Genomic DNA, 57,671 nt, shown 5'->3' with positions numbered 1-57,671 from the left:
GGCGATGAATCGGCTTTATTTGTAGGCGATTTATTTAGAATGTACGCCCGTTTTATAGAAAGAACTAATTTAAAAATGGATATAATAGACACAAGCCCTACCGAACTTGGAGGATATAAGGAAGTTATATTTTCTGTATCTGGAAAAGATGCTTACAGAACATTAAAGTTTGAAAGCGGAACTCATAGAGTGCAGAGAATACCAGCCACAGAATCAGGGGGAAGAATTCATACATCTGCTTCTACGGTTGCTGTTATGCCAGAAGTTATGGAAAGCGATGTTATTATAAAAGATGAAGATATAAGAGTGGATATATTTCGCTCAAGCGGACCTGGAGGGCAGTCTGTAAATACTACCGACAGTGCTGTTAGGATTACGCATTTACCTACAGGTTTGGTAGTTCAATGCCAAGATGAAAAGAGCCAGCATAAAAATAAGGCTAAAGCTTTAAAAGTTCTCCGTGCCAGAATATATGAAAAAGAAGAGGCTGAAAGAAAGGCTAAAGAAGCAAAAGAGAGAAGGGAGCAGATTGGTTCTGGAGACAGAAGCGAGAGAATAAGAACTTATAATTTTCCGCAGAATAGGGTTACAGATCATAGAATTAATCTTACTCTTTATAAGCTAGATAGATTTATGGACGGCGAAATAACAGAAATAACGGACGCTTTATTTAAAAAAGAGCAGGAAGATATGCTTTCTTCATATTCTGATTAAGATTTATGTATATGTTTATTAATTTTAAGAGGTATATAAAATGAGTTTTTTAATATTAATTGACAAATCTTTTGATAGTGATTATTCCAAAGAGTTTGATAATATTTTTAATGATAAAACAGTTATTTTGAAAAATACTTTGAATTGTGATATTAAATATATTGAAAACAATGATCTTGAAAATATAGAAAATTATCTGAATAATATTTATAAAGAAAGTGAAAATTATGATAATATAATTTATATACCCAGCAGTATGCCTTTATTTGATATTGAAGAAACTATAAAATTAACCGAAATTCATAAAGAAAATATTTCTTATTTTAGTTATGGGGAAAATTATCCTGCAGGCATAGTTCCTTTTATAATTAGAAGGGATTCTTTTGAAAAGTTATTTAATATTATAAAAACAAAAAATATAAAGCCTTCTGAAACTGCTGTAAATAATATTGTATTTGTTGACCCTAATTTTTTTGAAATAGAAATACTTATATCTAAGTATGATATGAGATATTATAGAATATCGCTTTTTGCAGATAGTAAAAGAAATGCAATATTGATAAATAAACTTATAAATTATAAAAATTATGATGAAATAGTTAAAGCTATAGAGGAAAATCCAAGCATAAGGAGAACTCTGCCTTCATATATAGAAATAGATATCAGCAATAGACAAAATATTATAAAAAAATCTCTATTAAAGAGTGGGTTTTTTAGAAATGAACTTTCAAAAGATGAGAAAAATATGACTTTGGAAGAGTTCAAAATTATTTATGATAATATTTTGAATTTCTGCGGAGATTTTTGCATGTCTGTAGGAAGTTATTATGAACCTATGCTTAATAATGATATTTTTGAAATATTAAATTATTCTACTAAAAATAAAAATGTTAATATATATTTAGAAACAAATGCTATGATGCTTGACAGCGAAAAGGCTAAAAAGTTAATAAGCCTGCAAAATGAAAGAGAAAATCTTCATGTTATTATTCATTTAGATGCTGTAGATGAAGATGTTTATAATAAAATATATGAAAACGGAGATATAAAAACAGTTATGTCAAATATAGATTATTATCTGCTTAGGGAGCCTAAAAATACTTATTTGCAGATAATAAAACAGAAATATAATTTTGATTATTTGGCTTCTTATTACAAGTATTTTGATAAGTATAAAATAGAAATTATAATGCAGAAATATTATACTTACAGGGGTATTGTAGATGATAATAGGGTAGGTGATATGACTCCTCTTATTAATATAGGATGCTGGCATTTAGCCCGTGATTTATTTATAGATTCTTACGGAGATATTTATATATGCCGTTTTGATATAAACAGAGAAATAAAAGCAGATTCAATATATAAAAACGATTTAGCAAATATATGGAATATGCTTGGGAATTATTTTATAGATAATGTATGCGGAAAATTAGATTTTTGTAAAAATTGCGATGAATGGTATTTATATAATTTTTGATTATGGAAAATATAATATTAAGGTATTTAGAGTTTGTTTTAGCTTGTTATGTTGTTCGATTTTTAGCTACCAGACTTGTGCTGGAATTTCAATTTGTTAAGAAATTTTATTATATGAGAGAGATACTGCCGGGGGTAATGAATTGGAATAATAAAATTCAGATGATTTATTATTTTGAATTATTTTCTTTTATTCAAAGTTTATTGGCGGCATTATTTTTTATGATTTTTTTTCATTTTATACCATTAAAATATCATATAAAGCTTATTGTAAGTTTTTTAATGTATTCTTCTTTTGTAATAGCTGATAAGGTAAGATTTGCGGTGATGCTTACTAATTATCCGCATTCTCTTTTAGTAATGGATACGGTAATATTCTTATTTGTAAGCTTACTGCAGTTTATTGTTATGGCATTTATGAACGCATCTTTATAAAAATAAAGGTATTATTATATTAATTTTGTTCTATAGTAATAGAAGCTCCTATATCCATAGAATTTGTTTTTCCTTTATAGGTTGCTTTTTCAGATATTATAGAATTATCCATAAAAGCATTTGATATATTTACCTCTTCAAATATAATGCAGTTTTTTAGTATTGAGTTTTCTATTTTTGATTTTTTTCCTATATGCACATATGGACCTATTACCGAGTTTTCTATTTTTACATCCTTATCTATAAATACGGGCGGTATTATAGCCGTATCTTTTATTCCTTTGCTTAATATTTCATGTTTGATAATAGTTTTATTGGTCTCTATCATAGCCGATTTTTCACCGCAATCATACCAGCCGTCTAATTTGAATGTTTTAAATATAATGCCTTTTTCTATCATATTTTCTAATGCATCGGTAAGCTGATACTCGTTTTTGGTTTTTATACCGCTGTCTATAATATATTTTATAGCTTCAAAGAGTTCTTTAGTATTTACAATATTATACATTCCAGTAAGAGCTAAATTGCTTATAGGTTCTTCTGGTTTTTCTGACAATTTTGTTATTATTCCATTTTCATTTAATACGGCTATTCCAAATCTGCTTGGATTATCAACTTCGCATATGCCTAGAGAGTTTTCATTTTTGCTTACTATATTTGATAAGTTTAGCTTGAATATGGTGTCGCCTAGAATAATAAATATTTTATCATCGTATTTTATATATTCCTTTGCAAGATATACGGCATGCGCTAATCCTTTATATTCTTTCTGCTCTACAAATGTTAATTTTATATTTTGATATTTATCTTTTAAGTATTCAATCATTTGTTCCTGTAAATATCCTACTATAAATATCACCTCTTCTAAATCTTGTATTGAAGATATTTCAGTCATGATAAAATCTATAATTGTGGAACCTGCTATTGGAAGAATAGGCTTAGGTTTTGTAATTGTGTGCGGCCTTAATCTTTTGCCTTCTCCTGCTGCGGGTATAATAACTTTCAATTTTAAATCCTTAAAAATCTTTTTATTATATATAATAATATATAATAAAAATTTTTTAAAATCAATATTATTTATTATTATTGCTGATAAAAATTATTTTATTAATGGTATTAATAGAGCATTAGCTAATTCTTCATTAGAACCATTTAAATATTTTACTAATTCTAAAGCAAAAAATATAGCTGTGGCAGGACCTTTGGAAGTAATGACATTGTCATCACATACAACAATATCTTTTTCTGAATATTCTCCTTCTTTAATGGAAGTTTCACAGCTGGGATAGCAGGTATATTTTCCTTTTATAACTCCTGCTTCTCCAAGAACTATAGGAGAGGCACATATTGCAGACACCAATTTTTTTTCCTTATACATACTTCTGATTTTTTCAATTACTCTAATATCCGCTTTCAGATTATTCATTCCTCCTAAGCCGCCTGCAAGTGCTATAGCATCAAAATCATAATTTATTATTTTTTCCAAAGAAGTATCAGCTTTTATAACTATATTATGAGAACCTTTTACTTCCAAATCATTGTTAAGAGAAGCCGAAACCACCTCAATATCTGCTCTTCTTAAAACATCAATAATAGTAATAACTTCTATTTCTTCTACTCCCTCTGCCAACGGAACAAGAACTTTTTTAAGCATAATTAAAACTCCTTTTATTTATTATAGTATTATCATATTTTATTATAGTATTATCATATTGCAAGTAATTTTTTATTTTAATATATTTTATTAATTATTTTGTATGTCTTTAATTTTTTCTAAGGCTTTTTCATATCCTAAATCTGCCGATTTTTTTAAATATTTATATGCTTTTTGAAGATACTTTTCTTTTTTTTCTTTATCATATTTTCTATGTTTTGAGAATATAGTATAGATTTTATATAAATCATAGTATGCTATATAATCTTCTCTGTTGAACTCTAATGTATATTTTAAGTATTTAACAGCTTTTTTGTATTTTTTCTTTTTTTCGTATACTGCTGACATCAGATAGTATGCATCGGAATATGCACTATTCATCAATATAGTTTTTTCTAAGTCTTCTATTGCCTTATCATAATCATTTTTATATAAGTAAACTTCAGCTCTGTAATAGTATGCATCGCTGTCATGAGGATATATTTCTATAGATTTATTGAAAGTTTCTATAGCTTTATCATAATTTCCCATTTCATAATAAACTCTTGCTAAATTATGATAGGCATCTAAATTGCTGTTATCTTTTTCTATAACCTTAAGTAAATCATTTACAGCATCATCATATTTCTTATTTTGAATATTGCTTAATGCTCTGTAAAAATATTTGTTTTCTTCGCTTATCATTATAAATATTCCTATTTTTAATATAATATTATTATTATATAATAAAAATTATAATATTGAAATTGTTTAAAAATAATAAGTGAAAATATTAAAATTTTATCAATTTGGAAGCTTCTTCAAATCTTTTTCTGATTTCCTTCCAATTTTTTTCTTCCATTAAATTTCTAGGACAAAGCCAAGACCCGCCACATGCAAATACATACCTGTTTTCTAAGTATTCTTTTACATTATTGATGCTTACTCCTCCTAAAGGCATAAATTTTACACCCATATGCTGATATACTGGAGCTATATTATTTATCCAATTAATGCCTCCGAATAAGCCCGCATGAAAAAATTTTATATACTTATGTCCATAGTATAAACACTGTTCAATTTCAGCAGGTGTTGCCGCTCCAGGTATATAATAATAATTTCTATTTTTGGCATATTCAAGCATTACAGGCTGAAATCCGGGACTTATTATTAAATTAGTTCCCAAATCAAGTATTCTATCAACCTGACTAGTATTTAAAACTGTGGCTGCGGCTCTTGGAAGTTCAGGGTAATATTTAGCCAATATTTCTAAAGCTTTATATCCGTATTCTGTTCTTAAAGTTAATTCTATAGACGGCAAAAACTCTAAGCAAAGTTCGGCTATATTTCTTATTTCCTCTTCATTTTCTACTGTAACTACTGGTATAATTTTATTTTGTATATATTTTTTCAACATAAAAGCTCCAAAAAATTTAATAAAAATTGCTTTATTTTTGCTAGAGATAATCGCAAAAACAGTTGCTAATCTTCTAATATTTTTTATTTTTAGAAAGAAGATTTATATAAGGCTCTGTTTCAATACAGTTTTCATCTATACCTATTTCATTTAATATTGATTTTAGTTTTAATATTTGATTCTCTATAGTTTCATTTGAGTTTAAAAACTCTATTTCTATGAAGTTATTTAAATTTTTTATTTTTGAAATTTCTATTAAAGCATTTTTATATATAAAAGCATATCCTTTTTTTTCTTTGCTTACATATTCTCTGTATTTCTGCAGTTTTGATAGAAAACTTATAATAAATCTTGCTTTTTTTTTGCTTACCTTTAATTCTATTTCCTCATTAACTTCCGCATCTTCTATTAATGCTCTTTCTTTTGTGCAGAATGTGTATCCGCCATGCTCTATTCTAAGTCTTATGCAGTCATTTGTTTTTATGTCGGCATTTTTTATACAGTTTTCTTTAGCATAATAAATATCTTTTTTAAAATACTTTTTTTTAAATTTAGCATTATTCTTAAGAAAACTTAAAACTGATTCAAAATCTTTAATATATGCCTTTATTTCAATTTCAGAGTTTGCCATTTTATTCCAAATATTCCTTAGTGCTGTCATCAACATGTATTTTCTGCTTATCATAAATTAAAGGAGCAGATTTCTCAAATATTATAAATAAAGGCGAAGATAATATTACAGTAAGAGGCAGACCTGCAAGTAATTCGGATCTTATTAAAACGGCAACATTTGAAAGATCCGAATATATAGAAGTTACTAAAAATAAGGCTATTATCTTTATTAAATATCCTATTAATGTTACAAATATTCCTGCGGCTATTTGCTTTATAAATATTCTTGTATTGAAAAAACCTACAAAAAATCCTATATTTAAGAATATTATGGCATAAGAACCAAAAGTTCCGCTTGATACAATATCCTGCAAAAGCCCTATAATAAAACCGTATATTATTCCGTCAAAAGAACCATACCTAAATGCTATGAAAGTTAAAAAAATTAAAAGCAAATCGGGTTTAGCTCCAAGCGCTACTCTTATCAAATCATAAGCGGGAGATGATTGTATCAGAATCAAAATCAGCGCTGTAATTATAACGGTTATAACTCTTTTCATTTTGACGCTCCGTTTTCTTCTTCATTTGCAAGCATAATAATTTCCTGATCAGGGATCTTTTTTATAACATAAACATTTTCCAAAGTTGAGAAATTAACAACAGGCTCTACATACAGGTCATGAAAAAGTCCGTAATTTTTCTTTTCAACTTTAAATATAGTGCCTACCAATATGCCTTTTGGAAAAACTCCGCCCATTCCGCTTGTAACAACTTTTTCCCCCTCTTCAACATCCATCTGCAAATCTATATACTGCAGATGCGTCTGAGTGGATTTAGGACTTTGTCCTGTCATTATTCCAGTAGTTCTTGAACTTTCAAGCATTACTGATATTTGAGATCTTTTATCCACTAATGATAATATTCTGCTGTTATATCTTCTGACTTCCACAACTTTTCCAACCAGTCCTTTATAACCGTTTTGATATGATATAACGGGCATTCCTACAACTATTCCATGAGCACTTCCTTTATTAATAACTATTGTAGTATAGAAATTCTGAGGATCTTTAGAAACTATTTCTGCATATTCCAAAGGATATTCATCTGTGGGAGCTTCGTTTAATAGTCTTCTGAGTCTTTCGTTTTCTGCACTTAACTGCTCATACTCTAAAGCTGCACCGCTTAACTCCGCTATTCTGTCTCTTAATATCTGAACCTGACTTTGAAGCGTAAATATATCGGTTATGCTTGTATAAAGATATACAAATGCTCTTGATACGCTTTTTGTTGCGCTTTGTATAGGATATACCCCAAGCGCATAAACAGACTGCAAATTAAATACGAAATTACTTCTATTTAATACCATAAGCATTCCCGCTACAAGATTCAGCAGAATGTATAATGTAAGCAATTTATGTTTTATAAAAAGTTTCACTTTATGAATATCGGCTATATTTATTAAATTTTTATAACTTTTAAGGCTTAAGAATATCTTCTGTAATTCTTCAAATTTTTAGTTTCTTCTATGAATTTACCGCATCCTATAGCTACGCATGTAAGAGGACTTTCTGCAAGGATTACTGGAACTCCTGTTTCCATAGATATTAAATCAGTAAAGCCCGGAAGCAGAGAAGTGCCGCCGCTCATAACAATACCCCGCTCAACAATATCAGCAGAAATTTCAGGAGGCGTTTGATTAAGCACAGATTTCACAGCCTCTAAAATTTCTATCAGTATATCAGTTATGGCATCTTTTATTTCGGCACTGTTTATTGTCAGAGTTTTAGGAAGTCCTGATACGGAATCTCTTCCTCTTATATCCATAGTTTTTGATATATCTCCCTTATAAGCATGACCTATATTTATTTTAATTTCCTCAGCTGTTTTTTCGCCTATATATAAGTTATGAGTTCTTTGCATATATTTGATAATAGCATCATCAAGTTCATCTCCTCCAACTCTTATGGAAGAACTTCTTACCATACTTCCAAGCGAAAGCACGGCAACTTCGGTAGTGCCTCCTCCTATTTCTATAATCATATTTCCATGAGGCTCGTTTATAGGCATGTCTGCTCCGATTGCCGCCGCTCTTGCCTGTTCTATTAAAAATATGGTTCTTGCTCCAGCCTGTTCGCAGCTTTCTCTTACCGCTCTTCTTTCTACTTCTGTTATGCCTGTAGGAATACCTATGGCTATTCTGGGTTTTACCAAAGTCCTTTTATTATGAACTTTATTTATAAAGTATCTTATCATTTTTTCAACAGTCTCAAAATCTGCAATAACTCCGTCCCTCATAGGTCTTATAGCGGCTATTGAGTTAGGAACTTTGCCAAGCATCTGCTTAGCTTCATTTCCTACTGCTATAACATTTCCAGTGCTTTTTTCTATGGCTACCACCGATGGTTCGGCTAAAACAATACCTTCTCCTTTTACATAAACTAAAGTATTAGCGGTGCCTAAATCAATTCCCATATCGCTTGAGAACATATTATATAACCAGTTAAACATCTGTCATAATCTCCTTAATATATCCCTAACGGGCTTATGCAAATTATCTATTTTTATAGCTTCCCTGAACATTTTTACAGCTTCATTTCTTCTTTTTGTCTGCAAATATAATTTTCCTATACTATAATATAAATCAGGATTTTTGTCATCTATCTCAAGTGCTTTTTTATAAAAAAATTCACTTTCTTTATATAGTCCCTGTATGTAATATAAATCTCCTAATTTGGAATAAGTTCTTGATTCAAGCATTATATCGCTTTTAAATTTTCCATTCATAGATGATAGTATTTGTATAGCCTTAGTATAATCTTTATCTCCCTCATAAGCATTTGCAAGCTCATAATATAATTCCATATTAATAAATTGTCCGCTGTTTTCTTCCAATTCCCTATTAATTGAGTTTTCCAAATATATTACTGCTTCTTTAAATAATCCTATTTCATAACATATGTCAGCAAGCTCTATAGCAGTAGACACACGGTTATCGCCGTTATTTATAGCACTGATATATGAATTGTATGCATCAGTATAATATGCATTCCCCAATCTTTTATAACTGTATCCCAATCTTTGATATATGATATTTTTATTTTTTAAAAATTTAGAAGTTAATAATAACTGATTTGCATATTTTATAATGCTTTCGCTTGATTTAGTGTCTTCTTTATCGGATCTTATAAGTATATCATAATATAAATCTATTCCTGTAATAAGTATATTTTTATTTAATGGTTTTTTTGTATAAAGATCATTAAATAAGAAGGATGCATTATCATAGTCTTCCAAAGACATATAATCATATATTGATTTTAATCTTTTTTTTTCTATATATCCTGAAGTAAATAAATATGCTGAAGATATAATGATTATTGAAGTAATTAAAGTTATTACTATTATCTGTAGGCTTATTTTTTTTTCTACATTATATATGTATGGCATGTTATTTATGCAGTCTTTTAATTATTATTTTTTGTGCTGCCGCAGTTATTATACAGGTCTAAAATGGTTTCTTTAGGATTGCTGAGATGATCCTGCGATACTATACATAAACCCTCAAGTATAACTCCGTTTTGTATTATAAGCTCTGGAGTTCTTATTTCTCCAAGCACTCTGCTGGTAGGCATAAGCATTACTCTGTTTTTGGCTTCTATATTTCCAATAATTATTCCTTCTATAACAGCCGATATGGTTTTTATATTTGATTTCACTTTCCCAGTTTTACCAACAAAAATATTATCCACTTCTAATTTTTCGCCTTCATAACAGCCGTCTATTCTTAAAGTGCCGTTTAATGTAAACTCGCCTTTAAAATATGAACCTTCTCCTATAATTGAATTAGATTCTGTATTATCGTTTCTTTTTGCAAACATATGTAAAACTCCTAATTTTTAGTATATACTATGGAATTATCTATATTATTAAATTTAAATTTAGTATTGAGCCCAAATAAAGATTCGCTATGCCCTATAAATAAAAATCCATGCTCATTTAATATATCATAGAATCTGTTGACAGTAAGCTTAACAGATTCGTTGTCAAAATATATAAGAACATTTCTGCAGAAAATAACATCCATATTGGTTTGACTGCCTCTATGTATCAGATTATGATAGTCAAAAGTTATAAGTTTTTTTATATAATTTTTTACAACATATTCGCCTGAAGATAATTCATCAAAATATTTATATAAATATTCTTTAGGTACATTTTCCACTTTTTGAACTTCATATCTTCCTTCTTTAGCCGCTATTAAAGAGTTAAGAGACAAATCGCTTGCAAATATTTTTATATCTGCTTCTTTTATGCCGGGTGTTTCTAAGCAAGTTATTGCTATGGAATACGGTTCTTCTCCCGTGGAGCATCCTGCACTCCAAATTCTTATCTTCTCCCCTGATTTTTTATTTTTCATTATTCTAGGCAGAACATAATTTTTTAATAGTCTAAAATTCGGTTCATTTCTAAAAAATTTTGTAAGGTTTGTAGTGATATTATCAAGAAACTTATTCAGCTCTTCTCTGTCAGAAGAAACAATTCTATAATAATCTTCAACATTATCAAGTTTTTTTTCCTTCATAGCAGAAGCTATTCTGGATTCTAAAATAATTTTATTGATAACATTAAAACATATACCGCTTTCTTTATATACAAAATTTTTAAATAGATCAAATTGTTTTTCTGTTAATCTTAATTCATTCAAAATTAATTATTCCAAACAAATAAAATAATAAGCTATTGTTATTTTTTTGTAAGAACCATTTTAATACGCTCAAGAACTTTTTTTCTGTCTAAAGGTTTTGTTATGTAATTTTTAGCGCCTGCAAGAAGAGCTTTTTTAACCATATCTTCTTTACCTAAAGCGCTTACCATAACAACTTTAGCATTTTTATCATATTCAACTATTTTAGTAAGAGCAGTAATACCGTCCATTTTAGGCATTGTAATATCCATAGTTACCAAGTCAGGCTTGTATTCTTTATACATAAGTACGCCTTCCTCTCCGTTTTCTGCAGTTCCCACCACATTATATTGTTCAGATACAAAAATCTGCTGCAGCTGTTTTACAACGAATGCAGAGTCGTCTACTATTAGAACTTTGTATGGTTTCCCAAATTCATTTATACCGTCAGCTTCTTTTGTATTAATGTCAGACATATTTTTACTCCTTTTCTGATTCTACGGCAACTAATATATTAAAATCGCCGATAGAGGTATCTAATTTTATATGCAGAAATTCCGAATCACTTATCGAAACTTCCAAATTCTTGCTTTTCATAATAACCGGCGGAGATATATGGACATCATATCCGTATGCTTCTAATTTAGTAACAGCAAGACCTGCCACTAAATTAACAAGTTCCTGTACCGTTGATAATGACATTTTGTCAATATCTTTTACTTCACTGTCATTCATTATAGAAACTATTTTTTTTGCAGTTTCTATTTCCATATCTATTATAAAATGCCCAACTATATCTTCAGACAATGATACTATTCCTATTATTCCTGAAACATTAACAAAATCACCTTTTAATGTAATATCGCTTGTCCTTATGCGGTTTTTTAGATAATTATGCAGTATTTCATTGGATGCATCCGTAAACGGTCTTATATAGTCAAGTCTCATTATAATACTCTTTTTATAAAAATAATACTAGTGCAGTGCATATATTTTAACAATATATGAATTTTATTGCAAGTATAGTTATAAAATATAGTATCACGGCTGTCTTAAATATCGAAAAAAAAGTTATTTGCTTTATGATAATATTTTATTTAAAATTATAAAAGTATTCTTACATAATTATAAAAATTTAATAAATATGCTTATTAATTAATGTTTTATTAATAACTTAATTTTTTATCCTACATATTTTTATAAAAATCTATATGATGCTGAAGCTCATCAGGAAGCGGATTTCCTGTTTTTGTAAATTTGAAATACCTGTTTTCTAATTCAGAGGCTTTTTTATTTCTTATGTTTTTAAATCTGTTTGCTATTTCGGAATACATAGGCTGTTTTTCAAGTTCGCTTCTTATGTTTTTAGCAAAAGGAACTTGTCTGTATAATATGCCTCTTGCCGCTCTGTTAAGCCTCATTATTCCTTTGCTTTCATATTTTATCCATAAGCTGTAATCGGTTACAAATACTTCTCTTAGGTTATTTCTGCATTTTTTTATTTGAACTTTTAATTTTTCTTTAGCTTCATCGGATAAGCTTCTATTTTTTCTATAAAATTGAACATAATCGCTGTATTCGGAAGTAATAGACATTTGAGTAATATCATTCCATGAAGGTCCCAGTATAGTTTTGCATAATTCCCATCTGAATGCTCCTATAGTAGGAAGAAGCAGGCTGTTAAGATCTTCCGAACTGAATATAGGAAATAAGAATCTGCCTGTGCTGTTTTTTTGTCTGCTTGAAAGCTCTTCCCACATTATAGATCTTGAACCGAATGTCGGCATAAGTATTATATTAGGCAGAACTTCCTGCATAACAAGTTCTTTTTCTATATTCAGCTCTTTATTTTTGTATAATACTTCTCTGTAGAATGCTGAAAAATCTATATCTTTTATATCGTTGATAGAGTTCTCCATAATATCTTTTCTAATCAAAGCTTTTTCAAAATCTTTTGTAACCATATCTTTATGAAGTATAGGGAAGTATATGCTTACCTGTCCGTAACATAATCTGTGAGTGGTTTCAATCATATTTTCAATTTCATATTCAAGTCTTTTTGAAGAACTTTCCCAATGATTTTCAAGTTCTTTATCGTTTATAGTTCCTCTCTTTTTCAATTCTCTTAAAGCTTCTCTGTAATCCTGCCCGAAACCATTAACTGAAGGCGGTTCTTCTTTATCATAAATTTTTTGAAGCCATTCATCTATATAAAATACATTTATCCTTTTTGTTTTGCTTTTGTCTTTTATTTCATAAATATCCATTATTTGATTCGGTGTAAGTAATTGATCGTCCATATATCCGAAGTTAAGAAACATTTTTGCAAGTTTATTATTATCTCCGTTTATTATAATTCTTTTTGCAATTTCCTTGTATATTTCAAAAAATACGCTGGTTACGCCTCTTCTTATTTTTCTTACATCATCTTCAGTACTGAATTTATCTCTTAATTTTCTAAATGCCTGCAAAGATTTCATAAAATTTCTGGCTTTTTCTTCATCAATGGTAGACATTTCAATTAATTTTTCAGCAGGATTTTTAACCTCTTCAGGTAATTCTTCAAAACCAAGCGTAACTTTAATATCTCCGATTTCATTTAAGCCTTCAGGAATTTGCTCAATTATATTTGATTGAATTCTTTTTATTACAGAATCCATCTCTTCAATATCTATATTAAGATCATAATTATATTCTGTTTTAATTTTACTGTAAATATCTTTGATTTCATCAGACATAAATTTTATATATTTTATATATACATCATTATCTCTGCCCTGCTTATCTAATTCAGAAGCAATTTTTACATATTCCCTGAATAATGATTCTGTTTCATTTGAAGATAAAAATAATATATTTTCTATAGCTTCAACAATTTCATTTTTTAAAAGATATGATATATTTTGCAGGTTTTCATATAGCATATAAGAGGCATCTAAACTCATATTTTCATCATAAGTAAAAAACTGATTTTTAATTTCTTTGGGCATAGTTAAAAATCTTTTTACATAATCAATTTCAAATTCTAATTTTTCCATGTTTTCTGTAATATGATTTTTATTATGCATATATATTTCAGAATGATCTGTTTTTACAAAATCTGCATCAAAAGATGCGGGAAAATTGAAGCCTGAGTTTATAGAGTCGTCATAAATTTCTTTATAGCTTAAAAAAAGTTCGGATTTAATATTTTTTGATTTATTCTGAGAGATATTAAAGTATATAACTGCAAGATTTGCCGATATGATTTTTATATCTGAATTAATTTTTTTTATTTTTATATATTCCTCATAACATTTTAGAAGAATATAAGCTATAGAATGATACATATTGGTAAGATATGCTTTATTAATTTTGAAGAATGATTTTACATATTCCTGATTAGGAGTTTTTACGGTATAAATTTCTGTATTATCTTTTGATATATAAGAAAACATATATTTAGAATTAGATTTATAGCTTCCTATACCAATCATAATATTTTTAGGTATTGAAAATAATCTTAAGCTGTATTTCATAACTTCGTTTTCATCTTCTATTCCTAAAATTTCTTTTGAGGAAATACAAACATCAATTTCTCCGTTTTTAACTATTGATATATTTTTTACAGTTTCCCCTTCATAAAATATAGTACTTCCAGAATTTAATTTTAAATTTCCGTTTTCTTCAATATTCACACTCATAATAAATAACTCTCTTTGAAATAATTTATTGTTGCAAAATTATATATTATATTTTTAAAATATGCTAGTTTTTTATATTTTTAATATAAATTTCAAGATTATGGAAGAATTTTATATTGAATTCATCAATTTTAAAGATAATTTAATATAAAAAATAATCTTTTATAAAGTTTTATTTTAATTCCCCTGATTTTTTGTATAAAATGTATAATACAGTATTTTGATTTAAATATAAATATATCAATTTTATCAAAAACTAAGCTTTTTAATGTTGTGTTTTTTTATTTAGTATGCTACAATAGTAAAACAGTTGATGAGAAACAAAAACTTAATGTTCTTTGACAGATATATGAGAGCGTAGATTTTTAGAAAGTTTTTTCCAACATAAATTAATAAAGGAAATCAGCAATTATAAAAATCTTCACTAGATAAAGAAAACACAATTAGATTGTGTGTCTTAGAGTAGAAACAATTAAGCGGAGCGTTACTAAAGAATTAGATAAGAAACAGCTTTAATTAGCTAAAGTCTCATTCATGACATATTTTTCTTTTATTCTCTTCAAAGAAGAAAAGGATAATATGGTCAAGTAAGTAAGGGCTTAAGGTGGATGCCTAGGCACTGGAAGGCGATGAAGGTCGTGACAAGCTGCGATAAGCTACGGGGAGAAGCAAATATTCTATGATCCGTAGATCACCGAATGGGAAAACCTATAGAAGCAAACCTTCTATATCATACACTGAATCCATAGGTGTATGAGGCGACACCCGGGGAACTGAAACATCTAAGTACCCGGAGGAAAAGTAATCAAAATTGAGATTCCCTAAGTAGTGGCGAGCGAAAGGGGAAGGGCCTAAACCATAACAATGTCAAGTTGTAAGATTTTGTTGTTATGGTGTTGTAGGGCGGCAAGCGATGTACTTACATGCATCGGCTTTGTTTTATATGATAGTGGAATTGTTTTGGAAAAGCAAACCATAGTAGGTGATAGTCCCGTACACAAAATCATATAAACGAGGTTTTTCCGTCCCTGAGTAGGGCGGGGCACGTGAAACCCTGTTTGAATCTGGGTAGACCACTATCCAAGGCAAAATACTAACCAGTGACCAATAGTGTAGAGTACCGTGAGGGAAAGGTGAAAAGTCTCCCGTTGAGGGCTATTAAATAGAACCTGAAACCTTAAGCTTACAAGTAGTCAGAGGGTACCCTGTTAGCAATAGCAGATGGCCTGATGGCGTGCCTTTTGTAGAATGAGCCTGCGACTTATAGTATGTAGCAAGATTAAGAGGTAATAGCCTTGTAGTCGTAGTGAAAGCAAGCCTTAATAGGGCGAAATTAGTTGCATGCTATACGACCCGAAGCCAAGTGATCTACCTATGAGCAGTGCGAAACTCGAGTAACATCGAATGGAGGTGCGAACCAGTGGCCGTGAAAAGGCTTTGGATGACTTGTGGGTAGGAGTGAAAGGCTAATCAAACTTGGAGATAGCTGGTTCTCTCCGAAATGTCTTTAGGGGCAGCGTTATGCGTTTACTTGCGGGGGTAGAGCACTAAATGGACTAGGGCTCCTAACCGAGTACCAAACCCAACTAAACTCCGAATACCGTAAGTTAAGAGCATGGCAGTTAGACAGCGGCGGATAAGCGTCATTGTCAAAAGGGAAACAGCCCAGATCCTCAGCTAAGGTCCCAAAATCTATGTTAAGTGGGAAAGGATGTGAGAATACTTAAACAGCCAGGAGGTTGGCTTAGAAGCAGCCATTCCTTTAAAGAGTGCGTAACAGCTCACTGGTCGAGTGTTCTTGCGCCGAAAATGTAACGGGGCTCAAACATAGTACCGAAGCTAGGGAATTATAGAGTTAATCTATGATTGGTAGGAGAGCGTTCTTTAAGCCGTTGAAGGTGTATTGTGAAGTATGCTGGAGGTATAAGAAGTGAGGATGCAGGCATGAGTAACGAGAAAACGGGTGAGAAACCCGTTCGCCGCAAACCCAAGGTTTCCTAGGTAAAGCTAATCTGCCTAGGGTTAGTCGACCCCTAAGATGAGGCTGAAAAGCGTAGTCGATGGGAAACAGGTAAATATTCCTGTACTATGATATGTTTCGATGGAATGACACAGATTGTTTATGTACGCGTTAGATTGGTAGATAACGTCAAACAGTTTAGACCTGTGGCGAGTCAAATGCTTGCTGCTTTAAGGTTGAGGCTGGATAGTGACCGGGCTTTCGGGTTCGGGAAGCTGCATGAGCTAGGCTGTCTAGAAATAATTCCTAAGGTTAGGCATGTCATAATCGTACCGTAAACCGACACAGGTGGGTGAGATGAGTATTCTAAGGCGCTCGAGATAATCTTCCCTAAGGAACTCTGCAAATTAGTCTTGTAACTTCGGAAAAAGAGACGCTTGAATCTTGGTAGCAATATTGAGAGGAGAGTCGCAGTGAAAAGGCCTGGCCGACTGTTTAACAAAAACACAGATCTCTGCAAACATGTAAATGGATGTATAGGGATTGACACCTGCCCAGTGCTGGAAGGTTAAAAGGAGAGGTTATCCCCGCAAGGGGAGAAGCTTTGAATTGAAGCCCCAGTAAACGGCGGCCGTAACTATGACGGTCCTAAGGTAGCGAAATTCCTTGTCGGGTAAGTTCCGACCTGCACGAATGGTGTAACGATCCGGGCACTGTCTCGGGGAAGAACTCGGTGAAATTGAATTATCAGTGAAGATGCTGATTACCCGCAACAGGACGGAAAGACCCCGTGAACCTTTACTATAACTTGACATTGAGTTTTGTTTTGTGATGTGTAGGATAGATGGGAGGCTTTGAAGTGGAAGCGCCAGCTTTCATGGAGCCATCGTTGAAATACCATCCTTCGCAAAATGGGATTCTAACGGTTAGCCGTTATCCGGCAGCCGGACATTGTCAGGCGGGTAGTTTGACTGGGGCGGTCGCCTCCTAAAGAGTAACGGAGGCGTGCAAAGGTCACCTCAAACCGAATAGAAATCGGTAGTAGAGTATAAAGGCATAAGGTGGCTTGACTGCGAGAGAGACATCTCGAGCAGGTACGAAAGTAGGTCTTAGTGATCCGGTGGTCCCGAGTGGAAGGGCCATCGCTAAACGGACAAAAGGTACTCCGGGGATAACAGGCTTATCTCCCCCAAGAGTTCATATCGACGGGGAGGTTTGGCACCTCGATGTCGGCTCATCGCATCCTGGGGCTGGAGCAGGTCCCAAGGGTTTGGCTGTTCGCCAATTAAAGCGGTACGCGAGCTGGGTTCAGAACGTCGTGAGACAGTTTGGTCCCTATCCGTTGTGGGCGTTGGAAAGTTGAGAAGAGTCATTCTTAGTACGAGAGGACCGGAATGAACGCACCGCTGGTGTATCTGTTGTTCTGCCAAGAGCATCGCAGAGTAGCTATGTGCGGACGGGATAACCGCTGAAAGCATCTAAGTGGGAAGCCTCCTTCAAGATTAACTTTCCCTATGAGTTTCGTTGGAGACTACGACGTTGATAGACTGTAAGTGTAAGCAGGGAAGAAATACCTGTTCAGCTGAGCAGCACTAATCAGACCAATGGCTTGACCATATTATCGTTTTCTTCTTACTAATAAAATAGAAATCATAATAAAACAGAATGAGACTATCTGCGCTCTTATATATCTGGCAAAGAAGCTTTTACTTTGATCTTTTTATTTGCTAATATTATTTCGGTGACCATAGAGAAAGTGATACACCCGTTCCCATTCCGAACACGGCAGTTAAGCCTTTCATCGTCAATGGTACTGTAAGGGTAGCTTTACGGGAGAGTAGAACGTTGCCGGGTATATTATATATTTATCACTATAGATTTAATTCTATAGTGATTTTTTATATCATAAACTTATATAAAATAATAGTATATATAATGAATGTAAAAGAAAAAATTATTAAAATAGTTAAGCTTATAGGATATATATTTTCTTATATGATGGTTGCAGTTGTTGCTTTTAATTACGGATATATGTTTTATGCTATTAAGTTTGACGGCTTTTCAGCTCCTGCATCTGTTTCATTTATTTTTGCTGTTCCTTTCTTAATTGCAATTTCTATATGCATTATTATAGTTAAAATTCTTAAAAAGAAAATGAAAGACAGATAATATATTACTTTTTTATAAATAGTATGTTGAATATTATATATTAAAATAAAAACAATTTTAGGAGGTTTTTTTTAAAAAATGGCAAATCCAGTATTATCAGAAAAAGCGTTTGATTATGAACTCAGACATGAAAATGAAGGAACTATGACTATTAATGGGGCTGTAAATAAATCAATAATGCTTGCATTAATATTAATGCTTTCCGCTATGGTAAGTGTATTTTTTGTTTTAGCCAGAAACCCCGAGATGCTTTATCCTGCATGTATTGTTTCATCTATTGGAGCTTTTGTTTTAGCTTTGATAATTACTTTCAAAAAAGAATTGGCTAAAATTCTTTCTATACTGTATGCAATACTTGAAGGTATTGCCGTAGGTTCTATTTCATATATATTTAATGCAGTTTATGACGGCATAGTTGTACAGGCTGTATTTTTTACATTTTTGGATCTGTTTGTAATGCTCATTTTATATAGATTCAGAATAATAAGAGTAACAGATAAATTCAGAAGCATAATAGTAACGGCTACTTTATGCATAGGCGTAGTATATTTAATTAATTTTATACTTTCTTTCTTCGGTATGAGAGTTCCTTTTTTATATGGCTCAAGTCCTTTAAGTATCGGTATCAGTGTTGTTATAGTTCTTGTAGCTTCATTTAATTTACTTTTGGACTTTGATTTTATGGAGAAAGGAGAAAAGTTTAATATGCCTAAATATTTTGAATGGTACAGTGCTTTCGGACTTCTTGTTACTTTGGTATGGCTTTATTTAGAGATGCTGAGACTTTTATCTAAAATTAAAAGCAGAGATTAATTTACATTAGTTTTGTTTATAAGCATGCATATTGTTTATGCATGCTTTTTTTTGTTTCTATTATTGCTTTTTATTTTAATAATTATATAAATTAAAGACTTTATATTATTAATTTATATAATAACTTAAAAAAAATTATTGTATTATCAAAAAAAGTTATTGTTTTTTATGTAATTTATATTAGCTTATATAAAAGTATTATAATTTATTTTTAGGTGTTTATTTATGAAAAAGATAGCTGTTACTATATTAGCTGTAACTGTTTTTATTTTATCATGCGATAAAACTAATATACTTAATCCTAATGAAAATGAAGTGGAAGTTTTTTATTTAGATGGTTCTGATATTGTAGAATACAGAAGTAAAACAAATGAGGTAAGCGGAGCAGTAGAAATGGCAGAGGGTATAAAATTTAATATAAAAGATTATAAAGATAATTTTGAAAGTATTATTTCTATAAGAGAATATGAATATGATTATTTAACATATAAACAAATATTAAATAATGATGAACACAGATTTATTCTTAGATTCAGAATTCCTTTTACTAATTTAGAATCACCTTATATTGACATGATAAGTGTTGCCTCAATGAGGCAGAATTATTTTCTAGACTCTTACTCTAATGGTCAAATGGTAGCTAAAGAAACTAATAATAAAATAGTTTTTTCTGGAAAAGAAATTTATACACAAACTAATGTAGATATTGAAACTCCTTTTTGTTTTGAAGAAAGCGAGTTTAAAAATTACGGATATTTAACATATGAAGAAAATCTTATTTTAAATTTTATTACTTATTCTGTTAAATTATATGAAAGCCTCATTACAAATAATTTTGTAAAAAAGTAATTAAAAATGGAAGAATTATGAAATATAAAATATTAATTATGGTTTTAAGTTTAAGTATAAATTTATTTGCCAATTTTGAAATAAATTTTTATGTTCCTTTGGGATTTAATTTCAGCTTCAGTTCTATTACATTGGAAAGACCGAATAAAATATATGAATCTATTAAAGGCGATTTAGGTTTTGATTTTGCACTTATGACTCAGTTCGGATATAATTTAAGATTAAATAATAGCTATAATTCACCTGTAAAAAGTATAAGTTTTCTTTTGGACACAGGTTTTTATATGCAAAATATTCAGATTACTTATCAATATCCGAGAAGTGATATGTCTTACCTCAAATTTAATGATGATATTATATTTGCAGGCGCTTCAATAGGTTTTATTCCTAAAATTAATTTTAAAAGTTTTTCTTTGGGATTAGGATTAGGCATCAGGATTCCTTTTGCAGCTGCAGTTTTTCATGATTATAAAGATTCAGAAAATCTTTATTATGAAGGATCTTTAATGTATAAGGATAAATACTTTTGGGATTTTGAAGATATTAAAAAAGTATTTAAATATCCGGTATTTGCATATATAAAGTTAAGCTTTGACGGTTTTTATTATATAAATAATAAAATAGCTTTTATGTACGGCATATATATGGTTTATGATTTTTCAAGTCCTTATAATACTGATAATATACAAACTCTTAAGACAGGATTAATAAAAAAACATCAAGTTTCGTCTCTGTCTTTAAATGTTCATTTCGGATTTTCTTTCTCAAGGACAAGAGATTAAGTATAATATTTTTATAAGTTTTAATCTGCAATATTTGAATTCTTCTGCCATCTGTTTGACTTTAAATAATATATACTGAAAAGAGTGTTAATTATATAGCATATACCCATAGAAATCCATATACCTATAAGTTCAAGATGAGGCGATAATACATAAGCTAAAATCGTTCTTAAAATTAAAGTAGTAGATGTTGTAAAAGCCATTATTACTATAGTTTTTCCAGCTCCGTTTATAACTCCGTTGCATACAAACATTACGGAATAAAAAATAAATATAGGCATTATGGTATAAATATAGCTTCTTGCATATTCAAAAACATACATATCTTTTGTAAACATTTTTATAATCATATACGGATTAGTTACTGAAAAAATACTCATAATAGAAGAAATTATAATGCCTATTATAATACCGCTTTTAAAAATTTCTTTAACTCTGTCAAGTTTTTTAGCTCCTATATTCTGCGCCGACATTGTCATAACTGCATTTCCCAAAGCTCCCATAGGCATTATAAAAAGCGATTCTGCTCTATTAACTATTGCAACCGTTGCACTTGCCGCTTCTCCGAAACTGCTTATAAGTCTTGTTATTATAAGCCAGCCGAAAGCTACTATAAACTGATTAAATGAAATAGGAACTGCTAACTTCATTATTTTTTTAGTCATTTTCAAATCAAATGTAAATATAAAAGGATTAATTTTTATAAAACTGTTTTTTATTTTAAGATAAGACATGCTTATTAAAACGGAAGTAAATTGAGATATTACTGTAGCTATTGCAGCACCTTCAAGTCCCATAGCTGGTATTATATAAAAACCTTTTATAAGAATAGGGTCTAATATTATATTAAGAAAAGATGATACAATTAAAAATATTAATGGTCTTGCAGTATCTCCGACTGCTCTGAGTATTGAAGAAATAAAAAAATAAGTATATGCAAACGGCATACCCAAAATTGATATTCTTAAATATATAAGCGCCATATTCATAGCATTTTGAGGGGTTTTCATAGTTACTAATATTTTTCTTGAAAATATAAGCATAAGAGATCCTACAGTAATTAATATTATAACTCCCAAAGTAGCGGATACTTTTATAACATAACTTACCATATTATAATCTTTTGCCCCGTAATACTGCGATACTATAACCCCATTAGCCATATTAACTCCGAATGCAAAAGATCCCATTATAAGCATTATAGGAAAACTTACTGCAACAGCTGAAAGCCCCAAAGGTCCTATAATATTTCCTATCCAAATACTGTCTGCTATATTATAAACTACATTAAGCATATTGGATAATAATATCGGTATCAGCAGTTTTAATAAAGACGGAACAACTTTTGCTTCTGTAAGATCTGTACCTATTGTATTATGCATTTTTACTTTGCCTTAAAATTAAACTATTATTAATATTATAAACTAAATAATAATTAATTAAACGGGAAAAAATATAAATATTGTTTTTTTAATGAATATAAAAAATCTTATATGGAATTAAACTTTTTATAAAAAATAAAAAACTTGTAAAATTTATACTTATAGTATAAAATTGAATATCTTTATAAAATTAAAAAATGGAGCAAAATTAAGATGGATTATAGTTCTACTATCAATTTGCCTAAAACTGCTTTTCCTATGAAAGCGGGTTTAAAGGAAAAAGAGCCCAAAATAATAAAGAAATGGGACGAAGAAAAGCTTTATCAAAAGCTTAGAGAATTAAGAAAAGGTGCTCCTAAATGTATTTTACATGATGGACCGCCTTATGCGAACGGAGACATTCATATCGGAACATCATTAAATAAAATTATTAAAGATATTATAATAAGATATAAATCAGCTAAAGGTTTTGATTCTCCTTATGTTCCGGGCTGGGATTGTCATGGCATGCCTATAGAATTAAAGGTGCAGGAGAGTTTGGGGGATAAATATAAAGAGACTTCTAAATTCATAATGAGAAAAAAATGCCGTGCTTATGCTCAGAAATATATAGATATTCAGAGAAAAGAGTTCAAAAGACTGGGGGTAATGGGTGATTGGGAAAATCCATATCTTACAATGTCGCCTGAATATGAATCTGAAATAGTTGAAGTATTTGCTCAATTGGTGGAGAAGGGATATATATATAAAGGATTGAGAACTATTCACTGGTGCATGGACTGTGAAACTGCATTGGCTGCAGCTGAAATAGAATATGATGATAATCATACTTCCACAAGTGTTTATGTAAGATTTCCAGTATTAAATAAAATCAATGATAAATTGGACTGCAATACCGATGTTATGATATGGACTACTACACCTTGGACATTGCCTTCAAATATGGCTTGTGCTTTCAATAGAGATTTAGAATATGCCGCTGTTGAAATAGACGGAAGATATGCAATAATGACTAAAACTTTAATTGATGCGGTGCTTGGCAAAAAGGATATGAAATCGGAGGGCAGAGATATGATAGACATATCTATAGATGATATTGAAAAACTTGAAATAGCTCATCCTTTTATAAAGGGCAAAAAATCCGCAGTTGTATTTGCAGATTATGTAGAGTCTTCGGCTGGTACAGGTGTCGTTCATACTGCTCCTGGTCATGGTATGGAGGACTATCAAACTGGGGTTAATTATGGGCTTGATATATATTGTCCTGTAGACAGAGAGGGAAGATATACAAGCGATTTTTCAGAAATGGAAGGAATAAAAGTAAGAGATGCCAATCCAAAAATAGTAGAGATGCTTGAAAATAACGGTTCATTATTTCATAAAGAAAAAGTTACTCATAGTTATCCTATTTGCTGGAGATGTAAAAACCCTCTTATATTCAGAGCCACTTCTCAATGGTTTATGAATATAAAGCATGATAATGTTGATGAGAGAACAGTTAAATCTTTAGAAAATATTAAATGGTATCCAGCTTGGGGACATGAAAGAATGAAAAATATGCTTGAAAACCGTCCTGATTGGTGCCTGTCAAGACAGCGTTCTTGGGGTGTTCCTATACCTGCATTCTATTGTAAAAGCTGCGGCAAAACTTTATTAACCGCCGAATCTACAAAGCATTTTGCCGATATAGTAAAAACTAAAGGAATGGATATTTGGTTTGAATTAGATGCTGAAGAATTGATTCCTAAGGGTACTGAATGTGTATGCGGCTGCAGCGATTTCGGCAAAGAAGAGGATATTTTAGATGTTTGGTTTGATTCTGGCGTATCATCTTTTGCATCTCAGAAAACTAATAAAGATTTGGACGGTGTTTTTCCTGTTGATATATATTTAGAGGGCGGAGATCAATATAGAGGCTGGTTTCAAGCTGCAATATGGCCTTCTATGGCTATAAGAGGTATTCCGCCGTATAAAGAACTTATTACGCATGGCTGGACTTTAGATGAACATGGAAGAGCTATGCATAAAAGCGCAGGTAATGTAGTTTCGCCTTTGGAAGTTATTGATAAATACGGAGCCGATATATTAAGACTATGGTGTATAAGCGAAGATTTTACTCATAATGCACGTGTAGGTGATAATATGATAAAGGCTATTGCCGACAATTATAGAAAAATAAGAAATACTTTCAGATATCTGCTTGGAAATATTTCCGATTTTGACTTAAATAAAGATAAAGCTGATATTAAAGATTTGCTTCCCGTTGACAGATATGCTTTATCAAGACTTCATAGTTTTATAAAAGTTGCAGAAAATGCCTGCGACGGCTACGAGTTTCATTTATTTTATCAAAGACTTATAAATTACTGTGCGGTTGAGCTTTCCGCTACTTACTTTGATATTATAAAAGACAGATTATACTGCGACAGAAAAGATTCTGTTTCAAGAAGAAGTGCTCAGACTGTACTTGCCGCAATATTAGATGTATTAGTTAGGCTTATAGCTCCTGTTCTTCCTTTTACAACTGATGAGGTTTGGGGATACTATAAGGGAGAAAATACTTCTTCCGTACATTTGGAATTATATCCTAAAGCAGATGACAGTTTAATTGATTTGGAATTAGAAAAAGATTGGGTTATGCTTCTTAAAATAAGAGATGATGTTTTATTGTCGCTTGAAAGGTCTAGAGATAATAATACTATAGGTAAATCTTTAGAAGCTTATATAACAATATGCCCTAAAGAATCATTTTCAAAAGATTTGCTTGTTAAATATGAAAAATATTTAAATGAAATATTTATTGTAAGTAAAGTAATGCTTTCTGATGAAAAAGATAATTCATTTATAGAAGGCTCAGTTTCTTTTGTTAATACACAGAAAGCAAATCATGAAAAATGCGTACGCTGCTGGGGACATTATGAGAGTGTAGGAGCTGACAGCGGACATAAAGAGTTATGTATAAGATGTTCTGAGGCGGTAAAGTAATATATATAATTTTTTTGATAATATGTAAATAAAAATATATCTATTTTTTCAAATAGATATATTTTTAAGGTTCTTGTATGAATGCAAAAAATGGAAAACTTATATATCATTTAACAGCATTAGATAATTTTGAATCTATAATAAAAAACGGATTATGTCCCAGAAATAAAATTAAAACTAATATTGATGTTGCAGATAATGAAATATTAAAAGGTAGAGATAAATATAGTTTATTGGACTATGTACCATTTCATTTTTTTATTAAAACTCCATTTGATGGAGCCGTAAAAAAGAAACATAAAAATACTGATTTTATTTATATATGTTTAGATAGAGAGATTGCTAAAAGAAATGAATTTAAAATAATACCATGCCATCCATTATCTAATAAACTTATTAATTATAAAAATATTTTGTTTAATTATGATGAAGGATTTAAATTGATAGAGTGGAATATAATAGACAGTGATAATAGGGATTATAATAATCAAGATATAAAAAATGCCTGTATGGCTGAGTGTTTATATAAAGGAATAATATATTGTAGAAGTTTTGCATCAGTATCTGTAAAAGATATTGAAAGTTTTAATAAAATAGATGAGATTTTATTAAAATTTGGATTTATAAAAGATAAAAATAAATATACTTATAATGAAGAGTATAGTTTTTTTGTCGATATTAATGATAGTTGGTTTTAAGATTATGATTATATATAAGACAGGTAATATATTAGATACAGATTCTCAATGTATTGTTAATACTGTTAATTGCGAAGGTTATATGGGTAAGGGTTTAGCTTATCAATTTAAAAAAACTTATCCTGAAAATGAAAAAGCATATATAAAGGCTTGTAAAACAGGGCAGATTGCTATAGGCAAAGTCTTTTTATTTGAAGAAGACAGCAAAATAATTGCAAATTTTCCTACAAAAGATAAATGGAGACTGCCTTCAAAAATGGAATATATTAAATTAGGGTTATCAGATTTGATTAATAAAATAATGTCAAAACAAATATATTCTATCTCAATTCCTCCTTTAGGTTCAGGTAATGGAGGACTTAATTGGGAGGACGTAAAAAAGGAAATAGAGTCATATTTTTATGATTTGTCAGAAAAAATTGAAGTAATTGTTTATGAACCTTCAGTGAATATTCAAACTAATTTAAAACCGAAAAAAGCTCCTAAATTATCACTATCTAATTATGTAGTTGCAAAAATAGAGTCTTCATTAAAATATTATGATGTTAATGATAAAACTTATATCAGACTTCAAAAAAGCTGCTATTTTTTTAATCATTTTTATAGAAAAGATTATTTTAAATTTAAACCTCATAAATATGGTCCGTATTCGCATAATATAGAGATTGTAAGTAAAAAAATTAATGAGTATATGCTTTATTATGATATAAAACATTATAATAGTTTATGTGATGAGATTTATAAAACAATAATAAGTAAAAAAATAGAAAATGAATTAAATAATATTGAAAACGCTATAAAATTATCATCTGACTATGTTAATAATATAGAACAAAATAGCGAATTAGAATGTTTATCAACAATAATGCTATTAATAAAAGATTTTAACTGTACAACTGAAGAAGATATAATAAATGGTTTTAAAAATTGGAAATTTTCAAAAACAAAGTCAGAAAAATTCACAGAGAAAGATATAATAAATTCTATTAATTATTTAGTAAATACAAATATAATATCAAAAGGATTATTAGGATATTGTTTGATATATAATTAAAAAAATTAATATAAGTAATTTATATAATAAGTTTAATTACTGCCGTCCTTTTTTATACAATAATTAATTTTTAGTGATTTTAAGCACTCATTGTAAATTAAATTATATATTTATTCAATATGTTTCAGCTTAAATCAACTATTTTTTGTAATTGCATTTTTTTATTATCAATTATAGTATTTTCTTTGAATGTCTTTGCAAATAATTTAAAATTTATAATTGCATGCAGAAAAGTAAAAATAAAAATCAATAAAAATATGAATTTACTATTAAATACCTGTCTTTTCCTTTAGTATTTACATCAGGATTATAAACTATATAAATATTATCTCCAAGCTCAACATATCTTAAGAGAGTATCATCAGATATAAAGTCTCCTTTAACATAAATAGCCGAACCCGGAGCCATAGTACAATTATATTGATGGGTTATAATTTTCGGTTTTGTTTCTATATATCCTTTATATCCGTAAAGCCCTTTTGCATCATTTCTGTAATTAGCTTCAAGCCAATAGGCATACAGCTCGCTCCAGTCTTTAAACTGCTTAATATTCTTATTTGCGGCATAAAGTACGGCTTTATAAGTACCTTTATATTCTTTAGGAGCATTTGCTATATCTTTATATATTTCAAAACCGTTTTTTGAATGCAGTCCGAGCCAATACATAAAAAGAGAAACCGTTGCATATTTATGAACGGTATATCCCTGATTCCAATTAATAAAATAATTGCCTTTAGTTATTAAATGCATAGAATCCGTATTATAATAATTAAGTCTGCTGTCAGGTAATTTTCCTCTGTAGGCAATAACTGCGGCTTCGGATAAGGCTTCATCAACCCATATATCAAATTCATTTACGCTTTTATTTTCCATACTCCCGTAATATATGACATGATGAAGTTCATGGGCTATTGTATTTACGACCGATTCTATATTCTCCCAGCCGTTTATATAATCTAAAAATATTATATTTTTATCATCATTTTTTATCTCATCAAGACCGTCTAATATGGAATATCCCTGCATATAAGGTTTATCTCCTGTATATCCTCCGTTAATATCCATTATTAATAATGTTAATCTGCCTTTTAATCTGCCGTATAGATATTCTTCTATGTCATATATTTTTGAAGTTTCTAATAAAATTATTTGCAAATCCCTGTCATTTATTTCAAGATTATTTTCCAAGTAAATATCTATTTTTGATGTGCTGTATATATTTTTTGCTTTTATTATTTCTTTAGAATAATTATTATTTATATATCTTACGGCATTAAAATCTTTTTGAATGTTTCTGCTTTTATAAATATTATAGCTTACAGGAGTTTGTAAAATTTCATTTAAATTGCTGAAATCTTTTGCATTTAAAACAAATATATTAAATATAAACAATATTAAATATTTTTTCATAGTGATTTAATATCCTTTGTAAAATTATAATATATATAATTAATATCGGAAAATTAATTAAAAGATATGAAAAATTTAATACATAATTTTTATATGTAAAATCATAACTCATAAATAAAAAAAACCTGCTGTAAAAAGCAGGCTTTTTATGTAAATTATAAAATCAATTATTTATTATTGGCTGTATTAATATCAAATATCACGGTTTGGATATATATCTATATTTTTAGTATTTTCATCATCTATACTGTTCCATATACTGTTTAATTTATCCTGAAATATTGCTGCAGGTATTATATACATAAATAAATTTAATATTACAAGTAATGTAGTGCTGTCTTCTTTTGAATCCATTCCCGCTTTTTTAGTCATTTCTAAATATAATATTTTGCCGAATTTATAATACCAATAAAAAGTATATACGCCGCATGTTATGATGCTTAATATTAATTCCAAACTCGGATTTATATCTTCCATTTCCATAAAGTTTTTAATCTCATCTGTAGTTTTATAAATCCAATAAATATAATAAATACCGCAGGTAATTATAGAGAGCAATATTAAAATCGGAATATTTCTTACAGTACCTTTTTTCATAATTTTATCTCCTCATATATTTTTATGTATTATACTTTATTTATACTAAATATCAACTAAATATGTTCAAATCTGAAATATATTAATATATGATTTAAAAAACTTAAAGAATGTATAAACTTAAAAAAGCTTTAAAGCTTATTTATATTTTTTTCATCTTTAAGCAGATTATTAAATTGATTTCTGGAATAAACTGTAACTTTATTATTATGAGAAGCGTAGCTTTTAGCGCTGCTGCTTAATTGCACAGGAAGTATTAAAATACCGTTTTTGGCTCCCGATTCTGAAACCATCATTAAAAAATCTCTTATAATCAATTCTCCCGCCTCTATTTTTTTCCATCTTTTAAAAGATATTAGAGTAATATCTTTTTTACTCGCTTTATTATGATAAGTAAGATAATTAACTTCGTCTCCGTAATCATTGCCGTCTGCCTTATCCATGTATTCCTGAATTATAGAATATGATAGTTTTGTTCTTATAATATTTTTGCATAATTTTTTAAAATCCTATAATATTCATATTGTAAATTTTATCTACTTTTTGAACAATTTTAAGACTCATATCTTTGGAATTATTATTTTGCTCAATTTTAAGTTCGTCTAAAATTTTTTCAACATCCATAGTTTTTTTTATTTCTATTAAAGATGTAAGATAATCTATATTAATAAAAGAACTTTCCCATAAATCAACGGATCTCTCCCAATTTTCTATATTCTCCGTTTCAACATATTTTTCATAATTATCATTTTTTACATTTTCTAACTTCATTATATTTCTAAGCTTATTAAGATGCAAAGTAGCTTTATTTATATCGGATAAATATTTCAATATACTTTCAAAATTATAAATAGAAAACTCTTCTATATTGAGACTGTTTATATATTCAAATAATTTTATTGATAATTCCGTATCTTTTAAGAAATATGAATAAAAACAATAATCTAATATTAAATTCGGTACTTTTTTATCAAAATTCTTTATATTATATTTTGCATAAAAACTATCATATACTTCTTTGAACTTTCCCTTTTCAGATAATTTATATAAAATATGCATATATATTCTGTCTATATTTAATTTTATGCTGTCATCGATATTTTTTTCAGATATTATTTTCTCAGTAAAGCTTTCTGCGATTTTTAACTCATCGGATAGAATATACATCGATATTAAGCTTTTGTTTAAATAATTTAATTCATCATATAATTTAGGATTTTCGTTTTTATCTTTATTGAGTCTGTTATGGAGTTCCTCTAAAAATACAATTGACTTTTTATAATTTTTATTATTAAAAAAACAAAATGCCGCAGTTTTTATGTCTTCTGTGTCAAATTCATTTTTATTTAAAAGAGCTTTATTAAAATAATCGCATGCCAATATATAGTATCCTTCTTTTCCTAAAATGCTTCCAGCCTTTATATTATAATACATGTCATTTGAATTTAATTTGCATATTTTTAAAGTGTATTTAAAACCTTCTTCATATTTTTTTTCATCTTCATATTTTTTTTCAAGCTTCATGCATATTTTAAGCTCTTCTTCTTTTTCTTTAAAAAATGAAGCTTTTAAAAGCTGTTCATATCTTTTTAATGCAGATTCAGTTTCTCCGATTTTCTCTTCTATTTCTGCAAGTCTGTAAACGGATGCATAATCATCTCTGTTTTCCTCTGTTTTTCTTTTTAATTCCTCTATTTCTTCTTTTGATGTTTTATATAATTTATTTTTTTTATTTATAAGTTTTTTTATTACAAATATTAAAAAAATAGCAGTTATTAATACTGCAGATACAATATAAATCATTTTTATATAGCCTTTTTATTATGATAATTACATAATAAATATAATAAAATTTCTATAATATCATATTATTTTTTTATTTTTTTAAGTTAAAAAACTATAGACTAAAACGCTCTTTTAATGTATTATACACTATCTTATACGCTAACGGATTAAAAAAATATGCATAATATCAGAGAAAAAGAATATGAAATTTCATTTATTACTATACTCATTATTTGTTCTTATATAGCCTGTCAAATGATATCAAATATAGCAAGCGTAAAAATAGCTAATATTCTGAGTCTTGCTGTTGATGGAGGTACTTTTCTTTATCCTCTTGCTTTTACTATAAGAGATATGGCTCATAAAACTATAGGTAAAAAAAATACTCAGAAGCTTATATTAGTTTCCGCTGTTATAAATATATTCTCGCCTATATATTTTTATATAATATCTCAGATTCCTGCAGATGCAGGCTGGGAGTTTAACGAGGCTTTTAAGTTAACTTTAAGTCCCGTTCTTAGAATAACATTAGCTTCTATAATAGGTTCTTCATTATCCGAGCTGGTTGATACTGAAATATATCATTTATTTGTTGCTAAAGTTACTTATAAATATCAATGGCTCAGAGTATTGATAAGCAATGTTTTCAGTATACCTGTTGATAACTTTTTATTTGTTGCTATAGCTTTTTGGGGAACTTTGCCTTTTGATGCTTTGATTGGAATATTTATTTTTAATTTCTTTGTTAAATACGCCGTTACTATAATAAGCGTGCCTATGATATATTTAGTAAAAGATAAAGAAGGGCAGTAAATTTAGTTATATATAAATAAGATAAACTATTGTATTTTCAAATTAAAATATAGTTGATAAATTAATGCAGACGGCATAGAATATTTATAAAAATATATTAGTTTATAGTAAAATTACAAATAAGAATAAAGCTTAATATATAAAGGAGTTTTCTTAAATGACATTATATGAATATCTGCATTCAGGATTTGGAAAGACTGAAGATTTAAATTGCGCTGAAAAAATGCTTTACGGAGCTAATAAAGTATATAATCTTGGAATAAATAAAGACGATCTTAAGCTGGCTGCAGGCTTCGGAGGCGGTATGGCTTTGGGTATTACCTGCGGAATATTAACAGGAGGAATAATGGCTTTAGCTAAGTCTTTTATAAAAGACAGAGGGCATGAAGGAACTATTCTAAAAGAAATTGAAGCCGAATATATAACGAAATTTAATGATAAGACAGGAAATATTAACTGCGGACCTTTATCTGAAAAATACAGAGATGCTGAAAACGGATGCGATTATTTAATATTTGAAGCGGCTAAAATATTTGATGATATAATGGAAAAATATAAAGATTATAGAAAAAAATTATAAGTATCGTTTAATCTAATTATATTTTTTGAGCCTTTAATATATGCCTGCCTTTTTTGCATAATCTTCATTAGTTAAGCTGAATGTTTTTTGAGTGAATATTATATCATTGGTATTGAATGCGTATGGGGCTTTGCCTTTTAAGCCGTTTATTCCGTTTGATATAGCCTGATCTATAAGAATATATAATTCCTCTGCATGTCTTTTTTGATATCTCATTACATCGGCAATAACTATTTCATAAGCGGTTTGTCTTGTAGGCTCTCCAGTATCTCCTATTATATAATAAGATGTGCCGTTTAAAGTATCTATCCATAGGTATTTGCCTTCAATATCGTAAATTTCAAAGTCTATATTAACCTTTTGAGACCAAAAAGACATAGAGGATTTTGCATACATTATTCCGTCCGTCTTACCTGCAAGTTTTGATAAAGTTTCTTCGCTGAGTTTGTTAACTGCAAGTGTTCCTGTAGCGGCTGCATAATCTGCTCCTAATATGGAATGATTAGGAAGTTTTGAGAACTCATCATTTCCTAAAGCTTCCTGCAAAGTTATAAGTTTAACCATTTCATTTTGAGAGTTAAAATTACTTATAAAGCTGTTTAATACAAAATCCGTATATATTTCAGTATTAAGATATTTTAATTTATCCAAATATTGATTAGTCATGCTTTTTGGAAATGTAAAAGAAGCTATGGCTATAGTTCTGTTTTTTTCTATAATATCATCTACTCTTATATAGGAATATTTAGAGGAGCATGATGCAGCTGTAAATAAAGATAATACTGTAAAAATAAAAATAGTAATTTTATTATTCATTCAATATATTTTCCTCAATAACTGTTATTCTTTCATTTTCTTTTGCTCTGTATTCTATAACCTGATTAATAATAGATCTTACCGCAAAATCTTTATCTGTTGAAGCGAGAAGCTCCAAAGATCTGTCTACTCTCACATCTTCATAATCTTTCAAAGCCTCCACAGCAGCCATTCTTACCCATTTATTTTTACTGGATAAGCTGTCAAGTATAGGGTTCAAAAGTTCTTTTGCATTCATTTGTCCTGCTACTTTAAGACTCTCAATCTGCACCTGCAAATCGGTATCCGAGATAGCTCTTTTTATTCTGTCTATTGCTTCAGGATTTTTAGCGTCAAGTCTTCCAAGCCCTAAAACCGCCAGACAGCGCACATTAAAATCTGGATCTTCAACGCTTGCTCTGAGAAAATCACTGTAAGCAATATCCGCCTTTATTTTTCCAAGCAGCCAAACAGCTTCAGCCCGAACCTCTCTGCCTCCGTTTTGCGCAGCATTAATAACCTCTAATATTATCTCTTCATCATCAGGATTTTTAGCAAGTTTATTTTCTGCATTATGAATATCATCAAGTCTTCTTAAAGTAACATCTTTTGCAGAGCATGAAAGAAGAACTGCAGATATTAATATAAAAGTAATTATAATTTTTTTCATATTTTAACTTATAACCATTTATTTTTTAATTTATTTATTTCTTCTTTTGCCTTCTCTATATTTTCAACAGAGCCTTGAGCAAAAGTATCTTTTCCGCCGCCTCGTCCTCCCGAAGCTTTGATAATATCTTTTATAATATTATTAGCAGATAATTTTTTTTCTTTAAGCGCATTTCCTGTTGCTTGCACCAGTATAGAATTAGAAGAATCTGTTTTGCTTATCATTATTGACAGGCTGTCTTTTACTCTTTCTTTTATAGTATCAGCATAAAGTCTTACTTCTTTAATATCTTCATTAAATTCTAAGTTGTAAAATCTTAATCCGTTTATATTTTCATAATTATCTATAAATGAAGATGCATTGCCTGATGAAGTTTTTAATTGTTTAATTTCCTTATGCAGTTTCTTTACTTCGTTTTGCAGATTCTCCGTTTTTATGCCGATATCATCTATTTTTGAAATATTAAGTATTTGAGCTAAGCCTTTAACTTTATTAAATAATTTACTGGCTTCATTTGCGGCTTTTAATCCTGTAATAGCTTCTATTCTTCTTACTCCGCTTGCAATAGAACCTTCGCTTACTATATGGAAATAACCGATTTCAGATGTGTTTGTCAAATGGCTTCCGCCGCAAAGCTCAACGGAAAAACCGTCTCCTATATCAAGTATTCTTACAATATCGGGATATTTTTCACCGAATAATGCTTTAGCTCCTGATGATACGGCTTCATCTTTAGGCATATATTTAATAACAGCAGGCATCGATTTAAATACCATTTCATTAACTTTGTTTTCTATATCAAGAAGAGTTTCTTCAGGTATAGATTGAGGATGTGTAAAGTCGAAGCGCAAATACTCTTCAGAAACAAAACTTCCAGCCTGATTAATATGACTGCCTAATGTAAGCTCCAATACCTTTTGAAGTACATGGGTAGCTGTATGATTTTTTCTTATGGCATTTCTTCTGTCAAAATTTACAAATAACTTTATTTCTTCTCCTTCATTTAATGAATAATTACCGCAGTCGGCTATATGTATAATAGTATTTCCCTTCTTTTGAGTATCTGTGATTTTAATGATTTCTTTTTTGCTGTTTTCTATATATCCGTTATCTCCTATTTGTCCGCCCATTTCGCCGTAAAAAGGAGATATATCCGTTATAATGATGGATTTTCCATTGTATATTTTTTCTTTTTTATTATTATCTTGATACAATGCGGTTATTTTTGCTTTTACTCCATTAATTAAATTATTAAGTTCTTCGCCTACATATTTTGTTTCAAAACTTTCAACATATTCAAATTTGGATTTTTTATTTTCTCCAATTCCTCTGCTTCTTTTTTTCTGCTCTTCCATAGCTTCTTCAAACCCCGCTTTATCAACGGTAAATCCATGATCCGATGCTTCTTCTTCTGTTATATCAAAAGGAAGTCCGTATGTGTCAAACAGCATAAAAGCATCTTTTCCTTCTATTACTTTAGTGTTCTTTCTTTCTTCCATTAAGGCATAAAGCTTATTCATACCTGCAGATATTGTACTTATAAATTTATTTTCTTCTTCTTTTAATATTTTTTTTACATTTTCTTCTTCTTTTAATAAATAATCGTATATATCTTTATAAACATTAACTACTGAAGATGTAAGTTCATTTAAGAAAGCTCCTTTATATCCTAAATCGCCCGCAGTTTTTAAAGCCCTTCTTAAAAGCCTTTTAAGTACATATCCTCTTCCGTCATTTGAAGGAATGCATCCTTCGGATATTACAAAAACTAATGCCCTTAAATGATCCGCTATTAAATTTATTTTAGTTTTATTTTTATCTTCATATTTTACATTAAGTTTTTTAACTATTGAATCAACTATGGGCTTCATTACATCGGTTTGATAATTGCTTTCAGCCTCTTGCACAATATAGCAAAGTCTTTCAAGTCCCATTCCTGTATCTATACCTACATTCGGAAGCGGAGATAAATTCCCTTCAGTATCTTGAAAAAATTCATTAAATACTAGGTTCCAAAACTCTAAATATCTTTCGCAGTCGCAGCCTACAAAGCAATTATGATTGGAGCATGCCTTATCTTCTCCCATATCAATATAAAGTTCGCTGCAAGGTCCGCAGGCTCCCGAATCTCCCGCGGGTCCCCAGAAATTATCTTTTTTTCCGAGCCTTACTATCTTTTCTTTAGGTATTCCTATATGCTCATTCCAAATTTTAAAAGCATCATTATCTTTTTCATAAATAGAAACATATATTCTTTCTTTAGGAAGTTTTATAACCTGAGTTGAAAATTCCCAAGCAAACTCTATAGCTTCCTTTTTGAAATAATCTCCCATAAAACAAAAATTACCAAACATTTCAAAAAAAGTATGATGTCTGGCGGTTTTTCCTATATTTTCCAAATCTGAAAGCCTGAAGCATTTTTGTATTGTGGCTGCTCTTGAGTATGGAGCTTTTTTTATTCCTGCATAGTAAGGCTTGAATTGAAGCATACCTGCTGTAGTAAATAATAGGTTAGGGTCGTCTATCGGTATGAGAGATGATGATTTTTCTATAGTATGCTTTTTGCTTTTAAAAAACTCTTTGAACTTTTCTCTCAATTCTAAATGTGTCATGATAACTCCTGTTTTTAAGAACATTTATTATATATATGAAAATTTAATTTTTTATTTTAAGCTATATATTTTATTAATGATATATTAAATTGATAATGAATGCAAGTATGCAGAATATATGAGAATCTACAGAAAAATTAAATTAGTTTTATTAAATATAATTTATTTAAATAAAAAAGAGTTGTAAGTGTAAGAAATTACTTACAATTCTTTTTTATTAACTTTATAAAAGCACTATTCTATAATTATAACATAAGTCATTCTGGCTCTTTTAATTGTTATAGTAAAAGACTTATCATTTCCGTTAGATTTTACAAAATTATTGTAGTCGTCTATATTGGATATTGTTATTCCATTAATGGCTTTTATAACATCCGCAGGTCTAAGTCCGTATTGATAGGCTTTAGAGTTCTGAGTCATATTAAGCACAACAACTCCTCTTTCATTGCTTCTTATCTGAAGTCTCTGAGATATTTCAGGCGTAATATTTGACACATCTAATCCCATCCAAGATCTTGCATTTCCATGAGAGTTATTTTGCGACTGTCTTGAAGGAACAACATTTTCATCTTCAATTCTTGCTTCTATAATTATTTTCGAACTTTTCTCTCTTCCGTTTCTTAAATATTTAACAGTCACTTCTTTTCCTATTTTAGTAGCTGCAACTTTATTAAATAAATCCCCTGATCTTGTCATTTTTTCACCATCAAATTCTATTATAATATCTCCGTCCTGCAATCCGCCCTTAGAAGCTGGAGAATTAGGAACAACTTCACTTACATATACGCCGCTGTTTTGCTTAACATTAAGCCCTCTTGAAAGATTTTCATCAATATCCTGCAAATATATTCCTAAGTAGCCTCTTGTAACTTTCCCGTTTTCTTTTAAATCTGTCATAACTGAAGTTGCAATATTTATAGGAGTAGCAAAACCTATTCCTATGCTTCCTCCTGAAGTGGAATATATAAGAGTATTTATGCCTATAACCTGACCATGAATATTGAATAAAGGACCTCCTGAATTACCTGGATTTATGGCAACATCTGTTTGTATATATCTTTGATATCTGTTAGCTCCTACATCGCTTCTTCCTTTTGCACTTACAATACCGAAAGTAACAGTATTATTAAGTCCGTAAGGGTTTCCTATGGCAATTGCAAACTCTCCAGGCTCTATAGCATCGCTGTCTCCTAAAGCCACATAAGGAAAAGTTCTTCCGCTGTTTTCTATTTTTAATAGCGCTAAATCATACGCCTCATCATAGCCTATTAATTTTGCTGGTAATTCTCCGTCTTCTCCGTAAAGAGTAATCATAATTTTGGTGGCTCCTTTTACTACATGGTAGTTTGAAAGCACATATCCGTCTTCATTAATTATAAAACCGCTTCCTAAAGACTTCTGACTTCTTCTCTGTCTAGGCATTTGATCTCCGAAGAAAAATCTGAAGAATTCATCTGCATATCTGTCTTCTTCTCTATTGCCTGCTTCTATTTCTGTAGATATATTAACTACTGCAGACATATTTTTATTGACCACATCTCTTATGGCCCCTTCAACAGATAAAGCACCGTCTAATGAACCTGAAAAAGATGTTTTTTCTGGAGCTGTCTGCGCATGAACTAAAAACTTGTCTTTTTTATAATTTTTTTCATACGAGAATATGAAGAAAGAAATAATTATTCCTACTAAAATAAATGTAAGTCCTATATTAAAAAAGAACATAAATGAACGTTTTTTATGTTGCATTATTCATAACCTCCTATTTTGAAATATTTTTATAATAATATGTTGCAAATATATTTAAAAATTTAAATAAACAGGCATCTTAATAATATTTTTTAAATTAAGAAATCTGTATTATAAATGCTTTTTATAACATATAATATAAACCTGTCAAAAAAAGCAAAGTAAAAATCTATTTATAATTATCATTCTTATAAAAAATTTCAGGCTCTCCCTTAGGTCTGGTATTCCATCTGGGGTGAATCCAAAGCCAATTTTCAGGATATTTTGATATTATCTCTTCCAATTTTTTGGTATATCTTTGAACATTATGTTTTATGGTCTCTTCTTTTGTATTTTTTTCTTCTATATAGAGAATATCGGATACTACGATTTTATGATGTCCGTATCTGTCTGGAATATTGTATAAAATAGCCATAGGAAGTCCTGTTTTCATAGCAATGGCAACAGGTCCTGAAGCTGTGGCGCATGGATATCCGAAAAAATCAACAAATATGCCGTCTAGGTAATTTTGGTCGCATAAAAAAGCAATAGGTTTATTTTCATTTAAAATGCGGAATATTTCTCTCAGATCCCCCCATCTTGATATGCATACTGCTCCTCTTTTCTCCCTCCAAGAACGCATATAGGCATCTAATTTAGGATTATCCAGAGGTCTGAAAATAACTCCGGGATTATAGCCTTTCAAACTAAAATAAAAGGATATATACTCCCAATTACCGATATGTCCTGTAATAGCTATAATACCCCTGTTTTTTTTATGCATTGCCTCGTCAAAAATATCCCTGCCTTCTATTTTTATTCTTTTTAATATCTGTTCGTCCGACATTCTTGACGATTTTATAAACTCGGCAAAAGTCATCATCATAGATTTCATAGAGCGTCTTGCTATTCTTTTTCTTTCTTTAAAACTCTTTTCAGGAAATGCCTGTTTTAGATTTATTAATGCTACTTTCCTAACATTAGGAACCAAATAATACATTAAAGTACCTATTAGTTTTGCCATCAATATAACTAAGATATAAGGCATAATAGATATAATTTCCATTAATATACGAAGCGGTATATATTCAAGCATTATAACTTTTGGTGATTTATATGACAAAATAACCTCTCTTTATTCTTCAGTTTTAATATCTGTTTCATTATTTTTATTTTGTTCTTCTTCGTTTTCTTTTACTGTTTTTAAGTTATTTGATTCAATTTCAGATTTTGAATCGTTATTTTTTTTATCATCAGATTTATCTTCATTTTTATTATCATCCTTATTGTTCTCATCAGGCTTTACAGTACTGCTGCTTTCTGTATTATTTTCAGACGATATTATATTTTCTTCTTTTGAAGATTCATCATTAATATCATCTCTTTCTATCAAGAGTCCCGCACCCGATAATTCTCCCTGCGTAATTAAGTAATTAAAACCTGAAACAAAATAATAGGCTTCCGTTAAAGCTTTCATTACATTATAACCCTGTATCCTCTTTTTAGTTTTTCCGACTTCAGCTGAAAAAGTTAATATATCATTAGGATTTTCTATTATTCTTTCTCTTTCTTCTTTATCTAATAATAATTTATCCAATTTTTTTTTGAAAGGAGTTATTATAGATACAAAAGTATTTCTTAAATTTTTAGCTAAATAGGAGCGCTGTCCGTTTTTATCCGACAGCATAGAAACTCTTTGTTCAAAACGCATAGTTTTATCATCTTCTATTTTAGAAATATTTTTGCAAAGTCCGCTGTATTCATTTAATCTTGAATTGGTATCTAATAATGATAAAAATATATTATTAAAATCATTTTTATAATCCGTTCTTATTTGATTATCATAAACCAAATTATATTTTACCTTATTAGAAACAAATACGGCTGAATATTCCCTGTCTAAAAAATCTATCAAAACTTTTATTCTGTATATTTTATCTTTAGTAGGCACAATAAAAAACGGATCTCCCTCATATTCTATATTATTATCTTCTTTTTTGAAGGAAACGCATTTATTTATTAATTTTACTCCTATAGATTCCACTTTGCTGAGTTTTTCATCATCATCATCTTTTTTCTTTCCTATATTTTCTTTAACTTCTTCTATTTTACTTGCTTTCAGTTTTTCTTTTTCTTTTTTTAATTTTGTATAGTATCCTAATATATCCTCTTCTGTAATATTAAGGTATTTGTTAAAATCATTAATAGTTTCTAATTTTTCTTTAGAAGCATACTGAAGAAGTACAAATAGTTTAGGATAATATTTAGAATAAATCAATTCCGCCGCCCTTTTAAAGGCAGATATTCTTGAGTTTACTATTCCTCTGCTTATATTATCAACTGCAGCATAAGCAAACATAGCTTTTTCCCCTGCGATTTTAATTCTTGATGAATAAGTATGAAGCACATAAAGAGGTCTGAATATTGCTTTAATGTTTTTAACATAGATTTCAGCAGAAATATTATTGTTTAATTCTTTATAAGGTCTTAATAAATCTTTATATGTTTTTTCATCATATTGATCTTTTATTCTCTCAAGTAATTCCAAATCTTCAATATCTTTATTAAATTGGGCTATTATTTTATGATGTTTAGCTTTAGCGTCTATGTTGGAAGAGCCGCTCGGATTTAATGCATTGAATATTAAGGTATCCATCTCAAGAAAAGCCGCTATTACATTTTTATCTATGAAATTCAAGAATTTAGGGTTAATATTACCGCCAATAAATGTGATTACGCCTGCGCTTACGGCATTAAACCATAATTTTGCATTAAAAAATATTCCGTTATTTTTTGCTGCCGAAATATTTGAAGATGATGAAGATTTCTGAGTATTATCCTTTGCGGTGCTTTTTGAACTGCCGTAGTCTGTATTTCTTCCTCCTCTTCTTTCATTTCCTGCCGATAATGTTCCTGAATTTTTTCTTGAAACTCCTGAAATAGTTCCTGCATTATCTTTTTTTTTATCAGCCACCACTTCGCCGCCTGCATCTATAAATTTATTAAATAAATCTTTTCTTGCATCTTTATTAAGTTCATTTAATTTTAATCTATCTCTGGTATTATCTATATCTCCCATAAATAATAGCTCCCTTAAAATATTTTTTATTATCTTATATATTTTTATGTATTATAGTGGCGCTTCCCTGATTTTCTGCCATAATAGTAATACTTGATATTTGTATATGACTTTTTCTAGTAAGTACATACTCTATATTATCGGCTATATCTTCAGCATATAAAGGGGTAAATCCCTTATATACATTATCAGCTTTTTCCTTATCGCCTTTAAATCTTACAACAGAAAACTCTGTATTAACGGCACCTGGTTTTATATTTGTTACTTTTACAGGCTTATCTATTAATTCTATTCTTATGCTGTCTGCAAACATATCAACAAATGATTTAGTGGCGCAATATACTGCTCCTCCTCTGTACGCTTCATCTGCAGCAGTAGAAGATAAATTTACTATATGTCCGTATTTGCTTTTTAATATATAAGGCATTAAAAGTCTTGTTAATACTATTAATCCTTCACAGTTTACCCTAAGTATTTGAATTGAATCTTCTATACTGTTATCATAATATAAATCTTTTCCTAAAGCTAAGCCTGCATTATTTATAAGTATATCTATATTTTTATCTTCAATACTGTCAACAGCTTTTATAATATCCTCAGTTTTAGAGAAGTCTGTTTTTATTATCTGTATTTTTATATTATGCTCTTTTTCTAACTTGGATTTGAGTATTGCAAGTCTTTCTATTCTTCTTGCGGCAAGAATAAGATTAACTTTATTATATGCAAGCATTTTTGCAGTAGCTTCTCCTATGCCTGAGCTAGCTCCTGAAATAAAAGCTGTCCTTTTGCTTATATCTTCTTTATGCATCTGGTATATCCTTAAAACTAATATATATATAATAATCTTAATTATAAGTTTTCACCATACCTGCCGCATCCTGAGCGGTATACTGCATTCCTACTTCATTAAGATATTGCGAAATTAAAGTATCCATTTTATTTTTTCCGTCCAATTCTGCAGCCTGCTTTGAAGTAATTTGTCTTCTGAATTTATCTGTAAAATCTATATCGTCGGCAGGAGAACCCATTCCCATAACTCTGAAAGTGCTGTCATTTATCTAGCCTTCTGGTCTGTTTCTGATTACTCCGCTGCCGCAGGAAACCGCAAATGCAGTTAAAATTGTTAACATAATGAAACTCTGTTTTATCAATTTATTCCTCCCTTAAAATTTATATTATATATTTTGAATGCTATATTGCAATAGTATTTAAAAAAATAATCATGCAAATATAAATTAAAATATGGCAAAAAGTTATATAAAAAATATTTTTTTAATTATCAATTATTAGTTTTTATTTTATAAATAATTTTATTAAAATTTATTTAAATCATTATGTATATAAAAACAGACCGTATTAATACAAAATATGCATTAAAAACAGTCTGTTTTATAGTTTTCAAATATACAATTATTTTACTGAATTATATTTTAATAAAATAACCTAATATTATTTATAAGTATTTACCATACCTGCAACATCTTGGGCGGTATACTGCATTCCTACTTCATTAAGATATTGCGAAATTAAAGTATCCATTTTCTTTTTTAATCCTTTGGAATATAATTCCATTACAACGGTGCAGTTTTGCTTTGAATCCCATTTGCTTTCAACCACAGAAAGCCCTCTTACTCTGCCTGCCACTCTTTCCTGTATAACATATTCATCTATCATGCCTTTTTCTGAAGAAGTCAATGATTCCACATAGGAACCCACTATTTTGGCAACTATTTTATTTTTTCCGTCCAATTCCGCAGCCTGTTTTGATACAACCTCTCTTCTGAACTTGTCATCTATATTGTCTGAAGGAGAGCCCATACCCATTACTCTGAATGTGTCGTCATTAATCCAGCCTTCTGGTCTGTTTCTGCTTACTCCGCTGCCGCAGGAGTTTAAAAGTACTGCAAATGTAAATACAATCATATAAACATATATTTTTTTCATAAATTGTAAAACCTCTTAAATAAATTATTTTTTCATTATATATTTTTAATAATATATTGCAATAATAGTTTATAGTTTTTTTTATATTGTAATTGACATAAAATAAACATTATATATAATTATTAATCAAACATTATTTTACAAAATCAAGGATCTAAAATGAAACTTAAACATACAATCAATTTTATAAAAAAACATACTGTAGCCGTATTTGTAAAAGTTGAAAAAGAAGCTCCTAAAGTGTGTACATTTAATGAAGAGTATATTAAGCTGTTTAACAGTTTGGCAAAAGATAAATACTATACAATATCTACTCCTTTTGCTTTTGGTTTTACAAGCAATACAAGAGTAATTTTTATAACATATAGGGAAGTAAAAAATTATATGTATGAGACTTGGAAGAATGCAGGCGCTTCTCTGATAAAAATAATGAAAGATTTAAGTATTGATGACATAGAAGTTGATATGGCTGAATTATTTGCAGAGATAGCTTCAGAAGAATCGTATGTTCAATTCTGTTTAGGAATAATACTTTCCTCCTACAGCTTTGATAATTATTTGGGTGATAAAAGATTAAAAGACAGAGTAAATATAAAAAATATACTTTTAGTTTCAGAGCATAAAAAATATACTGAAAATGCCATAGATAAAGCAAGCTGCATAGCCGACAGCATATTTTGGGCGAGGGATATGGTAAATGAACCAAGCAATGCTGTAAACTCATTAACATTTGTAGATATGGCTAAAAAGCAGTCTGAAAGCAGAAAAATAACTACTTCAGTACTGAATGAAAAAGAATTAAAGGCATTGGGTATGAACGGCATATTGGGAGTTAATCAGGGCAGCAAGAATCCTCCTAGGGTATTTATTGCTCAGTATAAAAAAGATAAGGCTAAAAAAAATATTTTATTGGTTGGAAAGGGTATAACATTTGATACAGGCGGAATGTCATTGAAGCCCGCCGACAGTATGCTTGGTATGAAAGACGATATGGCGGGAGCAGCCGCTGTCTGCGGAGCATTATTTTTAATATCCGATATGAATTTAGATGCTAATGTTACCGTAATATGTCCTTTAACCGATAATAAAACTGGAAGTTCTGCTATAAATCCCGGAGATATATTAAAAATGCATAATGGAGTTACGGTTGAGGTTGTTAATACAGATGCCGAAGGAAGGCTTATACTTGCCGATGCTCTGTCTTACGGAATAAAAAAATATAATCCTGATTTTGTAATAGATATAGCCACATTAACGGGGGCATGCTCAATAGCTTTAGGCAGGAATGCTACAGGGCTTATGTCCAATGATAATGAGTTGACTCAGGCTTTAAAAGAAGCAGGAGATGATACTTATGAAAGAGTATGGGAACTTCCTATGTTTGAAGAGTATAAAGAGCAGATAAAATCGGATATAGCCGATATAAAGAATACAGGCGGAAGATATGCAGGGACTATAACAGCTGCTCAGTTTTTATCTTATTTTACAGAAGGTGCAAAATGGGCTCATTTGGATATAGCATGTACTTCTTACAGCGACTGCAATTCTAAATATATATCTAAAGGCGGTACGGGAGTAGGTGTTTATCTGCTTGCTAAAACAGTTGAAAAGCTTACTGATACGGATAAATTTTAAATTTATGATACAGTAATAATTAATAAATATAACTGCAGTGTGAAATACTTAAGTTATTTTTATTAATTATAATTGTTTTTTCCAATTTTAAGCTTTTTTTCTGTCTTCATCATTTATTTCTCTTATAATTCTGCATGGATTTCCAAAGCAAAGCGTATTGTCTGGTATATCATTTAATACCATGCTTCCTGCTCCTATTACAGTTCCGTTTCCTATATTTACTCCGCCTAAAATTATAGTATTTGCACCTATCCATACATTATCGCCTACAGTTATAGGATAGGCATATTCTATATAATTATTTCTTCTTTCTATGTCTAAAGGATGTCCTGCAGTATAAAATCCGCAGTTAGGAGCTATGAATACATTATTTCCGAATTTAACTTTGGAACAATCCAATACTATGCAGTTATGATTTATATAAAAATTATCTCCAATTTCTATATTGAATCCGTAATCGCAGTAAAACGGAGCAGTAATTTCAAAATTTTTTCCTATTTTTCCAAACAGATTTTTTATAATATATTCTTTTTCTTTTAATTGCTCAGACTTCAGTAAATTATACTCTAGACATAAATCTTTTGCCTTGTTTCTCATATTTGTTAAATTTTTATCAGAACTGCTGTATTCTAATCCCTTTATCATTTTTTCTAATTCAGTTATTTTATGCCTCCGATTTTTTATTTGGGTATATATAATTATAAAGCATATTATATAAAATAACAATCAGTTTTTTAGGTTTAAACTTGAAATTATTTATATAAGATGTTATAATAAGCTTTCAAATTATATAAAACGGGAGTGTATATGCCTTCAGGAAGAAAAAGACTTCGTCAAAAGATGGCTACGCATAAACGCAAAAAGCGTTTACGCAAAAACAGGCATAAGAAAAAATAATACAGCTGATATTATTATATATTAATGTTTTAATCTCTTAAGTTTTTAGCAGGAATAAAAATAATATGTCTTACAATGTAAAAACTGTGATAGAGGTATGCGTTGGGCTTCATTGTTCTATTAGGGGATCCTATGCTCTTTTAGAAGCTATACGTTCGCATTATGACCTGCAAATAGGCGTGCCGTCTTATGACGGTATGCTCCTTAAAGAGATGGAATGTATGCATAATTGCCGTAATGCCGTACCTGTTCTTATTAATGGTATGGAATGTACAAAATCGTCTTTAAAAAGTATCATTAAATTTATAGAAGCTATACATATAAGAAAAAGATGAATAACTTTGTACTTCATAATGAGTATAATATAGAAGATATAAAATCATATAAAGATCATTTCGGAGATTATTTAACTGTTCAAGATATAAATGACGGCTTTTTTCAGTACCTAGATTCTTATCCTATACTTAAAAGAGATATTATGCAAAGCTCTATGCATAAACTATTAACCGATAAAAATATAAAAGAAGATTTTATAATTGTTAATGCGGCATCATCGGATTATTTAGTTTTTAAAGATAAATTTTTGATTAATAATAATCCTCATCTTATATTAGACGGATCTCTATTAATAGCTGAAATTCTGAATATAAAAAGAATAGATATAATATTAAAAAATTATTATTTGGAAGAAAAAGATATTATAATAAAAACTGTAGCCGAAGCTGAAGATTTAGGCTTTACAAATAATATTGAAATTAATATTTATAATGAAAATGATTACTATAATGAATATAGAATCAGAATGACTCCTTTATTTTTAGAAAATAAAAAATATATATTTGATTTGGAAACTATTTCTCAGTTTGCATATTTGTTGCATATAGGAGAGCTTGGTTTTAAGAGCTATGGAGCTGGTAAAAAATATAACGGAACATATATACTTTCAATTTCAGGAGATATTATAAATCCTAATCTTTATGAATTTGAGATGTATACGCCTTTTAAAAATATAATTAAATCGGCGGGAGGAATAGAGAAAGAATACAGCATAAAATGCGTATTTACTAATGGTTTTCTTAATCCTCCTATAGATTTTAATGCTTTTCAGAAAATGACTTTAGATTATGAATGTTTTGACAGTTTTAATATGAAGATAGGAAACGGAGGTGTATGCTTCATAAAAGAAGACAGATGCATGGTAAGAGTGATATTAAAGATAATTAAATTTGCAGATACTCTGTCATGCGGGAAATGTACTCCATGCCGCTGCGGATTTGATTTATGCGGATATTATATTAATAAAATGCTTTTGGGACATTCTGTTTTAAGCGATTATTCAAGCTTAAAAGACTGCGCTGAAATGATAAAAATCGGGGCTTCATGTCTGTATATAAAAAGTCTTGCAGACTGCATATTATCTTCTATGGAGATGTTTAAAGAAGAGTTTATATATTTAATAGAAAATAAGACTACACTATATAGTTTTGTAAAGGATTAAATTAATATGAGGTTTATAAATTATGATAGTAAAGTTTAATGTTGATGGCAAAACTATATCATCTCAGAAAGGATATACCATACTTCAGGCATTATCATATATTAATATAGATATACCTCATCTATGCTCATATAAAAAAAATAATACAAATACTTTTGAAGAAAAAAATAATATTTTAGGATGCAGATTATGCTTAGTTAAAGTAAAAAAAAAGAATGAAAAAGAATATTCTTTTAAATATGCATGCAATGAAACAGCAGAAAACGGAATGAGCGTATTAAACTTATTAGATGAAGATATTACAAAATATAGAGTTTCTCTGCTTAAGGCTATACTTTATAGTCATAAGCCTGTATGTGAAAGCTGCAAGGCCGGTTATATCTGCAAATTAAAAAAATATTTGGATATTTATAATATTTCAATACCTTCATCAGTTAATGCTTCAAATGATAATGATATTAATCTAAAAGAAATAAAGTCTGCAGCGGAAAAAATGAATCTTCCTGATTATATATATGCTGACTATGACAGATGCATCAGCTGCGGTATATGCGCAGATTATAAAGTTACAGACGGATATAATGCAATGATAACCGATTTATGTCCCACACATGTATTTGAGGCATTAAGAAATATAGATAATAAGATTAATAATGATATAAGTATGGTAAAAAGCATTAATAGTTTTTGTATAGGATGCAACCGTCTTTGCGATGTTAATTACAGCTATATAGATTATAGCATAAAAGATATATCATCTTGTCATGGAAAAATGTACGGATTATGCGATTACGGAAGAAAATTAGATTATTATTCAAATGATATATTGGAAATGCCTTTTTTTAACGGCATGCAGTGCGGATTTGAAAAGGCTAGGGAATTATATTATAAGTTTATTGATATGATTGATATTGAATTTACTTTGGCAGTATCTTCAAGCATGTACCCCATTGAGGATATTAAAGCTTTTGATAATTTTATTTATTCCATAGGTATTGAAAACCTTACTTTCAAAAAAAATAAAATGGCTACAAACTCTAAAAATATAAGAGATAATTATACAAATATTAATAATTTTTCTATTAGGAATTTAAAGTTTTCAGAATTTCACGAAAATATAAATGATGAAAAGTTTAATAAATTTATTATATTAGGCGATGCTTTAGATGATAATGATTATATGATTGATTTTGCAGGCAAAAACAGAGGAAATTATATAGTGTTCTCCCCTCATTTTTCAGTTCTTGCTTATAATGCATATTTAAGTTTTCCTGTATCATATTTGGGCGAGTTTGAAGGACATTATATAGATAATTACGGAAAATCAAAAGAGATGACTTCTTTTCTGAAAAAAAATAAAAACCGATTAAATTTAAGGGATTTATTAAAATATTTGTATTTGTAATGATTTTGTTATATACTATATTGTAAATAATAGGAGAGGTATTTATGGCAAAGACAAGAGCTGAGATACTGCATAATAGTAATAAAGAATATGATATTATTATTATAGGCGGAGGTGTTATAGGCGCCACTATAGCATTGAAAACTTCCAGAGTGGGGCTTTCCGCTCTTCTTCTTGATAAGCATGATTTTTCTTACGGTTCTTCTTCCAGAACTTCAAAGATGCTTACAGGCGGATTTAATGATATGAGCGGCGGAAATCTTATATCAACTGCAATAAGAGTAAAAGAGAGAGATAATATCATGTATAAAAGCTCTTCTTCTTCTTTCGGCATTATTAATCCTATATATGAATATTCTAATAAGGGGCTGTTCAGAGAGGAATTAAAAACTGTATTATACGATATGTTTTCTTTATTCGGAAAAACAAAAAAACATATATCGCATAGCAGAAATGAGACATTGGATTGTCTTCCCGATTTAATAAATAATGATGTTATGGCTTCTGTAGAGTATTATGAAGGCACATTAGACGATTCAAGATATGTTATAGAACTTCTTTTAAAGGCTGAAGAGTACGGAGCGGATATATTAAATTATGCAGAGGTAAAGGCTTTTGAATATAATGAGAAAGAGATAGAAAAAACAGTATTCAGAGATAATATTACAGGCAGAATTTATACAGTTAAAGCAAAAACTATTTTAATAGCTGCAGGGGCTTGGGGGCATAGCATAAGCTCAATGCTTCCAAACGGAAACTTTGAAAATAAAGTTGATTATATTAAAGGCAGTCATTTGATAATAAATAATGATTTAATTCATATAAACAAATCGGTAGTGCTGCCTAAGATAAAATCAAGACCTAATGTATTTTTAATGCGCTGGAAAAACTCTACAGTTATAGGTCCTGCAATTAAAAAAAATAATAATAATTTAGACTGCATATATACTTCAAGCGATGAAGCTGAGTATCTTCTTGATATATATAATACATACTTCAGTTCCATTGTGAATAAAAATCATATTATCACAACTCAGTCTGGAATGATGCCTGTAAATCCTTCTAATATTAAAGTACATACGCATCCTAAATACAGATTGTTTTTAGCTGAAGGAGGAACTTTTACCACTTCTTCTTTTCTTTCCGTTAAAGCTTTGATAAAAATGTATGGAAAGCCATATAAATGGTTCAGCAATCAGAAAGTTATTAATAATAAATTAGATAAAAATATTCAATTGGTTTTGAATGAAAATACGGTTAAATTTTTGATAGATTATTTCGGGTCTGTTCGTTTAATTTTAAAATTAAATGAACTTTGCAGAAATGATTCTTCTCTTTTGGCTGAAGTAGGATTGGATTATAGAATTAATAAAGGGCTTATAAAGTATTTTATTGAAATAGAACATGCTATGCATTTAGATGATATTATGATGAGAAGGCTTAGATTTATTCTCACAGAAAACGACTGCGGAACTTTAATATCCGAGCATATAGCGGAGGAAATGGCAAATATTCTTCATTGGGATAAGCAAAAAACCGAGTGGGAAATAAAAAGATACAGAACAGAAATAAAAAGAGCAAGAGTTTCATTATTTTAAATATTATAATATGCAGATAATAATTATATTAAATCTTTGAATCCTTTTAGTATATTAAGTCCTGTGTCTGCACTTTTTTCAGGGTGAAACTGTATTCCGTAAATATTATTTTTTTTTACAACGGCTGGTATTACAACATCGTATTCGCTTTCGGCTATTATGCTTTCGCTGCAGTATTTTCCATAATATGAATGCACAAAGTAAACATATTCCATATTATTAATATATTTAAATATTTTATCATCTTTTATTATATTAAGATTATTCCAGCCCATATGCGGTACTTTTAAACTTTTATTTTTTAAATCTTTTTTTATAGGACAAATACTTCCCTTTATAAGTGAGAGACCGTTATATTCGCCGTTTTCATAGCTCTTATCAAACAGCATCTGCATGCCTAAGCATATTCCCAAAATGAGTTTTCCTTTAAGAGCTTCTTCTATTATTGTTTTTTTTAAGCTTCCTTCATTTTTTTTTTCAAGTTTTTCTATGGCATCTCTGAAAGCACCCACACCCGGAAGTATTACAGCATCAGCATTTTTTATGATTTTCTCATCATCTGTAAGTTTTGCATCTATTTCTGCATATTTAAGCGATTGCATAAGAGAAAATAAATTGCCCACTCCGTAATCTATTATAGCCGTCATATTAGCATCCTATGAAAAATTGTATTTTATATATTTAAAGAATTATACTAAAATAAAATATAAAAGTCAAAGTATTATTTTAACTTTAAATATTATTAATTTTATTATTTTCAAGCATTCCCTTTGTAGACAGAACCTCATCTTTATATTTTTCATCTATTTCGCATGCTTCTTTTAAAGCTCTTGCAGCGCCTTTAAAAATAGATTCTGCTATATGATGAGTATTTTCTCCGTATAAAGTGTTTATATGCAAAGTAATATTCATAGAGTTTGTAAATGCAGTAAAGAATTCTTTTATAAGCTCCGTATCAAAATCACCTACTTTTTCATGTTTTAAATCACTGTTAAAAACTAAATGGCTTCTTCCGCATATATCAACAGCGGCTAAAGTCAAAGCCTCGCACATAGGCATATAAAAATTTCCGTATCTTTTTATTCCTTTCAAATCTCCTAAAGCCTCAGCAAAGCATCTGCCTAATACTATTGCCGTATCTTCAACTGAATGATGATAATCTATATAAGTATCTCCGTCACATACCGTTTCCAAATCGAATCTGCCATGACGGGCAAATAAATCAAGCATATGATCCAAAAAACCGACTTTAGTATTGTTTTTATATTTTCCTGTACCGTCTATATTTAATTTAATTTTTATTTTTGTTTCGTTTGTTATTCTTTCTATTTCTGATATTCTCATTAAATAATCTCCTAAAAATAAATTTATTTTAATTCTATATTTATAAAACGCATAGCTCTTTCTGCGGCATTTTCTACTAAAATATCGGTATTTGAAATTGCTTCTTCAATTGTCATAGCTTTCGTAAATACAGGCATTATGGAGGAAATACCTAAATCATACACAATATCTGCCCCCTCTCTTATCTCTCCTACTATAGCTATTACTGGAATATTTCCTGCTCTTTTAGCTATGCCCATTGGCACTTTTCCTTCTTTCGTCTGTCCGTCAATAGCGCCTTCTCCCGTTATTATAAGAGAAGCATATTTTATTTTTGATTCAAAGTCTATTATATCAAGCACGGCATCTATTCCGCTTTTTAGCTCAGCATTGCAAAATGCAATAAGTCCTCCTCCAAGTCCTCCTGCAGCGCCTGAGCCTTCAATATAATCTATTTCTTTGCCGAATTGTTTTTTTACAATTTCTGCTATATTTTTAAGACCGTTATCTAATATATCAAAACTCTCATTTGTAACTCCCTTTTGTTTTCCGTATACTGCTGTGGCTCCGTTTTTACCGTAAAGAGGATTTTTTACATCGCATGCCGCTGTTATTTTTATATCAAATATTTTTTTATCAACATTGCTGTTATCTATATAAGCAACTTTTATCATATTTTCAGCAACAGTTTCAAGTTCATTATTACATTTATCTAAAAATCTGTAACCCAAAGCGCCTGCCATTCCTATTCCGCAGTCATTAGTAGCACTTCCTCCTATGCCTATTAATATCTCTTTTATATTATTATCTAAAGCATCTTTTATAATTTCCCCTGTACCAAAAGTTGAATATTTTAATGGATTTCTAGTTTTATCATCAACTAAAGTAATACCAGATGCAGCAGCCATTTCTATAACAGCTTTTTCTTTATTTATTATTCCGTATTTAGCTTCAATAATTTTTCCTTCAGGATTTTTTACATTTACTTTTTTTATATTACCACCAGCAGCATATAGTATTGATTCAACAGTGCCCTCTCCTCCATCTGCAACAGGTATTTTTATGATTTCAGCTTTTTTAATTACTTTTAATATTCCTTTTTCTATATAATTGCAAATTTCCAAGCTGCTTGCACTTCCTTTAAATGAATCAGGTATTATTATTATCTTTTTCACTATTATTCCCCCTAATAATTTTATATTTTAAATATAATACATTAATTTTAATTTTCATTGTTTATTATATACAATAAATATGTTAAAAATTGTATCTATGATACAAGGCAAATATATATAATTTTTATATACTTAAAATAGTAAAATAAAAAGGAGTAAATTATGCAAGGCGGTTTATTGATTATATTTTTTATAAACAGAAGCAATAAAAAAAATTCTATAAAAAGTATTGCTATTTTGTATATTTTCATATATCATATAAGGTTATGTATAATAATGAAAAATAAAAATTAAGGAGAGGAAAGATGAGTCATCATCATCACAGAGGACAATGGGGAACCAGAGCAGGCTTTATACTTGCGGCTATAGGTTCTGCTGTCGGTTTGGGTAATATATGGCGTTTCCCCTATATGGTTGCATCTAACGGCGGCGGAGCTTTTATGATTGTTTTCTTAATAGCTATGCTTACCGCAGGCATACCTATAATGATATTAGAGTTTTCCATAGGTCACAAAACACATAAAAGCGCGCCCGGAGCTTTGAAAGCTTTGAACCCTTCTTGGGAATGGTTAGGCTGGCTTCAGGTATTTACATGTTTTGCAATAGTTATTTATTATTCTGTCATTATTGCTTGGTCATTATCTTACGTACTTTTTTCTATTCAAGGCTTAAAATGGGGAACCGATACAGCTTCTTTTTTTACTCAGGAATATTTAAAACTTCAAAGCGGCTTTTCGCTTAGTAATTTCAATTTATCGGTTGCCGTACCTTTAATTATTGTTTGGATTATTATATTAGTTTCCGTTATAGGAGGCGTTAAAGACGGTATAGAAAAAGCAAATAAAATATTTATGCCTTTGCTTGCGGCATTGGTAGTGCTTATTTTAATTAGGGGCATAACTCTGCCAGGAGCTTTATCGGGACTCGATTATATGTTTAAGCCCGATTTTTCTAAGCTTACCAATCCTAAAATTTGGGTTGATGCTTATGGGCAGGTATTTTACAGTATGTCTGTTGCATTCGGAATAATGATTACTTATTCAAGCTATTTGCCGGATGATTCCGACATAGCGAATAATGCATTTATGACAGGTTTTGCAGATACAAGCTTCAGTTTATTTGCAGGTATTACAGTATTCAGCATAATAGGCTATATGGCTCATTCTCAGGGAAAAGCTGTTTCAGATGTGGCTGGAAGCGGCGGCATAGGTTTGGCATTTATGGTATTTCCTGAAGCTATAAACTCTTTGCCCGGATTAAACTCAATATTCGGATTAGTATTTTTCTTGGTGCTTGCATTTGCGGGGCTTACTTCCGCTATTTCTTTATCTGAAGTTGTAATATCTTCATTTATAGATAAATTCCATTTCAATAGAAAAAAAGTAAGTATTATTATTATTTTAATACAATGCATTATATCAATGGTATATGCCACAGGAAGCGGACTTTCCATACTTGATATAGTTGATGCTTTTGTAAACAATTATAATATTGTATTAAGCGGATTGATAGAAATTATACTTGTGGCTTGGGTATATAAGCTAGGATCATTTAAAGAAACTATTAATACGGTAAGCGAGTTTAAAATAGGAATATGGTGGGATTTCTGCCTTAAATTCCTTACGCCTGTATTTTTAGCCGTAATGCTTTCATTAAAATTAATAAACGACTTTAGAAATCCTTACGGAAATTATCCTGCTTGGGCATTGGCTCTTTTGGGCTGGTCTATGCCTGTTATAGCGTTTGCAGTGGGTATATTATTTGCTAAGCTTAAAGACAGACAGCCTAATATACCTCATCAGCCTAAATAATAAAAAGGAGATATAAAATTATGGGAATAGATTCAGCTTTATTTATGGGGCTTAGTTTGATTAGTATATGGGGAGGTTTTGCTTTCTTTCTCAGCATAGCTTTAAGAAAAATGTAAAAGTAAAAAATTGAGAGCATAGGCTTTTATAAAAGTCTACGCTCTTTTTTATTTAATATTAATAAATAGTTTTTTAATCATTATATGCTATACATCTTATTTTAATTAAAAATCTGAAAATCATTGACATAAAGCTTAAAGTTCACTATAATATATTTAACTGGAGATATCATAATTATCAATCAATCAATTATAATTTTATATTTATCAGCTTTTCTTTTGGCATTGCATAAAAATTTTATTAAAATAATCAGAGCAAAACAAACTATTTTTATTATCTTAATTTATATTTCTTTTATTTCCTGCAATAAAAATCTTTTAAGCCACTATATGAATTATAATGATTCTTACTATATAACAGGAGATTATATAGATTTATCTATAATAAACCAAAATGATTTAACCAATAAGATGAATGAATATTTAAATGGCAATCCTTATAATATGCTTTGCTTTAAAGGAAATTATAGATAGTAATAAATTAAAGATTATTAAAGATTATATTAAAGGTTCAGACAGGTTAATATATTTGGATTTAAAAAACTGCACAAATTGGGATAATAATTCTAATAATGACTATACTTTTTCAGGATTAAGTAATTTATCAGGAATAAAACTTACTCATGACTGCTATCAGTCAAAAGTTTATATGTTTAAAGACTGTATAAATATAACCAATATTGTTTTCCCTGATTCTATGTCTAATTTTCAAGTCAATACCTTTGAGAATACTCCTAAATTAAAATATTTAAAAATTCCTGATACAGTCAGTGTATGCGGCATTATGTGTTTTTATGATACATATATTGAAACATTAGTTTTCGGAAATAATATGAGGATACTTGGAGATAATGCTTTACAAAAATGTACAAATCTTAAGACTTTAGTTATAAATGAAGTTTTTGAAAGATTTGCCAAATCGGCATTATCACAATGTTCAAATCTTACTGAAATTGTATATTATGGAACAATCAACAGAAAAATAGAATTTGACAGAGATGTATTTTACAGATGTCCTACAAATGAACTGATTTTATACCTGCCGAATATTGAAAGACATGAGCTTGATAATTTCAGCTGGCCTAAGGAATATTATAAATATGCATACTGCAAAGGCGAGTTTGATATTAATGAAATTCTCAGATAGAGTTCTATAATGCGTATAAAAATTATTATTTATATATTCATTACATATATATGCTGCTTATCCTTATACTCTCAAAGTATTTATAACTCAGATTTGTTTTATAATTTTTTAACTAATTATTCCTTAGAATATGATAAAAATATTTTAGAGGATATAGATTATTTAAAAACTCAGGATTTTATTATTAAATATTGGTCTAATGCATACAACAAAATAAATAATCTTGGTTCAAGCAATTGGGGAGCTATAAACGGAAGCGTGAGCAATATACATAAATATACTGATGATAATGATGTGGCATTTTTTATAGGTGCTGTAAAAGGAATGTCATATTTTTATGAATCGGGTATGGATAGAATGGGAATTTTATTTGAAGCCTTAAAAAGAAAGATAAATATGTCGGCAGCTTCAGGAGATAATTACGGACTTATAATACCCATGCATTTTCCTTTAGGTACGGCAGGAATAAGCGCCTATGTAAATTGGCAGCTTCCAGATTCTAAGATTAAAGGAGAAAGTTATTATTTGGAATATATAAGAGCTTTGGAGAGAGTTCCCATACCTTATGTGCAGATTTTCGGTCAGATAAACTGCTGGACGGCTCCTTTATCTATAGGACTTAAATTTGCTTTTGCTCCCGGTTTAAGTGGGTTATATAAGCCGTTTATAAAAGATATTGAAGTTTTATCTACAGCTTATCATGCGGGTTTGGATATGAAGTTTTATATATGGAGGAATAAATATTTTTTTGCAGATGCTAGACTTGACTTTAATTTTGATATGGGAGAAATAAGCTTAAGCTCCAAAAGCAGAAATTATTTTTTTGATGTTCCTATTGAAAATGCTGTTAATTCGGGAGTTATTTTTAATTTAAGTCAGTCTTTAGGAGGCAAATGGACTTCTTTTGCTTTAACTCCTAAAGTTGTTTTCGGATTTAAGTTTCAGGAAAAAGTTCCTGTTATAGATTATTTCGCCGCTTATTTTTTAGTAGGAGTTGATTTAATTTATTCTTTTGCAGACGCTAATTATAATATTAACAGCGATATATTTTTAAACTCCCCAAACTCTAAAAACGATGATTATAATATAAAAAATGCTTATACCGATAAGGGCAGCAGAAAAAGTCAATACTTTGCTTATGATGTAAGATTTGGTTTAAATATTGATATATTTTATCAGTCTTTGTCTATTGAATATGCTTTGTTTTCGAAAAGCTTTTCTATAATGTTTATGCCTTTTGTTTATAGATTTGTAGGCCAATAGATTGTATAATTTAAGTAAATGAGGTATTATTTATGAAATTATTTTTCCGAATTATATTTTTGATTTTTATTTTGTTCAGTATTTTATTTTCTACGCCTTTATTTATTCAGGAAACTCAGATAAAAAATTATGTTAAGAATAAGATATTGGAAGAGGCTGAGAAAAAAAATGATTCCAGAACAATATATGAGCTAACCAATCAGGGAAGAAATCAAGCCTATACTAATATAAGCGGAAGAGCTGCAACCAACAATTACAGAAATCAGAATCAAGTCTATACCAACATAAACGGGAGAGTTGTAACCAATAATTACAGAAATCAGAATCAAGTCTATACCAATATAAATGGGAGAGTTGTAACCAATAATTACAGAAATCAGAATCAAGCCTATACCAACATAAACAGTAGAATGATAACTAATAATTACAGAAATCAGAATCAAG

At 29.5% G+C, this 57,671-nt stretch carries 52 protein-coding genes, 2 rRNA genes and 2 pseudogenes (1 of these 56 only partly in view); 24 read left to right on the top strand and 32 right to left on the bottom strand.

Annotated elements, in window-relative coordinates:
- The 3 genes in view from prfA to QZ306_RS05380 are tightly spaced (at most 40 nt apart) and all read left to right on the top strand, a layout consistent with a single transcriptional unit that may run on beyond the window.
- Positions 1 to 714, top strand: the 3' portion of a protein-coding gene (gene prfA, locus QZ306_RS05390) for a peptide chain release factor 1 (RefSeq protein ID WP_295161911.1). Its footprint begins 363 nt before the window's first position; 714 of the gene's 1,077 nt are visible here — the last part of the coding sequence; its start codon lies beyond the left edge, outside the window; it ends in the stop codon at positions 712 to 714.
- Between the two features lie 40 nt (positions 715 to 754).
- Positions 755 to 2,194: a spiro-SPASM protein gene (locus tag QZ306_RS05385; RefSeq protein ID WP_295161909.1), complete on the top strand. Its 1,440-nt coding sequence runs from the start codon at positions 755 to 757 to the stop codon at positions 2,192 to 2,194.
- A 2-nt stretch (positions 2,195 to 2,196) separates the two neighbouring features.
- Complete coding sequence (locus QZ306_RS05380; protein ID WP_295161907.1) at positions 2,197 to 2,628, top strand: hypothetical protein; 432 nt, start codon at positions 2,197 to 2,199, stop codon at positions 2,626 to 2,628.
- Positions 2,629 to 2,647: 19 nt separating this feature from the next.
- Here QZ306_RS05380 and QZ306_RS05375 read toward each other — a convergent pair whose 3' ends face one another.
- The 14 genes from QZ306_RS05375 to QZ306_RS05310 all read right to left on the bottom strand — a co-directional run bounded on the left by QZ306_RS05375 (position 2,648) and on the right by QZ306_RS05310 (position 14,657).
- On the bottom strand, positions 2,648 to 3,634 hold the full coding sequence (locus QZ306_RS05375) for a sugar phosphate nucleotidyltransferase (protein WP_295161905.1): 987 nt from the start codon (positions 3,632 to 3,634) through the stop codon (positions 2,648 to 2,650).
- 93 nt (positions 3,635 to 3,727) lie between these two features.
- Positions 3,728 to 4,282, bottom strand: coding sequence for a DJ-1 family glyoxalase III (locus QZ306_RS05370; protein WP_295161903.1), 555 nt, complete (start codon positions 4,280 to 4,282; stop codon positions 3,728 to 3,730).
- Between the two features lie 90 nt (positions 4,283 to 4,372).
- Positions 4,373 to 4,966: a M48 family metallopeptidase gene (locus QZ306_RS05365; protein ID WP_295161901.1), complete on the bottom strand. Its 594-nt coding sequence runs from the start codon at positions 4,964 to 4,966 to the stop codon at positions 4,373 to 4,375.
- Between the two features lie 88 nt (positions 4,967 to 5,054).
- Complete coding sequence (eda, locus tag QZ306_RS05360; protein WP_295161899.1) at positions 5,055 to 5,678, bottom strand: bifunctional 4-hydroxy-2-oxoglutarate aldolase/2-dehydro-3-deoxy-phosphogluconate aldolase; 624 nt, start codon at positions 5,676 to 5,678, stop codon at positions 5,055 to 5,057.
- Between the two features lie 73 nt (positions 5,679 to 5,751).
- Positions 5,752 to 6,309, bottom strand: coding sequence for a class IV adenylate cyclase (gene cyaB / locus QZ306_RS05355; RefSeq protein ID WP_295161897.1), 558 nt, complete (start codon positions 6,307 to 6,309; stop codon positions 5,752 to 5,754).
- Between the two features lies 1 nt (position 6,310).
- Complete coding sequence (mreD, locus tag QZ306_RS05350) at positions 6,311 to 6,850, bottom strand: rod shape-determining protein MreD (RefSeq protein ID WP_295161896.1); 540 nt, start codon at positions 6,848 to 6,850, stop codon at positions 6,311 to 6,313.
- On the bottom strand, positions 6,847 to 7,713 hold the full coding sequence (mreC, locus tag QZ306_RS05345; RefSeq protein WP_295161939.1) for a rod shape-determining protein MreC: 867 nt from the start codon (positions 7,711 to 7,713) through the stop codon (positions 6,847 to 6,849). The genes mreD and mreC overlap by 4 nt, the downstream gene beginning before the upstream one ends.
- Positions 7,714 to 7,772: 59 nt before the next feature.
- Positions 7,773 to 8,798: a rod shape-determining protein gene (locus QZ306_RS05340; RefSeq protein WP_295161894.1), complete on the bottom strand. Its 1,026-nt coding sequence runs from the start codon at positions 8,796 to 8,798 to the stop codon at positions 7,773 to 7,775.
- 3 nt (positions 8,799 to 8,801) lie between these two features.
- A complete protein-coding gene (locus tag QZ306_RS05335) occupies positions 8,802 to 9,737 on the bottom strand; it encodes a lipopolysaccharide assembly protein LapB (RefSeq protein WP_295161892.1) in 936 nt (311 codons plus the stop codon).
- A 17-nt stretch (positions 9,738 to 9,754) separates the two neighbouring features.
- A complete protein-coding gene (locus QZ306_RS05330) occupies positions 9,755 to 10,168 on the bottom strand; it encodes a polymer-forming cytoskeletal protein (RefSeq protein ID WP_295161890.1) in 414 nt (137 codons plus the stop codon).
- 11 nt (positions 10,169 to 10,179) lie between these two features.
- The gene (locus tag QZ306_RS05325; protein ID WP_295161889.1) at positions 10,180 to 10,995 is read right to left on the bottom strand and encodes a protein-glutamate O-methyltransferase CheR; all 816 of its coding nucleotides are present in this window, start codon (positions 10,993 to 10,995) and stop codon (positions 10,180 to 10,182) included.
- Positions 10,996 to 11,033: 38 nt separating this feature from the next.
- Positions 11,034 to 11,450 carry a response regulator gene (locus QZ306_RS05320; RefSeq protein ID WP_295161887.1) on the bottom strand — a complete coding sequence of 139 codons (417 nt, stop codon included), beginning with the start codon at positions 11,448 to 11,450 and terminating at the stop codon, positions 11,034 to 11,036.
- Between the two features lie 4 nt (positions 11,451 to 11,454).
- Positions 11,455 to 11,922, bottom strand: a complete 468-nt coding sequence (locus QZ306_RS05315; RefSeq protein ID WP_295161886.1) for a chemotaxis protein CheX — start codon at positions 11,920 to 11,922, stop codon at positions 11,455 to 11,457.
- A 239-nt stretch (positions 11,923 to 12,161) separates the two neighbouring features.
- A complete protein-coding gene (locus QZ306_RS05310) occupies positions 12,162 to 14,657 on the bottom strand; it encodes a Crp/Fnr family transcriptional regulator (protein ID WP_295161884.1) in 2,496 nt (831 codons plus the stop codon).
- Between the two features lie 581 nt (positions 14,658 to 15,238).
- On the opposite strand from QZ306_RS05310, the gene QZ306_RS05305 reads away from it, so the two are divergent.
- From QZ306_RS05305 to QZ306_RS05280, 6 genes are all read left to right on the top strand, one after another.
- Positions 15,239 to 18,234 (top strand): 23S ribosomal RNA (locus QZ306_RS05305).
- 120 nt (positions 18,235 to 18,354) lie between these two features.
- A 5S ribosomal RNA gene (gene rrf, locus QZ306_RS05300) occupies positions 18,355 to 18,471 on the top strand.
- A gap of 81 nt (positions 18,472 to 18,552) precedes the next feature.
- The gene (locus QZ306_RS05295; protein ID WP_295161882.1) at positions 18,553 to 18,786 is read left to right on the top strand and encodes a hypothetical protein; all 234 of its coding nucleotides are present in this window, start codon (positions 18,553 to 18,555) and stop codon (positions 18,784 to 18,786) included.
- Positions 18,787 to 18,864: 78 nt separating this feature from the next.
- A complete protein-coding gene (locus QZ306_RS05290; RefSeq protein ID WP_295161880.1) occupies positions 18,865 to 19,599 on the top strand; it encodes a Bax inhibitor-1/YccA family protein in 735 nt (244 codons plus the stop codon).
- A gap of 225 nt (positions 19,600 to 19,824) precedes the next feature.
- A complete protein-coding gene (locus tag QZ306_RS05285; protein WP_295161879.1) occupies positions 19,825 to 20,448 on the top strand; it encodes a hypothetical protein in 624 nt (207 codons plus the stop codon).
- A 17-nt stretch (positions 20,449 to 20,465) separates the two neighbouring features.
- The gene (locus tag QZ306_RS05280; protein WP_295161877.1) at positions 20,466 to 21,230 is read left to right on the top strand and encodes a hypothetical protein; all 765 of its coding nucleotides are present in this window, start codon (positions 20,466 to 20,468) and stop codon (positions 21,228 to 21,230) included.
- 20 nt (positions 21,231 to 21,250) lie between these two features.
- Here QZ306_RS05280 and QZ306_RS05275 read toward each other — a convergent pair whose 3' ends face one another.
- Positions 21,251 to 22,612 carry an MATE family efflux transporter gene (locus QZ306_RS05275; protein ID WP_295161875.1) on the bottom strand — a complete coding sequence of 454 codons (1,362 nt, stop codon included), beginning with the start codon at positions 22,610 to 22,612 and terminating at the stop codon, positions 21,251 to 21,253.
- Positions 22,613 to 22,825: 213 nt separating this feature from the next.
- Between QZ306_RS05275 and ileS the strand changes: the two genes are divergently transcribed.
- From ileS to QZ306_RS05260, 3 genes are all read left to right on the top strand, one after another.
- Complete coding sequence (ileS, locus tag QZ306_RS05270; protein ID WP_295161874.1) at positions 22,826 to 25,597, top strand: isoleucine--tRNA ligase; 2,772 nt, start codon at positions 22,826 to 22,828, stop codon at positions 25,595 to 25,597.
- Positions 25,598 to 25,674: 77 nt separating this feature from the next.
- Positions 25,675 to 26,295 carry a DarT ssDNA thymidine ADP-ribosyltransferase family protein gene (locus tag QZ306_RS05265; RefSeq protein WP_295161873.1) on the top strand — a complete coding sequence of 207 codons (621 nt, stop codon included), beginning with the start codon at positions 25,675 to 25,677 and terminating at the stop codon, positions 26,293 to 26,295.
- 4 nt (positions 26,296 to 26,299) lie between these two features.
- A complete protein-coding gene (locus QZ306_RS05260) occupies positions 26,300 to 27,349 on the top strand; it encodes a macro domain-containing protein (RefSeq protein WP_295161871.1) in 1,050 nt (349 codons plus the stop codon).
- A gap of 246 nt (positions 27,350 to 27,595) precedes the next feature.
- Here QZ306_RS05260 and QZ306_RS05255 read toward each other — a convergent pair whose 3' ends face one another.
- From QZ306_RS05255 to QZ306_RS05240, 4 genes are all read right to left on the bottom strand, one after another.
- Positions 27,596 to 28,759 (bottom strand): peptidase M30, hyicolysin, encoded by a 1,164-nt coding sequence (locus QZ306_RS05255; protein ID WP_295161870.1) that lies wholly within the window; start codon positions 28,757 to 28,759, stop codon positions 27,596 to 27,598.
- A gap of 192 nt (positions 28,760 to 28,951) precedes the next feature.
- Complete coding sequence (locus QZ306_RS05250; protein ID WP_295161868.1) at positions 28,952 to 29,356, bottom strand: DUF4234 domain-containing protein; 405 nt, start codon at positions 29,354 to 29,356, stop codon at positions 28,952 to 28,954.
- A 131-nt stretch (positions 29,357 to 29,487) separates the two neighbouring features.
- The gene (locus QZ306_RS05245; RefSeq protein WP_295161938.1) at positions 29,488 to 29,811 is read right to left on the bottom strand and encodes a restriction endonuclease; all 324 of its coding nucleotides are present in this window, start codon (positions 29,809 to 29,811) and stop codon (positions 29,488 to 29,490) included.
- Positions 29,812 to 29,857: 46 nt separating this feature from the next.
- Positions 29,858 to 31,159 (bottom strand): restriction endonuclease, encoded by a 1,302-nt coding sequence (locus QZ306_RS05240; protein ID WP_295161867.1) that lies wholly within the window; start codon positions 31,157 to 31,159, stop codon positions 29,858 to 29,860.
- A gap of 159 nt (positions 31,160 to 31,318) precedes the next feature.
- On the opposite strand from QZ306_RS05240, the gene QZ306_RS05235 reads away from it, so the two are divergent.
- Together QZ306_RS05235 and QZ306_RS05230 are read left to right on the top strand one after the other, a co-directional pair.
- Positions 31,319 to 31,954, top strand: coding sequence for a queuosine precursor transporter (locus QZ306_RS05235; protein ID WP_295161865.1), 636 nt, complete (start codon positions 31,319 to 31,321; stop codon positions 31,952 to 31,954).
- A gap of 157 nt (positions 31,955 to 32,111) precedes the next feature.
- Positions 32,112 to 32,534 carry a C-GCAxxG-C-C family (seleno)protein gene (locus tag QZ306_RS05230; protein ID WP_295161863.1) on the top strand — a complete coding sequence of 141 codons (423 nt, stop codon included), beginning with the start codon at positions 32,112 to 32,114 and terminating at the stop codon, positions 32,532 to 32,534.
- A gap of 33 nt (positions 32,535 to 32,567) precedes the next feature.
- Here the strand turns inward: QZ306_RS05230 and QZ306_RS05225 are convergent, their stop codons facing one another.
- The 9 genes and pseudogenes from QZ306_RS05225 to QZ306_RS05185 all read right to left on the bottom strand — a co-directional run bounded on the left by QZ306_RS05225 (position 32,568) and on the right by QZ306_RS05185 (position 43,359).
- Positions 32,568 to 33,350, bottom strand: a complete 783-nt coding sequence (locus tag QZ306_RS05225) for a hypothetical protein (RefSeq protein WP_295161861.1) — start codon at positions 33,348 to 33,350, stop codon at positions 32,568 to 32,570.
- On the bottom strand, positions 33,343 to 33,999 hold the full coding sequence (locus QZ306_RS05220) for a HEAT repeat domain-containing protein (protein WP_295161860.1): 657 nt from the start codon (positions 33,997 to 33,999) through the stop codon (positions 33,343 to 33,345). Before QZ306_RS05220 ends, QZ306_RS05225 begins: the two co-directional genes overlap by 8 nt.
- Before the next feature lie 8 nt (positions 34,000 to 34,007).
- On the bottom strand, positions 34,008 to 36,611 hold the full coding sequence (gene alaS, locus QZ306_RS05215) for an alanine--tRNA ligase (RefSeq protein WP_295161858.1): 2,604 nt from the start codon (positions 36,609 to 36,611) through the stop codon (positions 34,008 to 34,010).
- Between the two features lie 234 nt (positions 36,612 to 36,845).
- The gene (locus QZ306_RS05210; RefSeq protein WP_295161856.1) at positions 36,846 to 38,357 is read right to left on the bottom strand and encodes a Do family serine endopeptidase; all 1,512 of its coding nucleotides are present in this window, start codon (positions 38,355 to 38,357) and stop codon (positions 36,846 to 36,848) included.
- Positions 38,358 to 38,526: 169 nt separating this feature from the next.
- Entirely contained in the window at positions 38,527 to 39,459 is a 933-nt protein-coding gene (locus QZ306_RS05205; RefSeq protein WP_295161854.1) for a lysophospholipid acyltransferase family protein, read from the bottom strand.
- Between the two features lie 12 nt (positions 39,460 to 39,471).
- Positions 39,472 to 41,415, bottom strand: a complete 1,944-nt coding sequence (locus QZ306_RS05200) for a hypothetical protein (RefSeq protein WP_295161852.1) — start codon at positions 41,413 to 41,415, stop codon at positions 39,472 to 39,474.
- A gap of 34 nt (positions 41,416 to 41,449) precedes the next feature.
- A complete protein-coding gene (locus tag QZ306_RS05195; protein WP_295161850.1) occupies positions 41,450 to 42,223 on the bottom strand; it encodes an SDR family NAD(P)-dependent oxidoreductase in 774 nt (257 codons plus the stop codon).
- A 37-nt stretch (positions 42,224 to 42,260) separates the two neighbouring features.
- A pseudogene (locus tag QZ306_RS05190) lies at positions 42,261 to 42,545 on the bottom strand (hypothetical protein).
- A gap of 319 nt (positions 42,546 to 42,864) precedes the next feature.
- The gene (locus tag QZ306_RS05185) at positions 42,865 to 43,359 is read right to left on the bottom strand and encodes a hypothetical protein (RefSeq protein WP_295161848.1); all 495 of its coding nucleotides are present in this window, start codon (positions 43,357 to 43,359) and stop codon (positions 42,865 to 42,867) included.
- 159 nt (positions 43,360 to 43,518) lie between these two features.
- Between QZ306_RS05185 and QZ306_RS05180 the strand changes: the two genes are divergently transcribed.
- Positions 43,519 to 44,994: a M17 family metallopeptidase gene (locus tag QZ306_RS05180; protein WP_295161846.1), complete on the top strand. Its 1,476-nt coding sequence runs from the start codon at positions 43,519 to 43,521 to the stop codon at positions 44,992 to 44,994.
- An 87-nt stretch (positions 44,995 to 45,081) separates the two neighbouring features.
- Here the strand turns inward: QZ306_RS05180 and QZ306_RS05175 are convergent, their stop codons facing one another.
- A complete protein-coding gene (locus QZ306_RS05175; RefSeq protein ID WP_295161844.1) occupies positions 45,082 to 45,639 on the bottom strand; it encodes a sugar O-acetyltransferase in 558 nt (185 codons plus the stop codon).
- A gap of 317 nt (positions 45,640 to 45,956) precedes the next feature.
- On the opposite strand from QZ306_RS05175, the gene QZ306_RS05170 reads away from it, so the two are divergent.
- The 4 genes from QZ306_RS05170 to QZ306_RS05155 are packed head-to-tail and all read left to right on the top strand — an operon-like array spanning position 45,957 to position 50,392.
- The gene (locus QZ306_RS05170; protein ID WP_295161842.1) at positions 45,957 to 46,226 is read left to right on the top strand and encodes an NAD(P)H-dependent oxidoreductase subunit E; all 270 of its coding nucleotides are present in this window, start codon (positions 45,957 to 45,959) and stop codon (positions 46,224 to 46,226) included.
- On the top strand, positions 46,223 to 47,389 hold the full coding sequence (locus tag QZ306_RS05165) for an NADH-ubiquinone oxidoreductase-F iron-sulfur binding region domain-containing protein (RefSeq protein ID WP_295161840.1): 1,167 nt from the start codon (positions 46,223 to 46,225) through the stop codon (positions 47,387 to 47,389). Before QZ306_RS05170 ends, QZ306_RS05165 begins: the two co-directional genes overlap by 4 nt.
- A gap of 22 nt (positions 47,390 to 47,411) precedes the next feature.
- On the top strand, positions 47,412 to 48,794 hold the full coding sequence (locus tag QZ306_RS05160) for a 2Fe-2S iron-sulfur cluster-binding protein (RefSeq protein ID WP_295161838.1): 1,383 nt from the start codon (positions 47,412 to 47,414) through the stop codon (positions 48,792 to 48,794).
- 44 nt (positions 48,795 to 48,838) lie between these two features.
- Positions 48,839 to 50,392 carry an FAD-dependent oxidoreductase gene (locus tag QZ306_RS05155; RefSeq protein ID WP_295161836.1) on the top strand — a complete coding sequence of 518 codons (1,554 nt, stop codon included), beginning with the start codon at positions 48,839 to 48,841 and terminating at the stop codon, positions 50,390 to 50,392.
- 23 nt (positions 50,393 to 50,415) lie between these two features.
- Here QZ306_RS05155 and hisH read toward each other — a convergent pair whose 3' ends face one another.
- The 3 genes from hisH to QZ306_RS05140 all read right to left on the bottom strand — a co-directional run bounded on the left by hisH (position 50,416) and on the right by QZ306_RS05140 (position 52,890).
- Positions 50,416 to 51,039: an imidazole glycerol phosphate synthase subunit HisH gene (gene hisH / locus QZ306_RS05150; protein WP_295161834.1), complete on the bottom strand. Its 624-nt coding sequence runs from the start codon at positions 51,037 to 51,039 to the stop codon at positions 50,416 to 50,418.
- 85 nt (positions 51,040 to 51,124) lie between these two features.
- Positions 51,125 to 51,736 carry an imidazoleglycerol-phosphate dehydratase HisB gene (gene hisB, locus QZ306_RS05145; RefSeq protein WP_295161832.1) on the bottom strand — a complete coding sequence of 204 codons (612 nt, stop codon included), beginning with the start codon at positions 51,734 to 51,736 and terminating at the stop codon, positions 51,125 to 51,127.
- 23 nt (positions 51,737 to 51,759) lie between these two features.
- On the bottom strand, positions 51,760 to 52,890 hold the full coding sequence (locus tag QZ306_RS05140; protein ID WP_295161830.1) for a glycerate kinase: 1,131 nt from the start codon (positions 52,888 to 52,890) through the stop codon (positions 51,760 to 51,762).
- A gap of 305 nt (positions 52,891 to 53,195) precedes the next feature.
- Here QZ306_RS05140 and QZ306_RS05135 point away from each other — a divergent pair, with 305 nt between their 5' ends.
- From QZ306_RS05135 to QZ306_RS05115, 5 genes and pseudogenes are all read left to right on the top strand, one after another.
- Positions 53,196 to 54,701: a sodium-dependent transporter gene (locus QZ306_RS05135; protein WP_295161828.1), complete on the top strand. Its 1,506-nt coding sequence runs from the start codon at positions 53,196 to 53,198 to the stop codon at positions 54,699 to 54,701.
- Between the two features lie 20 nt (positions 54,702 to 54,721).
- Positions 54,722 to 54,817, top strand: coding sequence for a MetS family NSS transporter small subunit (locus QZ306_RS05130; RefSeq protein WP_295161826.1), 96 nt, complete (start codon positions 54,722 to 54,724; stop codon positions 54,815 to 54,817).
- Positions 54,818 to 55,244: 427 nt separating this feature from the next.
- On the top strand, positions 55,245 to 55,964 hold the full coding sequence (locus QZ306_RS05125; RefSeq protein ID WP_295161824.1) for a leucine-rich repeat domain-containing protein: 720 nt from the start codon (positions 55,245 to 55,247) through the stop codon (positions 55,962 to 55,964).
- 9 nt (positions 55,965 to 55,973) lie between these two features.
- Positions 55,974 to 57,227, top strand: coding sequence for a hypothetical protein (locus tag QZ306_RS05120; protein ID WP_295161822.1), 1,254 nt, complete (start codon positions 55,974 to 55,976; stop codon positions 57,225 to 57,227).
- 32 nt (positions 57,228 to 57,259) lie between these two features.
- Positions 57,260 to 57,671 (top strand): annotated as a pseudogene (locus QZ306_RS05115) (hypothetical protein); the annotation flags it as partial.

The organism is uncultured Brachyspira sp., assembly GCF_910588665.1.
In the GTDB taxonomy this organism is placed as follows: domain Bacteria; phylum Spirochaetota; class Brachyspiria; order Brachyspirales; family Brachyspiraceae; genus Brachyspira.
This window is presented reverse-complemented; position numbering and strand designations above follow the sequence as displayed.

Coding starts and splice junctions, on each gene's coding strand:
- QZ306_RS05385 (WP_295161909.1), top strand. CDS start 755: ATGAGTTTTTTAATATTAATTGACAAATCTTTTGATAGTGATTATTCC.
- QZ306_RS05380 (WP_295161907.1), top strand. CDS start 2,197: ATGGAAAATATAATATTAAGGTATTTAGAGTTTGTTTTAGCTTGTTAT.
- QZ306_RS05370 (WP_295161903.1), bottom strand. CDS start 4,282: ATGCTTAAAAAAGTTCTTGTTCCGTTGGCAGAGGGAGTAGAAGAAATA.
- QZ306_RS05365 (WP_295161901.1), bottom strand. CDS start 4,966: ATGATAAGCGAAGAAAACAAATATTTTTACAGAGCATTAAGCAATATT.
- eda (WP_295161899.1), bottom strand. CDS start 5,678: ATGTTGAAAAAATATATACAAAATAAAATTATACCAGTAGTTACAGTA.
- cyaB (WP_295161897.1), bottom strand. CDS start 6,309: ATGGCAAACTCTGAAATTGAAATAAAGGCATATATTAAAGATTTTGAA.
- mreD (WP_295161896.1), bottom strand. CDS start 6,850: ATGAAAAGAGTTATAACCGTTATAATTACAGCGCTGATTTTGATTCTG.
- QZ306_RS05340 (WP_295161894.1), bottom strand. CDS start 8,798: ATGTTTAACTGGTTATATAATATGTTCTCAAGCGATATGGGAATTGAT.
- QZ306_RS05335 (WP_295161892.1), bottom strand. CDS start 9,737: ATGCCATACATATATAATGTAGAAAAAAAAATAAGCCTACAGATAATA.
- QZ306_RS05330 (WP_295161890.1), bottom strand. CDS start 10,168: ATGTTTGCAAAAAGAAACGATAATACAGAATCTAATTCAATTATAGGA.
- QZ306_RS05320 (WP_295161887.1), bottom strand. CDS start 11,450: ATGTCTGACATTAATACAAAAGAAGCTGACGGTATAAATGAATTTGGG.
- QZ306_RS05315 (WP_295161886.1), bottom strand. CDS start 11,922: ATGAGACTTGACTATATAAGACCGTTTACGGATGCATCCAATGAAATA.
- QZ306_RS05310 (WP_295161884.1), bottom strand. CDS start 14,657: ATGAGTGTGAATATTGAAGAAAACGGAAATTTAAAATTAAATTCTGGA.
- QZ306_RS05295 (WP_295161882.1), top strand. CDS start 18,553: ATGAATGTAAAAGAAAAAATTATTAAAATAGTTAAGCTTATAGGATAT.
- QZ306_RS05290 (WP_295161880.1), top strand. CDS start 18,865: ATGGCAAATCCAGTATTATCAGAAAAAGCGTTTGATTATGAACTCAGA.
- QZ306_RS05285 (WP_295161879.1), top strand. CDS start 19,825: ATGAAAAAGATAGCTGTTACTATATTAGCTGTAACTGTTTTTATTTTA.
- QZ306_RS05280 (WP_295161877.1), top strand. CDS start 20,466: ATGAAATATAAAATATTAATTATGGTTTTAAGTTTAAGTATAAATTTA.
- QZ306_RS05275 (WP_295161875.1), bottom strand. CDS start 22,612: ATGCATAATACAATAGGTACAGATCTTACAGAAGCAAAAGTTGTTCCG.
- ileS (WP_295161874.1), top strand. CDS start 22,826: ATGGATTATAGTTCTACTATCAATTTGCCTAAAACTGCTTTTCCTATG.
- QZ306_RS05265 (WP_295161873.1), top strand. CDS start 25,675: ATGAATGCAAAAAATGGAAAACTTATATATCATTTAACAGCATTAGAT.
- QZ306_RS05260 (WP_295161871.1), top strand. CDS start 26,300: ATGATTATATATAAGACAGGTAATATATTAGATACAGATTCTCAATGT.
- QZ306_RS05255 (WP_295161870.1), bottom strand. CDS start 28,759: ATGAAAAAATATTTAATATTGTTTATATTTAATATATTTGTTTTAAAT.
- QZ306_RS05250 (WP_295161868.1), bottom strand. CDS start 29,356: ATGAAAAAAGGTACTGTAAGAAATATTCCGATTTTAATATTGCTCTCT.
- QZ306_RS05240 (WP_295161867.1), bottom strand. CDS start 31,159: ATGATTTATATTGTATCTGCAGTATTAATAACTGCTATTTTTTTAATA.
- QZ306_RS05235 (WP_295161865.1), top strand. CDS start 31,319: ATGCATAATATCAGAGAAAAAGAATATGAAATTTCATTTATTACTATA.
- QZ306_RS05230 (WP_295161863.1), top strand. CDS start 32,112: ATGACATTATATGAATATCTGCATTCAGGATTTGGAAAGACTGAAGAT.
- QZ306_RS05225 (WP_295161861.1), bottom strand. CDS start 33,350: ATGAATAATAAAATTACTATTTTTATTTTTACAGTATTATCTTTATTT.
- QZ306_RS05220 (WP_295161860.1), bottom strand. CDS start 33,999: ATGAAAAAAATTATAATTACTTTTATATTAATATCTGCAGTTCTTCTT.
- alaS (WP_295161858.1), bottom strand. CDS start 36,611: ATGACACATTTAGAATTGAGAGAAAAGTTCAAAGAGTTTTTTAAAAGC.
- QZ306_RS05210 (WP_295161856.1), bottom strand. CDS start 38,357: ATGCAACATAAAAAACGTTCATTTATGTTCTTTTTTAATATAGGACTT.
- QZ306_RS05200 (WP_295161852.1), bottom strand. CDS start 41,415: ATGGGAGATATAGATAATACCAGAGATAGATTAAAATTAAATGAACTT.
- QZ306_RS05195 (WP_295161850.1), bottom strand. CDS start 42,223: ATGCATAAAGAAGATATAAGCAAAAGGACAGCTTTTATTTCAGGAGCT.
- QZ306_RS05185 (WP_295161848.1), bottom strand. CDS start 43,359: ATGAAAAAAATATATGTTTATATGATTGTATTTACATTTGCAGTACTT.
- QZ306_RS05180 (WP_295161846.1), top strand. CDS start 43,519: ATGAAACTTAAACATACAATCAATTTTATAAAAAAACATACTGTAGCC.
- QZ306_RS05175 (WP_295161844.1), bottom strand. CDS start 45,639: ATGATAAAGGGATTAGAATACAGCAGTTCTGATAAAAATTTAACAAAT.
- QZ306_RS05170 (WP_295161842.1), top strand. CDS start 45,957: ATGTCTTACAATGTAAAAACTGTGATAGAGGTATGCGTTGGGCTTCAT.
- QZ306_RS05165 (WP_295161840.1), top strand. CDS start 46,223: ATGAATAACTTTGTACTTCATAATGAGTATAATATAGAAGATATAAAA.
- QZ306_RS05160 (WP_295161838.1), top strand. CDS start 47,412: ATGATAGTAAAGTTTAATGTTGATGGCAAAACTATATCATCTCAGAAA.
- QZ306_RS05155 (WP_295161836.1), top strand. CDS start 48,839: ATGGCAAAGACAAGAGCTGAGATACTGCATAATAGTAATAAAGAATAT.
- hisH (WP_295161834.1), bottom strand. CDS start 51,039: ATGACGGCTATAATAGATTACGGAGTGGGCAATTTATTTTCTCTTATG.
- hisB (WP_295161832.1), bottom strand. CDS start 51,736: ATGAGAATATCAGAAATAGAAAGAATAACAAACGAAACAAAAATAAAA.
- QZ306_RS05135 (WP_295161828.1), top strand. CDS start 53,196: ATGAGTCATCATCATCACAGAGGACAATGGGGAACCAGAGCAGGCTTT.
- QZ306_RS05130 (WP_295161826.1), top strand. CDS start 54,722: ATGGGAATAGATTCAGCTTTATTTATGGGGCTTAGTTTGATTAGTATA.
- QZ306_RS05125 (WP_295161824.1), top strand. CDS start 55,245: ATGGCAATCCTTATAATATGCTTTGCTTTAAAGGAAATTATAGATAGT.
- QZ306_RS05120 (WP_295161822.1), top strand. CDS start 55,974: ATGCGTATAAAAATTATTATTTATATATTCATTACATATATATGCTGC.